Origin of the sequence: uncultured Marinobacter sp. (genome assembly GCF_947259545.1) — a bacterium.
GTDB lineage: Bacteria > Pseudomonadota > Gammaproteobacteria > Pseudomonadales > Oleiphilaceae > Marinobacter.
Genome location: NZ_CAMYMK010000007.1, coordinates 804,687 through 846,798 on the forward strand (window position 1 = coordinate 804,687; position 42,112 = coordinate 846,798).

General features: G+C 56.9%; 39 protein-coding genes and 2 rRNA genes (1 of these 41 running past the window's edge). 14 read left to right on the forward strand and 27 right to left on the reverse strand.

Going from position 1 to position 42,112, the window contains the following annotated elements:
* Together Q0Y21_RS11435 and nth are read left to right on the forward strand one after the other, a co-directional pair.
* On the forward strand, positions 1-411 hold the 3' portion of the coding sequence (locus tag Q0Y21_RS11435; RefSeq protein ID WP_297795244.1) for an electron transport complex subunit E. 306 nt of this gene lie to the left of the window's left edge; only the last 411 of its 717 coding nucleotides appear in the window; its start codon lies beyond the left edge, outside the window; its stop codon occupies positions 409-411.
* Between the two features lies 1 nt (position 412).
* Positions 413-1,051 (forward strand): endonuclease III, encoded by a 639-nt coding sequence (gene nth, locus Q0Y21_RS11440; protein WP_297795247.1) that lies wholly within the window; start codon positions 413-415, stop codon positions 1,049-1,051.
* Between the two features lie 69 nt (positions 1,052-1,120).
* Here the strand turns inward: nth and Q0Y21_RS11445 are convergent, their stop codons facing one another.
* The 17 genes from Q0Y21_RS11445 to Q0Y21_RS11530 form a co-directional block, all read right to left on the reverse strand.
* Positions 1,121-1,696, reverse strand: a complete 576-nt coding sequence (locus Q0Y21_RS11445; protein ID WP_297795250.1) for a chalcone isomerase family protein — start codon at positions 1,694-1,696, stop codon at positions 1,121-1,123.
* Between the two features lie 207 nt (positions 1,697-1,903).
* Positions 1,904-2,902: an RNA polymerase sigma factor RpoS gene (gene rpoS / locus Q0Y21_RS11450; protein WP_297795253.1), complete on the reverse strand. Its 999-nt coding sequence runs from the start codon at positions 2,900-2,902 to the stop codon at positions 1,904-1,906.
* A 183-nt stretch (positions 2,903-3,085) separates the two neighbouring features.
* Positions 3,086-3,892, reverse strand: a complete 807-nt coding sequence (locus Q0Y21_RS18485) for a peptidoglycan DD-metalloendopeptidase family protein (RefSeq protein ID WP_366517680.1) — start codon at positions 3,890-3,892, stop codon at positions 3,086-3,088.
* A gap of 271 nt (positions 3,893-4,163) precedes the next feature.
* Entirely contained in the window at positions 4,164-5,048 is an 885-nt protein-coding gene (locus Q0Y21_RS11465; RefSeq protein WP_297795424.1) for a DUF368 domain-containing protein, read from the reverse strand.
* Between the two features lie 53 nt (positions 5,049-5,101).
* Positions 5,102-5,758, reverse strand: a complete 657-nt coding sequence (locus Q0Y21_RS11470) for a protein-L-isoaspartate(D-aspartate) O-methyltransferase (RefSeq protein WP_297795256.1) — start codon at positions 5,756-5,758, stop codon at positions 5,102-5,104.
* Positions 5,758-6,522, reverse strand: coding sequence for a 5'/3'-nucleotidase SurE (surE, locus tag Q0Y21_RS11475; RefSeq protein WP_297795258.1), 765 nt, complete (start codon positions 6,520-6,522; stop codon positions 5,758-5,760). Before surE ends, Q0Y21_RS11470 begins: the two co-directional genes overlap by 1 nt.
* A 69-nt stretch (positions 6,523-6,591) precedes the next feature.
* The gene (locus Q0Y21_RS11480; RefSeq protein ID WP_297795261.1) at positions 6,592-7,692 is read right to left on the reverse strand and encodes a tRNA pseudouridine(13) synthase TruD; all 1,101 of its coding nucleotides are present in this window, start codon (positions 7,690-7,692) and stop codon (positions 6,592-6,594) included.
* Positions 7,689-8,168 (reverse strand): 2-C-methyl-D-erythritol 2,4-cyclodiphosphate synthase, encoded by a 480-nt coding sequence (gene ispF / locus Q0Y21_RS11485; protein WP_297795263.1) that lies wholly within the window; start codon positions 8,166-8,168, stop codon positions 7,689-7,691. The genes Q0Y21_RS11480 and ispF overlap by 4 nt, the downstream gene beginning before the upstream one ends.
* A 30-nt stretch (positions 8,169-8,198) precedes the next feature.
* A complete protein-coding gene (ispD, locus tag Q0Y21_RS11490; protein ID WP_297795266.1) occupies positions 8,199-8,900 on the reverse strand; it encodes a 2-C-methyl-D-erythritol 4-phosphate cytidylyltransferase in 702 nt (233 codons plus the stop codon).
* 9 nt (positions 8,901-8,909) lie between these two features.
* Positions 8,910-9,182, reverse strand: a complete 273-nt coding sequence (locus tag Q0Y21_RS11495) for a septum formation initiator family protein (RefSeq protein WP_297795269.1) — start codon at positions 9,180-9,182, stop codon at positions 8,910-8,912.
* 203 nt (positions 9,183-9,385) lie between these two features.
* Positions 9,386-10,681, reverse strand: a complete 1,296-nt coding sequence (gene eno / locus Q0Y21_RS11500; RefSeq protein WP_297795273.1) for a phosphopyruvate hydratase — start codon at positions 10,679-10,681, stop codon at positions 9,386-9,388.
* Positions 10,682-10,798: 117 nt separating this feature from the next.
* Positions 10,799-11,644: a 3-deoxy-8-phosphooctulonate synthase gene (gene kdsA / locus Q0Y21_RS11505; protein WP_297795276.1), complete on the reverse strand. Its 846-nt coding sequence runs from the start codon at positions 11,642-11,644 to the stop codon at positions 10,799-10,801.
* 2 nt (positions 11,645-11,646) lie between these two features.
* Positions 11,647-13,275 carry a CTP synthase gene (locus Q0Y21_RS11510; RefSeq protein WP_297795277.1) on the reverse strand — a complete coding sequence of 543 codons (1,629 nt, stop codon included), beginning with the start codon at positions 13,273-13,275 and terminating at the stop codon, positions 11,647-11,649.
* 87 nt (positions 13,276-13,362) lie between these two features.
* Positions 13,363-14,721, reverse strand: coding sequence for a tRNA lysidine(34) synthetase TilS (gene tilS, locus Q0Y21_RS11515; RefSeq protein WP_297795280.1), 1,359 nt, complete (start codon positions 14,719-14,721; stop codon positions 13,363-13,365).
* Positions 14,705-15,658, reverse strand: a complete 954-nt coding sequence (gene accA, locus Q0Y21_RS11520) for an acetyl-CoA carboxylase carboxyl transferase subunit alpha (protein WP_297795282.1) — start codon at positions 15,656-15,658, stop codon at positions 14,705-14,707. Before accA ends, tilS begins: the two co-directional genes overlap by 17 nt.
* 151 nt (positions 15,659-15,809) lie before the next feature.
* Positions 15,810-19,292, reverse strand: a complete 3,483-nt coding sequence (gene dnaE / locus Q0Y21_RS11525; protein ID WP_297795285.1) for a DNA polymerase III subunit alpha — start codon at positions 19,290-19,292, stop codon at positions 15,810-15,812.
* A gap of 44 nt (positions 19,293-19,336) precedes the next feature.
* The gene (locus Q0Y21_RS11530) at positions 19,337-19,804 is read right to left on the reverse strand and encodes a TlpA disulfide reductase family protein (RefSeq protein WP_297795288.1); all 468 of its coding nucleotides are present in this window, start codon (positions 19,802-19,804) and stop codon (positions 19,337-19,339) included.
* A gap of 69 nt (positions 19,805-19,873) precedes the next feature.
* Here Q0Y21_RS11530 and arsC point away from each other — a divergent pair, with 69 nt between their 5' ends.
* Genes arsC through Q0Y21_RS11550 form a run of 4 tightly spaced genes read left to right on the forward strand, consistent with a single transcriptional unit; the run spans position 19,874 to position 23,050 of the window.
* Positions 19,874-20,227 (forward strand): arsenate reductase (glutaredoxin), encoded by a 354-nt coding sequence (gene arsC, locus Q0Y21_RS11535; RefSeq protein ID WP_297795290.1) that lies wholly within the window; start codon positions 19,874-19,876, stop codon positions 20,225-20,227.
* A 13-nt stretch (positions 20,228-20,240) separates the two neighbouring features.
* A complete protein-coding gene (gene wrbA / locus Q0Y21_RS11540) occupies positions 20,241-20,843 on the forward strand; it encodes an NAD(P)H:quinone oxidoreductase (RefSeq protein WP_297795293.1) in 603 nt (200 codons plus the stop codon).
* A 44-nt stretch (positions 20,844-20,887) separates the two neighbouring features.
* Positions 20,888-21,256, forward strand: a complete 369-nt coding sequence (locus Q0Y21_RS11545) for a DUF2069 domain-containing protein (RefSeq protein WP_297795296.1) — start codon at positions 20,888-20,890, stop codon at positions 21,254-21,256.
* A 12-nt stretch (positions 21,257-21,268) separates the two neighbouring features.
* Entirely contained in the window at positions 21,269-23,050 is a 1,782-nt protein-coding gene (locus Q0Y21_RS11550) for a type II/IV secretion system protein (RefSeq protein WP_297795299.1), read from the forward strand.
* Positions 23,051-23,058: 8 nt separating this feature from the next.
* Here the strand turns inward: Q0Y21_RS11550 and Q0Y21_RS11555 are convergent, their stop codons facing one another.
* The 8 genes from Q0Y21_RS11555 to smrA all read right to left on the reverse strand — a co-directional run bounded on the left by Q0Y21_RS11555 (position 23,059) and on the right by smrA (position 29,715).
* On the reverse strand, positions 23,059-24,027 hold the full coding sequence (locus Q0Y21_RS11555; protein WP_297795429.1) for a DUF3080 family protein: 969 nt from the start codon (positions 24,025-24,027) through the stop codon (positions 23,059-23,061).
* Positions 24,028-24,159: 132 nt separating this feature from the next.
* Positions 24,160-24,852, reverse strand: coding sequence for an acireductone synthase (mtnC, locus tag Q0Y21_RS11560; RefSeq protein WP_297795302.1), 693 nt, complete (start codon positions 24,850-24,852; stop codon positions 24,160-24,162).
* Complete coding sequence (locus tag Q0Y21_RS11565; protein ID WP_297795305.1) at positions 24,852-25,409, reverse strand: cupin; 558 nt, start codon at positions 25,407-25,409, stop codon at positions 24,852-24,854. The genes mtnC and Q0Y21_RS11565 overlap by 1 nt, the downstream gene beginning before the upstream one ends.
* The gene (locus Q0Y21_RS11570) at positions 25,406-26,032 is read right to left on the reverse strand and encodes a methylthioribulose 1-phosphate dehydratase (protein WP_297795307.1); all 627 of its coding nucleotides are present in this window, start codon (positions 26,030-26,032) and stop codon (positions 25,406-25,408) included. Before Q0Y21_RS11570 ends, Q0Y21_RS11565 begins: the two co-directional genes overlap by 4 nt.
* A 71-nt stretch (positions 26,033-26,103) precedes the next feature.
* Positions 26,104-28,308: a molybdopterin cofactor-binding domain-containing protein gene (locus tag Q0Y21_RS11575; protein ID WP_297795310.1), complete on the reverse strand. Its 2,205-nt coding sequence runs from the start codon at positions 28,306-28,308 to the stop codon at positions 26,104-26,106.
* Positions 28,309-28,788, reverse strand: coding sequence for a (2Fe-2S)-binding protein (locus Q0Y21_RS11580; protein WP_297795313.1), 480 nt, complete (start codon positions 28,786-28,788; stop codon positions 28,309-28,311). It abuts the gene before it with no gap.
* Positions 28,789-28,871: 83 nt separating this feature from the next.
* Entirely contained in the window at positions 28,872-29,066 is a 195-nt protein-coding gene (locus Q0Y21_RS11585; protein WP_297795317.1) for a hypothetical protein, read from the reverse strand.
* 67 nt (positions 29,067-29,133) lie between these two features.
* A complete protein-coding gene (smrA, locus tag Q0Y21_RS11590) occupies positions 29,134-29,715 on the reverse strand; it encodes a DNA endonuclease SmrA (protein WP_297795320.1) in 582 nt (193 codons plus the stop codon).
* 161 nt (positions 29,716-29,876) lie between these two features.
* Between smrA and Q0Y21_RS11595 the strand changes: the two genes are divergently transcribed.
* The 8 genes from Q0Y21_RS11595 to Q0Y21_RS11630 all read left to right on the forward strand — a co-directional run bounded on the left by Q0Y21_RS11595 (position 29,877) and on the right by Q0Y21_RS11630 (position 41,288).
* The gene (locus Q0Y21_RS11595; RefSeq protein WP_297795322.1) at positions 29,877-31,793 is read left to right on the forward strand and encodes a putative nucleotidyltransferase substrate binding domain-containing protein; all 1,917 of its coding nucleotides are present in this window, start codon (positions 29,877-29,879) and stop codon (positions 31,791-31,793) included.
* Positions 31,794-31,810: 17 nt separating this feature from the next.
* Positions 31,811-32,518: a 3'-5' exonuclease gene (locus tag Q0Y21_RS11600; protein ID WP_297795432.1), complete on the forward strand. Its 708-nt coding sequence runs from the start codon at positions 31,811-31,813 to the stop codon at positions 32,516-32,518.
* Positions 32,519-32,727: 209 nt separating this feature from the next.
* Positions 32,728-32,991 carry a DUF4212 domain-containing protein gene (locus tag Q0Y21_RS11605; RefSeq protein WP_012139533.1) on the forward strand — a complete coding sequence of 88 codons (264 nt, stop codon included), beginning with the start codon at positions 32,728-32,730 and terminating at the stop codon, positions 32,989-32,991.
* A 6-nt stretch (positions 32,992-32,997) separates the two neighbouring features.
* Positions 32,998-34,764, forward strand: a complete 1,767-nt coding sequence (locus tag Q0Y21_RS11610) for a sodium:solute symporter family protein (protein WP_297795326.1) — start codon at positions 32,998-33,000, stop codon at positions 34,762-34,764.
* Between the two features lie 97 nt (positions 34,765-34,861).
* Complete coding sequence (locus tag Q0Y21_RS11615; protein ID WP_297795329.1) at positions 34,862-35,368, forward strand: hypothetical protein; 507 nt, start codon at positions 34,862-34,864, stop codon at positions 35,366-35,368.
* 51 nt (positions 35,369-35,419) lie between these two features.
* Entirely contained in the window at positions 35,420-38,938 is a 3,519-nt protein-coding gene (locus tag Q0Y21_RS11620) for a PAS domain-containing hybrid sensor histidine kinase/response regulator (protein WP_297795332.1), read from the forward strand.
* The gene (locus Q0Y21_RS11625) at positions 38,935-40,578 is read left to right on the forward strand and encodes a tetratricopeptide repeat-containing response regulator (protein ID WP_297795335.1); all 1,644 of its coding nucleotides are present in this window, start codon (positions 38,935-38,937) and stop codon (positions 40,576-40,578) included. Before Q0Y21_RS11620 ends, Q0Y21_RS11625 begins: the two co-directional genes overlap by 4 nt.
* A gap of 5 nt (positions 40,579-40,583) precedes the next feature.
* On the forward strand, positions 40,584-41,288 hold the full coding sequence (locus Q0Y21_RS11630) for a HAMP domain-containing sensor histidine kinase (RefSeq protein WP_297795435.1): 705 nt from the start codon (positions 40,584-40,586) through the stop codon (positions 41,286-41,288).
* Positions 41,289-41,380: 92 nt separating this feature from the next.
* Here the strand turns inward: Q0Y21_RS11630 and rrf are convergent.
* Both rrf and Q0Y21_RS11640 read right to left on the reverse strand, forming a co-directional pair.
* Positions 41,381-41,494: ribosomal RNA gene (gene rrf / locus Q0Y21_RS11635) — 5S ribosomal RNA — on the reverse strand.
* Between the two features lie 100 nt (positions 41,495-41,594).
* Positions 41,595-42,112 (reverse strand): 23S ribosomal RNA (locus tag Q0Y21_RS11640); the annotation flags it as partial.

Genomic DNA, 42,112 nt, shown 5'->3' on the forward strand with positions numbered 1-42,112 from the left:
TTTATCCCGCTGATCGTCACCAACTGCGCCATCCTCGGCCGTGCCGATGCTTTCGCGTCAAAGAACACGCCGGTTCCAGCGTTGCTGGACGGTGTCATGATGGGATTGGGCTTCCTTGCCGTATTGATCGTTCTTGGCGCCATGCGTGAACTGATTGGCCAGGGCACCCTGTTTACCGATATGGATTTGCTGCTCGGTCCCATGGCCGCAGACTGGGGCATACGGCCCCTGGAAAATTATCCGGATATGCTGTTCATGGTGCTGCCACCGGGGGCATTCGTCGGGCTCGGCCTGTTGATTGCCCTCAAGAACAGCATCGATAATCAGATCAAGGAGCGCCGCAGCGCCAGGGTCACCGAGCCGGTCACCAGTGGCAGCAAGCGGGTGCGGGTCACGGGGCAGGTTTCCTGATATGAACCGTGAAAAGCGAATTGAGATTTTCACTCGCCTGCGGGACAACAATCCCAACCCTACGACCGAGCTGAACTACTCGACGCCCTTTGAGCTGCTGGTCGCCGTGATACTGTCCGCCCAGGCTACCGATGTCGGGGTCAACAAGGCCACCGACAAGCTGTTTCCGGTTGCCAATACGCCTGCCACCATCCTCGCCCTGGGTGTCGATGGCCTGAAGGAATACATCAAGACCATCGGCCTGTTTAACAGCAAGGCGGAGAATGTCATCAAGACTTGCCGGATCCTGCTGGAAAAACACGGGGGCGAGGTGCCCGATAATCGTGAGGATCTGGAAGCCCTCCCCGGGGTTGGCCGAAAAACAGCGAATGTAGTGCTCAATACCGCATTTGGCCAACCAGCCATGGCCGTCGATACTCACATTTTCCGGGTATCCAACCGAACCGGTATCGCTCCGGGGAAGAACGTTCTGGAAGTGGAAAAGCGTTTAATGCGCCTGGTGCCCAAGGAGTTTCTTCTGGATGCCCACCATTGGCTGATTCTTCACGGCCGTTACATTTGTACCGCGAGAAAGCCCAAGTGTGGGGCCTGTCCCATTGAGGATCTGTGCGAGTTCAAACTGAAGCGGGATTACCTGTAGCGGGCAAGTCACGGGAGTGATGGGCAGCCGCCAGGACAAAGCGCCCGGCGGCTGAACTACCCTGGTGGATTAACGTAGGCCCAGCATGCTGGCTTTCAGGTCTTTCTGGGCAGGCTTATTGGACAACCAGATGCCAAACAGCGCCTTCTTGAACTCCAGATCACCCACAGTATCGCGGATTTCCCCATTTTTGAGGACACGTACCCCTTCTGACGGGAGATAGACGAGATCAAATACGTCCCCCGCCTTGATCTCTTCCTCAAAGACCGACATGAACTGATCCACATCGCCCTGGATCGCTGACAGATCCCCATCGTTCGCATTTTTGAAGCCTTCCAGGGTGGCCTCCGTCATACGCTCACTGGTAATCATGTCGGAAATGATATGCAGTGTAATGGCCTGCGGTTCGTTGGCATCAATAACAGCCTGACCATCATCAATGCTTTCCGGCACATACAGCCCGCCCACGTATAGATCCATGAACCATTTTGAGCGGGTGCCGGCACCGTTTAGCGTAAGCTCGGTGTCCATGGCGGAATAGGTATCCGGGACATCCACGCCTTCCACCGTAAGAGCCGACGCTGGAGCCGACAGCGCAGCAGACAGTGCCAATGGCACCAAACCTGTTGATAGAGCCTTTTTCATCATCCTTTCCTTTTCAGTCGTCATTATTGAGTTATTTTATTTTTATACCGGGTTTCGACAGCCTATCCCTGCCCGGAAAACCATTCTAACAGGGCAGATATGGGCCATTACGCAACCTGGTTCTCATTTGAGGGCGTACTGAAACAGAAAAGCCGGCCATTTTCCATGGCCGGCTTTCGAAGATGATAAAGCTCTAATGGTTACGGGTTACATGAACAGCAATGAGCCAGACAGACCTTCCTTCTCCAGAATCTCACGGAGACGACGCAGAGCCTCGACCTGAATCTGGCGTACACGCTCGCGGGTCAGGCCTATCTCCTGCCCTACTTCCTCCAGGGTACTGACGGGATAGCCACGTAAGCCAAAGCGACGGGAAAGCACTTCCTGCTGCTTCTCACTGAGTTGATCAATCCATTTCTCGACACAGGAACACATGTTGTTGTCCTGTAGGAGATCGGCGGGATCCGAGGCACCTTCATCTGCAACGGTGTCCAGCAGGGATTTCTCGCCGCCAGCCCCAATTGGGGTGTCCATGGAAGCCACCCGCTCATTCAACCCAAGCATGCGCTTTACATCACCCACGGGCTTATCGACCATACGGGCGATTTCTTCCGCTGAAGGTTCGTGATCCAGCTTCTGGGTCAACTCACGGGCTGCACGCAGATAAAGGTTAAGTTCCTTGACGACGTGAATGGGCAACCGGATGGTGCGGGTCTGGTTCATGATGGCCCGCTCAATCGTCTGGCGAATCCACCAGGTTGCGTAGGTAGAGAACCGAAACCCACGCTCAGGATCAAACTTTTCCACCGCACGGATCAAACCGAGGTTACCCTCCTCAATCAGATCCAGCAGGGTCAGGCCCCGATTGACGTACCTGCGGGCAATTTTTACCACTAACCGCAGGTTACTTTCGATCATACGTTTACGTCCGGACTCTTCACCCTTTCGGGCCAGTCTGGCGAAATACACTTCTTCTTCGGGAGTAAGCAGTGGGGAGAAACCAATCTCGTTCAGATACAACTGGGTTGCATCGAGTTGTTTCTGGCTTGTGAAATATCGGCCCTGGGCCGGTATACCATCTTCAACTTCCGCTACTTCCGTGTCAGAAGATTCCTTTTCGACCTTGTCTTCTGCCAGAAGCTGCTCCTCAGCCTCTTCGACGTCACTTACACGGTCGATGATGAGTTCTTCTTGCTCTGCTGACATATCTTTGCCCCGCCTCTCAATAATCCTGGTTGTCCGCTCACGACTTCTTATTATTGTGAGCACCTGCTGTATTCGCGTTCTTGTTCAGGACATTTAGCTATTGGCTGGCTACTACCGTAACCATTATTTTTGTTCTTTGCTGTCGGCTTTCTTGTCAGTGCCGGGATCTGGCAAGCTCCCTGCTCAGCGTGGCGGTAAGTAGTGCCTTGGGTCAACCGGATTGCCATTTTTCCGAATCTCAAAATGCAATTTGGGTCGATCCGAACCGCTGCTTCCAAGCTCTGCAATTACTTGCCCGGCTTTTACATCCTCCCCTTCCTGCACCAGAATCTTCCGGTTGTGGGCGTAAGCACTCAAATAGTGCTCATTATGGTTCACAATAACCAGATTACCGTATCCAAGCAATCCGCTGCCGGCGTAGACCACATTACCACCCGCAGCAGCCCTCACAGCATCTCCCGGATTTCCAGCAATATCAACACCTTTATTGACTTTCCCGGATGTTGAATAACCTGCAATTACGGTGCCAACGTGAGGCCAACGCCAATTGACATTCGACACTGTCTGCGTCTGTGTGTTCAATGGCGACTTTCGGTCCGGGGCCCGGGAAACCGTCGGCCTGGGCTCGGTTTTCCGGGCCGGCGCCGTACTAACCGGTTGTGACGGTGGCTTTGTCGGTGCTGCCCTGGAACGCCCATTATTCTGCACCGATGATGTGACAGTTCCGCGAAGATCCAGGCGTAAAACCTGGCCGGCTTTCAAATGCCATGGCGCACTCATGCCATTCGCATTGCCCAGTTCACGGTAATCCCGGCCATACCGCCAGGCTATGCTGTAGAGCGTTTCCCCGGGTTTTACCACATGCCGCCCCCAATAAACCGGAGGATTGTAGCGGTCGTCCTGATAAATCGCGTTGGTATTGCAGCCACTGATCAGCGGGGGCACAAAGAGAAGGGCCAGAAGCAGAGGTAGCCAGGAGAGAGTGTGAATGGACTTCTCAGACCATAAGGATACCGGGGTACCGGAGGGGAACCGCAGAAATGCTGCAAAATAAGCCTTGGGGAACCCAGGTAAACATCTCACAGGTATAAGAATAACCCCATTATAAAAAATCCGTATTAAAAATACGGCAGTTTCTAAAGTTCTTGGAGTAACTTGCTAATATATTGCACATTTTATGCTCAATGCCAAGTTACCCCCTCGCCATATCTGTTACCGGGCGAAACATCAACGGTGACTAAAAAGTAACAATCCCGGGGAGTCATGCCCTGCTTTGGCTGCCCATCCACTCCACCAGTAACACCACGGCAAAGCCGAGAATGGCTACGCTTATTGCCAGCGGCCATTGAGAATCCAGTCCGGTCAGTTCGGTGTAGTAGCCGGGAGTGACACTGACCTCGTTGAGGGGAACCCGCTCACCGGAACTGCTGGTACGCCAGCTCAGCGTTTCCTTCCAGGGCCACACCTTGTTGAGCGCACCGATCATGAAGCCGGTCAATAACGCCAGCACAGGGTCGTGGAAGCGATGAAATGCCCAGGTGATCAGCCGCGCGATGGATAGCAGTCCGATCATACAACCCAGGACAAACAGTAACAGGGTGCCCGCTTCAATGTTTCGTATCGCATCCAGTACCGGTGCGTACATGCCGATAATCACCAGTATGAAACTGCCAGAGATACCCGGCAGGATCATCGCACAGATTGCCAGCGCACCGGCCCCCAGGAACCACAAGCCGGAAGGGTCCACCTGGCCCGCGGGCAACGTGGTCACCCACCAGGCAAAAGCGATACCGGCAAGAAGTGGGACGAGTAGAATCGGTGAGAGCTCACGCACCTGACGCCCAACATGCCAGACCGATGCAATGATCAACCCGAAAAAGAAGCTCCAGATCAGGATGGGGTATGCCTCAAGGCCATAGCTGATGACCGAAGCCAACGTCGCTATGCTGACCAGAATTCCAATCAGCAGACTGATCAGGAAGGTACCGTCACACCGGAACCAGAACCCCTTCAGGTCGCCCCGAAACAAGTGACGTAACACAGCCTCCGGAATGGAATTAATCGCTTCCAGCAGCCGGAAATAGATGCCGGTAATGAATGCAATGGTACCGCCGGACACCCCCGGTACAATGTCCGCGGCTCCCATAGCGATACCCCGGATAAACACCGCAAACGGATGATGCTGACGAAGATCCTCTGTCACCGCACGACCCCGCCCAGCAGGGGCACAAAGTTCACCGCCTCAATTTCAGTGGTTTCAAACCTGTCGCCGTTACGCACCATTTTCACCAGTGTCTGCTCTTCTTCCCCGATCGGTGCAACGATCACCCCACCGTCAGCTAGCTGGGCACGGAGTTCGACGGGAATTTCCTTGGGGGCCGCCGTCAGCATGATGCCGTCGAACGGGCCTTTATCCGGCCATCCCATGCCGCCATCGGCGTGCTTCAGCAGCGAATTGCGTAATTCCAGCTGACGCAATCGGTCCCGAGCCCGGTCCTGCAACGGCTTGATTCGTTCCACACTGAACACCTGATCCACCAACCGTGCGAGGATCGCGGTCTGGTAGCCGGACCCGGTGCCCAGCTCCAGCACTCGCGAGGGCGCATGTTGCATCAGGATTTCGGTCATCCTCGCGACGATATAGGGCTGGGAAAGCGTCTGGCTGTATCCGATTGGCAGGGAAGTATCCTCATAGGCCCGGTGTGACAGGGCCTCATCCAGAAAAATATGGCGCGGTACGTCCGCCATCACATCCAGTACACGCTGGTCAGTGATGCCCGCATCCCTGAGGCGCTGAATCAGTCGCATGCGGGTCCTGCGGGAGGTCATGCCAATACCCTGAAGCTCCGCAACCATCACTGTCCCTCCCCCGACGCCATATCATCAATCCACTCCCGGAGAGAAGACAACGCTTCATGACGAGTCATATCGACATGGACTGGGGTAATGGAAACGTAACCCTCTCGAACGGCATGAAAATCAGTGCCTGGCCCAGCATCACTGCCCTTCCCGGCGGCCCCGATCCAGTATCGTTCCTTGCCACGTGGGCATGTCATGGGGACGGCGCCCTCTGCCAGGTCACGATGGCCCAGTCGGGTCACACGAATGCCCGCAATGTCTTCCCATGGCACGTCCGGAACATTGACGTTCAGGATGCATCTTGGGCCGAGCGCCAGAGGTTTCCGGCCTTCAAGGAGAAGACGAACCACTCTGGCGGCAGTGTCGTAGTGAAAATGACCGTCGTTGACAAGGGACACAGCAATGGCCGGCAGACCTAGGTTGCGCCCTTCCGTCGCCGCCGCGACCGTTCCGGAATAGATGATGTCATCGCCCAGATTGGCGTGGGTGTTAATGCCGGACACGACCCGGTCAAACGGCTCCTTGAACAGGCCATTAACCGCCAGGTGAACACAATCCGTGGGGGTTCCGTCCACGGATCGGAACCCGTTTGGGTGCTGCTCCACCGTCAGAGGGCGGTTCAGTGTCAGGGCGTTGCTGGCCCCACTGTGATCCCTGTCGGGAGCAACCACCTCCAGCTCTCCAAGGCCTTCCAGCCCTTCGTAGAGAGCCTGGAGCCCCGGTGAATGAACACCGTCATCATTGGATAACAGTATACGCACAATTTTCTCCGCTAGCCTTTACGCACCGGATCATCACACCTGACAGCGCAGGTTGTCCGCCCGGACACTTTATTGTTCGGGGTCTTTTGCCCCTTCATGCAATTCAAAAATATCTGCCAGGATTGTGGTGGCGTATTGCCCCGGCGCGAGCCAGAAGCTGACCGAAAGAATGTCCTCTGCCAACCACTGCCAATGCAGCTGCCCCGGTATGGCAATCAGGGGGCGACGCTCCGGCTTCATCCTGGTGACCGAAAACAACGCTTCCAACCCGGGGGTTTCGGCAACCACTTCGCGCTCGAAGGCGCCCTGCTCCGATACCGCTTCGGTACCGCCATCTCCCCATAGGGGGCCGGTTGCAACCGGGTCCGAATCGGGGCTGAATCCCGGCTCCCCATCCAGAACTTTTCGCCAGTTGCCAGCCGCTACCCGGCGGCCAAGCACCTCATTGAACAGCCATGATCGGGCTGCAGAAAAGTACAATACGTTTTTACTGTCCTGACTGCCAGAGCCCGAACGTCCACCCCCTCGCTTTTTCCCACCTTTCCGGCCGCCACGGTTGAGTTTCGATGGGTCGATGGTCAGGGCGCGATCAAGGTTGGCGCCGCCATGGCCGAACCGCTGGGGGCCGAAATAGTTCGGGGCTCCCAACGTGCTCAGCTCATACAAGGCGTCATCAATGTCTTCTACGGTGCCGGCCACCCGGCGAAGGGTTATCTCGAAGTGATTGCCCCGGTGGTCTCCACGGCGGAGTTTACGGGCAGAACGGGTCCACGCCAGAACAGGCCAACGATCCACCACCTGTGCGATGAAGGCTTCGTCATCAGCTTCCATACCCGGGCGATAGATACTGAACCACTGACGCGTTACGGCGTGACGGTCTTTCAGGCCGCAGAAGCTCACATCGAAATGGCGGCAGCCAGACAACAACGCCAGTTGGCGGGCGACATACTCGGTATTGTCACCGGTCTTTTCCAGTAACAGACAGAGGTGCTCGCCACCGTTGACGTTCCCCCCAGACGAACCCTCAACGGGAAACCCCGGCAACCCCAGGTCTTCAAAAACCCGAAAGTCCTCCGGCGTACGCTTCAACTCGGCCCGGGCAATCCGATCCCCTCGTGACGTGGGCCAATCCAATGTCCAGTTACCGGCTCCCCCTGTATTTTCACTCACGAGGCTGCCGACTCCAGCAGGCAAACTGCCTGGCAGGCAATACCCTCGCCACGGCCGGTAAAGCCCAGCTTTTCGGTGGTGGTGGCTTTCACACTGACCCGGCTGGCAGATATGCCCAGATCTTCAGCAATATTCAACCGCATGGCTTCCACGTGGGGCGCCATTTTAGGCGCCTGGGCGATGAGCGTGGTGTCGACATTCACCACGGAAAAACCTTCTTCGCCAATCCGGATCATGACGCGACGCAACAGGTCCCGGCTGTCGGCTCCGGCCCATTCGTCACTGGTATCGGGAAACAGATGTCCGATATCACCAAGTGCCACCGCCCCCAGAAGCGCATCCGCCAGAGCGTGCAGGAGCACGTCACCGTCAGAATGGGCTTTCAGGCCGTGACTGTGGGGAATCCGGACACCGCCGAGAGTAACAAAGCTGCCTTCGCAGAAGGCGTGGACATCGAAGCCCTGACCAATACGCATAGAGACTTTCCCGAGACCGTGCAGGCAAATTCAGAATTGGCTGAGGATAAATCCCGCCAGGGCGAGATCCGCCGGGACAGTCACCTTGATATTGTCCGGACGCCCTTCCACCAGTACCGGCATGTTACCTGAAAATTCCATCGCAGAGGATTCATCCGTCACAGGCTGCGCATTTTCCGCAGCCAACTCCAGCGCGGACACCAGTTTGGCATACCGGAACATCTGGGGGGTCAGGGCTCGCCACAGGGAACTCCGGTCCACCGTCTCCAGTACTTCCGCGGGTGTGGCGCTATTGCCCTTCTTGAGGGTGTCGGCAACGGGAGAAGCCAGCAGGCCTCCGACCTCGTGCTTCTGCAGCGAGGATATCAACCGAACCAGGTCATCCCGATGGAGGCACGGTCGGGCAGCATCGTGGACCAGCACCCAGTCATCCGCATCGGCCTGTGGGGCCAGTGCTCGAAGCGCTGCCAGAACCGAATCTGCCCGCTCGGAGCCACCACGACAGGTCTGAATCCGGGAATCACCACTGGCTTCGGTATCCGGCCACCAGCGGTCGTCCGGGTGGAGCGCAACCACGCAGCCATCAAACGGGGCTGAGTCGAGGGTACGTGACAGGGTAATGTCGAGAATAAAGCGGCGATCAATACGGAGGTACTGCTTGGGGCACTCAGCCTGCATGCGCTGGCCGATGCCGGCAGCCGGCACGATCAGCCAGAATCGGGGATTCGTCATTGGCTTGTATCAGTTCTCAACAACCAGGAAGAAGGTTTCGTCGTCACGGATCAGCCCCAGGTTCATTCTCGCACGCTCTTCCACCGCGCCTTGCTCGTTATGCAGGTTCCGGACTTCAGCGTAAAGGCGTTCGTTGCGGGCAGACAGTTCGGCATTCTCTTCACGCTGCTCGGAAATGGACTGCTCCAGAGCCCATACCTGCGCAAAGCTGCCCTCCCCGACCCACAGGCGTACCTGCAGCAGGAGTATCAGCACAGCCATGATGGACCAGAGCAACTTCATTGCTAATTCCGTTTAATGAAAGCCGAACAAAAAACCAACACCGAGTGTTGAGTATAGACCTTAGAGTAGATTAACAACAAATTATGCTAAATGGTTGTGTAGAAAGGCCATCGTGAATGAATTTTCATTCGGAACACGATGGCCTTAACATTTTGTTACCTGAAATGAGCGCTAATACAGGCAACAAACAACTCCGTCGGGCTTCAGCCCTGACCCTTGATCTCGGTCAGGCCACGGTAAGGTGCCTTACCATCCAGAGCTTCCTCAATACGCAGAAGCTGGTTGTACTTGGCAACACGATCCGAACGGCACAGGGAGCCGGTCTTGATCTGGCCGGCGCAGGTCGCGACCGCCAGGTCGGCAATGGTGGTATCTTCCGTTTCACCGGAACGGTGGGAAATCACCGCCGTGAAGCCTGCGTCCTGAGCCATCTTGATGGCGTCGAGGGTTTCACTCAGGCTACCAATCTGGTTGAACTTGATCAGGATGGAATTGCCAACGCCCTTGTCGATACCTTGCTTCAGGATTTTGGTATTGGTTACGAACAGGTCATCACCCACCAACTGCACCTTGCTGCCCAGCTTGTCGGTCAGAACCTTCCAGCCGTCCCAGTCGCTCTCGTCCATACCGTCTTCGATGGAGACGATCGGATACCGCTCACACAAGCCCGCCAGGTAATCCGCAAAGCCTTCTGAATCAAAGCTCTTGCCCTCACCGGACAGCTGATATTGGCCGTCCTTGTAGAATTCGGAAGAGGCGCAGTCCAGGGCCAGGGTCACGTCGGAACCCAATTTGTAACCAGCGTTCTCGACCGCTTCCTGAATCACCGCCAGTGCCGCTTCGTTGGATGGCAGGTTCGGAGCAAAGCCACCTTCGTCACCTACCGCGGTGTTCAGGCCCTGGGCCTTCAGCACCTTCTTCAGGCTATGGAAGATCTCGGCACCGATACGCAGGGCTTCCGCAAAGCTCTTGGCCGCCACCGGCTGAACCATGAACTCCTGAATATCGACGTTGTTGTCCGCGTGTTCGCCACCGTTGAGGATGTTCATCATCGGTACCGGCATGGAGAACTTACCGGAAGTGCCGTTGATGTCCGCAATGTGCTCATAGAGCGGCTTACCCAGAGAAATCGCAGCTGCCTTGGCCGCAGCCAGAGACACCGCAAGAATCGCGTTGGCGCCCAGATTGGCTTTGTTCTCGGTGCCATCCAGTTCCAGCATCACGTTATCGAGGGCCCGCTGGTCGGATGCATCTTTGCCGATCAGGGCTTCACGGATTTTGGTGTTCACCGCCTCAACGGCTTTCAGTACGCCTTTACCCAGATAGCGGTTAGCGTCCTTGTCCCGAAGCTCCAGGGCTTCACGGGATCCGGTGGACGCTCCGGAGGGCGCACAGGCACTGCCAATGGTGCCGTCTTCAAGAATCACATCCGCTTCAACCGTGGGGTTCCCGCGGGAATCCAGTACTTCACGGCCTTTGATGTTGGCAATTTTGGTCATTCGTCCGAATCTCCATATTTTCAATGTCTAGAAGGTTATGACTTATAGTTCGATCAAGAGCAGTCGGGGGTATGACTGCTCGCTCCCCCCAAGCAATACAAAAACAAACACCGCCGATCAGGCGGTGTCGATAGGTTTAAAGCTTTTAACAAGGTCATCAACGGCCTTCACCCGCGCCAGGAACGGCTCGAGCTGACTCAGGCGCAAGGCACATGGGCCATCGCACTTGGCCTGATCCGGGTCGGGGTGAGCTTCCAGGAACAGGCCGGCCAGCCCCTGGGACATGCCCGCCAGCGCCAGGTCTGTCACCTGCGCACGACGACCGCCAGCAGAGTCAGCTCGCCCACCCGGCATTTGCAGTGAATGCGTCACGTCAAACATCACCGGGACATTCATGGACTTCATGATGCCAAAGCCGAGCATATCGACTACCAGGTTGTTGTAACCAAAACTGCTACCGCGCTCGCACAGGATGACCCTGTCATTACCGGCCTCTTCGCACTTGGTGATAATGTGCTTCATTTCCTGGGGCGCGAGGAACTGGGCTTTTTTGATGTTGATCACGGCGCCGGTCTTTGCCATGGCAACCACCAGATCGGTCTGGCGGCTCAGGAAGGCGGGCAGTTGAATGATGTCGCATACCTCTGCGGCAGGCGCTGCCTGTGCCGGCTCATGGACATCGGAAATAATGGGGACACCAAACTTGCTCTTGATGTCCGCCAGTATCTGCAACCCTTTCTCCAGGCCTGGCCCACGGAAAGAGTTCACGGATGAACGGTTGGCCTTGTCGAAGGATGCCTTGAACACATAGGGAATACCCAGCTTGCCAGTGGCCTCCACGTACGCCTCGGCCACTTCCATGGCCAGCTCAGGGGATTCCAGCACATTCATGCCACCAAACAGCACGAACGGCTTATCGTTGGCGACCTCAATTCCGGAGACGTTAACCGTACTCTGCGCCATGCTCAGGATTCCTTCTTATGCGCCAGTGCCGCCTGGACAAAGCCTTTGAACAGGGGATGCCCGTCACGGGGCGTTGACGTGAATTCCGGGTGGAACTGACACGCCACAAACCAGGGATGATCCGGAGCCTCAACAACTTCCACCAGACGACCATCCGTTGAGCGACCGGAAATCTTCAATCCGGCGCCTTCCAGATTTGGCAGGAAATGGTTGTTCACTTCGTAACGGTGACGATGACGCTCACGGATGGTTTTCTTGCCGTAGCAGTTGGCAATGGTGGAACCTTCGGTCAGCACACAGTCCTGCGCGCCCAGGCGCATGGTGCCACCCAGATCGGATTCCTCAGTGCGCTCCTCACGCTCGCCGCTGGCATCAAGCCACTCGGTAATCAGGCCAACCACCGGTTCCGGGGTGTGTTGACGGAATTCGGTACTGTGGGCGTCCTTGAGACCGGCCACATTGCGGGCATATTCAATAACGGCCACCTGCATACCGAGACAGATACCCAGGTAAGGCACCTTGTTTTCGCGGGCATACTGCACCGTACGAATCTTGCCTTCCACGCCTCGCTCACCAAAGCCGCCCGGCACCAGGATAGCATCAGCACTATCGAGCGCTCCCGTACCGTCACGCTCGATGTCCTCGGAATCAATGTAGTTGATCTTCACCTTGGTACGGGTCTTGATACCGGCGTGCAACAAGGACTCAATCAGCGACTTGTAGGCCTCCAGAAGCTCCATGTACTTGCCGACCATGGCGATGGTCACTTCGTCTTCCGGGTTCATCAGGGATTCGACAACGGCGTCCCACTCACTCAGGTCAGCGGCCCGTGCATCCAGGCTGAAGCGTTCAATCACCAGTTGATCGAGCCCATGCTCATAAAGCATGCGGGGAATGGCGTAAATGGACTTGGCGTCCTGCAACGGAATGACCGCCCGCTCTTCCACGTTGGTGAACAAAGCAATCTTGCGGCGGGAGCTGGCATCGACCTCATGCTCCGAGCGGCACAACAGGATATCCGGCTGCAGGCCGATAGAACGCATTTCCTTCACAGAATGCTGGGTGGGTTTGGTCTTGATTTCACCGGCAGTGGCAATGTATGGCACCAGTGTCAGGTGCATGAACAGCGCCCGCTGCGGGCCGACTTCCACCTTCAACTGACGGCAGGCTTCCAGGAACGGCAGGGACTCGATATCGCCCACGGTCCCGCCAATTTCGATCAGCGCCACGTCATAACCGGCTGCGCCCTCCACAACACGACGTTTGATTTCGTCTGTGATATGGGGAATGACCTGCACGGTTCCGCCCAGATAGTCTCCGCGACGCTCTTTGCGAATCACCTCTTCATAAACACGGCCAGTGGTGAAATTGTTGCGACGACTCATGCGGCTACGAATGAATCGCTCGTAGTGTCCCAGGTCGAGGTCGGTTTCCGCGCCATCTTCGGTGACAAATACTTCACCGTGCTGAAACGGGCTCATGGTGCCGGGGTCCACGTTGATGTACGGGTCCAGCTTGAGAATGGTGACCTTCAGGCCGCGTGCCTCGAGGATCGCAGCCAGTGAAGCGGATGCGATACCTTTCCCCAAGGAGGACACGACACCGCCGGTGACGAAAATATAACGCGTCATGCAGATTCCATGATTGTCTGGTTCGGTGAAGGAGGGAGATTGTCATCTCAAGATGGGACGCCAGACTACCAGAAACCCCCACCTTACTCAATCAAATTCCCGCTCTACAACAATGCGCCAGCCGGCGGCTGGGGCCTCCCCACAGTATTTACCGGAAAGCCACAGATCACCAACGGCAACCAGTTCCTCGTGGCCTTCCTGACCCTCGAAAACCAGGGGAATCCGCGCCCTTTCCCAGGGTGGCACCCGCTGTTCCTGCAACCATTTCTTCAGTGGTTTCGACGGCCCATCGGGGCGGGTTCGTATGCGCTCGCCACCCTGCCTCGTAGATATTCGTATTGTCGGAGGAGCATTGCCTGGGGTAACGGTGGCGCTCAGGGTGAACCGCCAGGAACCAACCTGAACCGTATGCCCGGGCACCAGGGATTGCGGCACCGGCAGGTCCTCGGGCTGATCAGGCACCAGGTAAATCCAGCCATGGAAGCGGCGCAGCGAGAATCCTTCACCACGGAACTCAGGCTCCCTGTCCGCAGCCGAGAGCAACAGCTCATCAAGTACCTGCTGCCAGTTTGCCACTGCCGGATAACGGTACCCCGACCGGGTAACCCACCAGTGCACCAGATTTTTCTGCTCGGCAAGACTGAGACCCAGCATCTGGGTGACGCGCAGCCGCCCTTCTCCCCCCGCCACCGAAGCGTAATGAATCTGTGCCAGGGACTCTGCCAACTCCCCCTGGTCATGGCAGGCCGCAGCACTGTGCCCGAGCCGCTTGATCAGTGATGGCCAGCGGGACTTGAGCAAAGGCATGACCGAATGGCGCAGAAAGTTACGGTCGTATTTAAGATCGTTGTTGCTGGGGTCTTCCACCCACCTCAGACCTGCCTGTTGCGCCCAATCCTGAATCTGCTGGCGGCTGAAGGCCAGAAGCGGCCGATGCAACTGCCCCTTGCCAAGAGCCCGGCTGGACGGCATGCCCGCAAGGCCAGCCACGCCACTACCCCGCAGCAAACGGAACAACACGGTTTCGGCCTGATCATCACCATGATGCGCCATCAACAACAACTGACCAGGTTCCAGGATGCTCTCGAATACATCATAACGGGCCTGGCGCGCGGCTTCCTCGACACCACCGGTCGTCGACTCTTTGGTGGCGTTAACCTCGACGGACACACGCCTGACGGTCAGTGGAATCGCCAGCTTTTTACACTGGTCCCTGCAGAAGCGCTCCGTCTCTTCAGCGTTGGGCTGGAGCTGATGATTGACGTGGATCGCTGCGACCGACCGGTCACGACCCAAACACCGGGAAACCAGATGGAGAAGAAGGACCGAATCGAGTCCGCCACTGAGGGCAACCCACACGCAGGAGGCATCGGGAAGGTGCCTGACCGACTCACACAATTCCGCCGGCCAGGAGAGATCCGGGGCGGATTTACCGCCCGGTGTCATATCGGGTCAGCCGCTCGTAACGGCGGGACACCAATTCGTCTTCGGGAAGACGGCTCAGCTCGGCAACCCCCCTTTTCAGGGTCTCACGCAGCGACTCGGACATCTTCTCGGGATTCCGGTGAGCGCCGCCCAGAGGCTCCTTGATGACATTGTCAGCCAGCCCGAGGTCTTTCAAACGATCCGCCGTCACTCCCATCGCTTCCGCAGCCTGGGCTGCGTACTCGGCGCTCTTCCATAGAATGGACGCACAGCCTTCCGGAGAAATCACAGCGTAGGTGGAGTACTGCAACATATTGAGCTGATCACACACGCCAATGGCCAGCGCACCACCGGAGCCGCCCTCGCCAATAACCGTGGAAATAATCGGCGTTTTAAGACGCGACATCACCGCCAGGTTGAAGGCGATGGCCTCACTCTGGCCCCGCTCTTCGGCGCCGATACCGGGATAGGCTCCCGGTGTATCAATAAAGGTCAGGATCGGCATTTTAAAACGCTCAGCCATCTCCATCAGACGCAACGCCTTTCGATATCCCTCTGGACGCGGCATGCCAAAGTTACGCTTTACCTTGTCACGCACTTCCCGACCCTTCTGATGACCAATGATCATCACTGGCTTGTCGTCCAGACGGGCTGTCCCGCCGACAATCGACAGATCATCTGCATACCGGCGGTCGCCATGCAACTCGTCAAAATCATCGAAGATCATTTCGATGTAGTCGAGTGTATAGGGGCGGCGGGGATGACGCGCCAGACGCGCCACGTCCCAGGGCTGAAGATCGGAAAATATACTTTCCGTCAGGCTGACGCTTTTGCTTTTCAGCCGGTTGATTTCATCGGAGATGTTGATGTCGGTGTCATTGCCTACCATGCGAAGCTCTTCGATTTTCGCTTCCAGGTCGGCAATAGGCTGTTCGAAATCCAGATAGTTAGGGTTCATGATGTTCCATCATTTGATTGCAGGACGGAAATTTATCCCGTCAAACCAGAATTTTGGACAAAGATAGCAGTGCCCGCTCCGAGGCTAAAGCGGACATTGGTATGAGTCCGCAGTCTGACAAACATTTAACGAAAAACTTGCTGCATGCCTCTCAATCATAGACCAGTTCCACGGACTGGTCGCCCACGAGGTAGCGTAACTCCAGTAACAGGTCGTCATCTGGCTGGATTCTCCACGCTTCTCCCAGCTCAATGCGAGTTTTTGCTTCCGCGCTACTGTACTCGATCCACACCGGACTACCTTCGCAACGGAAGGGGTCGAGAGTGTGACCCAATTTGTCCAGCAGCCCGTTCTGCAGCTGGTCGGCATGCAGTGACAACTTCAGCCCACGGCTGAACTGTTGGCGCGCGGTCCCAACGTCCATGACGGAATTGACACGCATCTTCATTTGCCCGGAATAATCATCGTGGCTGACCTGACCTTCCACCACAATCACCTGATCCGACTGCAGAAGTTCGCGGTTCTCGAAAAACGCTTCCGAAAACAGCGTGGCCTCTATACGGGCACTGCGATCATCCAGGGTGATGAAACACATGGTGGACCCCGTGCGGGTTTTCATGGTGCGCTGGGCCACCACCAGGCCGGCCACCCGCTGGGGTGACTTATTGGGTTTGAGATCGGAGATGGACGAACGCACGAACCGGCGTACTTCTTTTTCGTATTCATCAAACGGGTGTCCGGTGAGGTAGAGCCCCAGGGTATCTTTCTCGCCCTTCAGCCGCTCTTTTTCCGGCCACTCCCGGACATTGGCAACGTCCTCATACGGATCGGTGTCACCGCCTGCTTCCAGGGTCTCCCCGAACATGTCCATCATGCCCACGGCGTCGTTGCGTGACTGCTGCCCGGCCTGTTGCACCGCCTTGTCGATACTCGCCATAAGCTGCGCCCGGCTTGCCCCGAGCTTGTCCATGGCACCAGAGCGGATCAGGGCTTCCATGGCCCGTTTATTCACTTTCTTCGGATCCACCCGGCGGCAGAAATCAAAGATATCCTGATAGGGTTCGCCATCGGCCCGACCTTCCACAATGCTCTGGATCGGACCTTCACCCAGCCCCTTGATGGCGCCGAGACCGTAAACGATCTGACCTTCGTCGTTAACAGTAAAGGTATATTCCGAGCGGCTGACGTCCGGCACCAGAAGGTCCAGCTTCATGTTCCGGCACTCTTCCACCAGCGTCACGACCTTGTCGGTGTTCTGCATATCGGCAGTGAGTACCGCGGCCATGAACTCCGCCGGGTAATGGGCTTTCAGCCACAGGGTTTGATAGGACACCAGCGCGTAGGCGGCAGAGTGGGATTTGTTGAAACCGTAGCCGGCGAACTTTTCCACCAGATCGAAGATATTCTCAGCGAGCGTCTTGTCGATGCTGTTTTTCTCACAGCCATCGAGGAAGATCTGCTTCTGCTTGGCCATTTCCTCGGGCTTTTTCTTACCCATGGCCCGTCGCAGCATGTCCGCACCACCCAGGGTGTACCCGGCCATGACCTGGGCAATCTGCATGACCTGCTCCTGATACAGGATGACCCCGTAAGTCGGCTCCAGCACCGGTTTCAGGCCTTCATACTGATAGTCTGGGTGCGGGAAGGACATGGGCTGTCGACCGTGCTTCCGGTCGATGAAATCGTCCACCATGCCCGACTGCAGCGGGCCCGGACGGAACAGCGCCACCAGGGCGATCATATCCTCCAGGGAATCCGGCTGCAGACGCCGGATCAGGTCTTTCATACCGCGGGATTCCAGCTGGAATACCGCGGTGGTTTCCGCCTTTTTCAGCATGTCGAAAGACGGCACGTCGTCCAGCGGAATCTCGTTGATATCCAATGGTGACAATTCGCGCTTTTCACGGCGCGGGTTAATCATTTTCAGGGCCCAGTCGATGATAGTCAGGGTCCGCAGGCCCAGGAAGTCGAACTTCACCAGACCGGCGTCTTCCACATCGCCCTTGTCGAACTGGGTCACCAGGCTGCCGCCTTCGTCATCGCAATACAGCGGCGAGAAGTCGGTGATCTTGGTGGGTGCAATGACCACGCCCCCGGCATGCTTACCGGCGTTCCGGCACACACCTTCCAGCTTCAGGGCCATATCCCAGATTTCCTGGGCTTCCTCGTCCTGCTCGAGAAAATCGGTCAGCTGGGGTTCCTGCTCAAGGGCCTTCTCCAGGGTCATTCCCGGCTCGAACGGAATCATCTTGGACAGTTTGTCCGCCAGCCCGTAGGACTTACCCTGAACCCGGGCCACGTCACGCACCACCGCCTTCGCGGCCATGGTGCCGAAAGTAATAATCTGGGAAACGGCTTCACGACCGTACTTTTCCGCAACGTAGGCAATCACCCGGTCCCGCCCTTCCATGCAGAAGTCGACGTCAAAGTCAGGCATGGATACCCGCTCCGGGTTCAGGAAGCGCTCGAACAGAAGGTCGTATTCCAACGGGTCCAGATCGGTAATCAGCTGGGCGTAGGCCACCAGGGAGCCGGCGCCGGAACCCCGCCCCGGACCCACCGGCACACCGTTATTCTTGGCCCACTTGATAAAGTCCATAACGATGAGGAAGTAGCCCGGGAATCCCATCTGGGTGATGATGTCCAGCTCGAAATTCAGGCGCTTGTAATAAGCTTCCCGCTTGGCGTCGTACTCGGGGTCGTCCTTGCTCAGGGTCTTCGCCAACCGCTCCTCAAGGCCGTCTTCCGACACCTTGCGGAAATACTCATCCATCGTCATCCCTTCCGGGATCGGATAATTCGGCAGAAAGTATTCGCCCATGCGCACGGTTACCGAGCAGCGGCGGGCAATCTCTACGGTGTTTTCCACAGCCTCGGGGATATCGGAAAACAGGTCGATCATTTCATCCGCACTGCGGAGATACTGCTGGTCACTGAACCGGCGGTCGCGGCGGGGGTCGTCCAGAGTCCGGCTCTCGCCAATACACACCCGGGCTTCGTGGGCTTCGAAATCCTCGGTCTGAAGGAAATGAACATCGTTCGTGGCCACCACCGGGATCTCCAGGGAATCCGCCAGCTCGACGCTCAGGTGAAGGCAGTCTTCGTCGCCGGCGCGGCCGGTGCGCTGTAGCTCCAGGTAATAGGCATCCGGATAGAGATTCGTCCAGTATTCGGCCCGTTCCCGGGCCAGTTCCTGCTTGCCCGCCATCAACGCCCTGCCCACGTCACCGAGCTTGCCGCCCGAAAGAGCGATCAGGCCTCCTGAACGGGCTTCCAGCCACGCCCGCTGAATGATGGGCTTACCAAAACGTTGGCCTTCGGTGTAACCCTGGCTGATGATTTCCGTCAGGTGCAGATAACCGTCATTGTTACGGGCCAGTAGCGTCAGACGGAACGGATTTTCCGGCTCCTCAGGATTCTCCAGCCACAGGTCGGCACCAATAATGGGCTTGACGCCAGCTCCGGTGGCGGCCTTGTAGAAGCGCACAAGCGCGCACATGTTCGACTGATCGGTGAGACCCACGGCCGGCATACCGAGCTCCGCAACCCGGCTGACCAGCGGTTTAACCCGCACCAGTCCATCCACCATGGAGTATTCGGAATGTACGCGAAGGTGTACAAAGGTTTGCGCCATAACGTCAGGCTATTCCTGCTGTTGAATTCCAGTTGCGGTCGGCATCAGCCGCCCGTCAGTTGTCTCAGTTCTTCTTCAGTCTGGGGGCCAAAACGGGTTTCGCGCAGCTCACCGTCCGGTCCCACCACAAAAGTGGCGGGTAGTGCCACCGGGGTTTTCCAGCCAAATTCAGGGCCCGGATCTTCCGCCAGCATGGTATAGCGGATACCCATGGATTTGCCCAGATCGACCAGCGCCTGCCCCTTGATATCGTCAAAGTTCACGCCCAGCACTGTGATACGGCTATTGCGATCCAGCTTGTTCAGTTCGGGAATCTCTTCCAGACAGGGCTTGCACCACTCAGCCCAGTAGTTCACCAGGACCCACTGCCCCCGCAGGCTGTCCCAGTCGACAGGCTCACCCTGAGCCTGTTCGAACGCCACCTTTTCACAACCAGACAGCGCCAACAAAAAGATCACCACGACCAGGGGTGAAAAGAGAGTGCGACAACGGGACCTTGCAGGGTACTGCACGGGGAGTCCTCCTGTTAGACTACGGGGCATCCGAAATTCAGGAAAGCCATTTAAAACTCAGGCCAGAAGATGACAGAACCGACCCGCATTTTCCACAACCCCCGCTGCTCAAAATCCAGACAAACCCTTGAACTGCTTACTGATCGCGGTATTGAGCCGGAGATTATACGCTACCTTGAAACCCCACCGACAGAGCAGGAACTCATACACATCCTCGATGTGCTTGGTTATGAGCCCCGCCAGCTGATGCGCACCAAGGAAAAGGAGTACAAGGAACTTGGCCTGGATAGCCCGGACCTGGATCGTGATGCGCTGGTCAATGCCATGGTGGCCAATCCCAAACTGATTGAACGCCCGATCGTGATCCATGGCGAAAAGGTTGCCCTGGGTCGTCCACCGGAAAACGTGCTGGCCATTCTCTGACCGGAGCCTGTTGATGTCGTCTGACAAACCTTATGTATTGGTGCTCTACTACAGCCGAACCGGTCAAACCGCCGAAATGGCTACGCAAATTGGCCGCGGTGTATCGCGGGTAAACGGCATGGAAGTTCGCATTCGAACGGTCCCACCGGTTTCTCCGGATACCGAGTCATCCCTGCCTCCGGTTCCCGACAGCGGTGCCCCCTACGCCAGCAAGGACGACCTTGGTGGCTGCGCCGGCCTGGCCATTGGCAGCCCAACCCGTTTCGGCAACATGGCGGCGCCGCTCAAGCATTTTTTGGACAACACAGGGGATCTCTGGCTGAACGGCACCCTGTCCGGCAAACCCGCCGGAGCGTTTACCTCCACAGGCAGCCTCCACGGCGGCCAGGAAGCCACCCTGCTCAGCATGATGCTGCCTCTTTTGCACCATGGCATGGTGTTATGTGGTGTACCCTATTCAGAGTCAGCACTGAATGAAACCTCATCCGGGGGGACGCCCTATGGCCCTTCTCACTGGGCCGGCACCGGCGAGCAACAACCACTGACCAGCCATGAAAAAACCGTCTGCCAAAGTTTTGGTGAGCGGCTCGGCACACTGGCCCAGAAACTGGGCTGAGACAGAACACCAGACATTGACCCGATCATTAACGGAAAGCACCCATGCTCCACAACCCGAAAGCACGCGTAACTGCCAGATTGACCATCGGCCTGTACATTGCGGTACTGGCAACACTCCTGATCACCACCTTTTACCCTGCCCAGGTCGAGGGAGTGTCGGTCCCGCTCATGCTCGCCGTCAAGCTGCTCCCCCTGCTGGCCTTTGTGGTTCCGGTGTTTCGTGGCCATAATCGGGGCTACATATGGTTAGCGTTCGTGGTGATTTTCTACTTCACCCAGGCCGTGGTCTCAGCCTGGCTTAGCGAAGGAGCCGCCGCCCCGGTGATCCTGATGATCCTTACATTCCTGCTGTTCACCGTAGCCATGGTACATCTGAAGGTGAATCGGCCGCTTCCGCCTCAAAGCGCATAATCAGGACCACCTATGGGTAACCTCCGCGCGCCAGCCCCACTCAGAAACACCCTCACCCTTCGTGATCTGGCAACAGCCCTGGTCACCAGTGGTGAGATGTCCCAGGAGGACGCGGATCGCATCCTGAAGGCCAATATGGGCGCCGAGTCCGACCGTCGTCACCCGCTGGAACTGGTTGCTCAGGCCAATCTCAAAAGCCTGAACTCTGGCCATACCCTGGACCTTGAGCGTCTCACCCGGTGGTTGGCAGAGTGGGCAGGACAACCCTGGTATCACATCGACCCGCTGAAGATTGACACCCCCTCCATCGCCAGGGTGATGTCCTACGCCTTCGCCCAGCGCCACGGCATTCTCGCCGTTGAAATCAGGCCGGATGAAGTACTGATTGCCAGTGCCGAACCCTTCAAGAGTGACTGGGAAAGCAACCTGCGCCAGGCGGTACAGAAGGACATTCGCCGGGTTGTGGCCAACCCCGAGGACATCCGCCGCTACACCGTCGAGTTCTACCAACTCGCAAATTCCGTCAGCAAGGCCGGCGGTCGCCAGGGAAGCGGCTCTGCCGGTAATCAGAACTTTGAACAATTGCTGGATCTGGGGGCAAGCGAAAATCCCGACGCCAATGATCAGCACGTCGTCAAGATTGTGGACTGGCTTCTTCAATACGCCTTTGACCAGCGTGCGTCCGACATTCACATTGAACCAAGACGCAACATTACCCAGGTGCGCTTCCGTATCGATGGCGTCCTGCACAATGTGTATGAATTCCCGGACCAGGTGGGCGTAGCCGTCACCAGCCGCCTGAAGATCCTCGGGCGCCTCAACGTCGCGGAAAAGCGACGCCCACAGGACGGCCGCATCAAAACCCGAAAACCGGACGACAGCGAGGTGGAATTACGCCTCGCCACCATGCCGACGGCGTTTGGCGAGAAAATGGTGATGCGGATTTTCGATCCCGAGGTACTGCTCAAGTCCTATGAACAGCTGGGGTTCTCCAGGGAAGACCGGGAACGCTGGCACGATATAACCGACCACCCTCACGGCATCGTGCTGGTCACCGGCCCCACCGGGTCGGGTAAAACCACCACGCTGTATTCCACTCTCAAGCAACTGGCCTCGCCTGAGGTCAACCTCTGCACGATTGAGGACCCGATCGAGATGGTGGAGCCTGCCTTCAACCAGATGCAGGTCCAGACCAACATTGAACTGACGTTTGCCTCCGGGGTCCGGGCCCTTCTGCGCCAGGACCCGGACATCATCATGATTGGTGAGATCCGTGACCTTGAAACCGCCGAAATGGCGGTACAGGCAGCACTGACGGGGCACCTTGTGCTCTCTACGCTGCACACCAATGACGCGCCCAGTGCGATCACGCGCCTGATGGAGCTTGGCATTCCACCATACCTGATCCGGGCCACGGTTCTGGGGGTGATGGCGCAACGCCTGGCACGCACCCTGTGCCCTCACTGCAAGGCGCCCGGCCCCGTGGACGATCAGGCCTGGAAAAGCCTGACGCGCCCATGGAAAGCCCCCAAGCCAGAGCAGGTCTACCAGCCTGTTGGCTGTCTCGAATGCCGAAACACAGGGTACTACGGGCGTGCCGGAGTTTATGAAATCCTCAAACTGTCCGGAGACCTGAGTGCCCAGATCACCGATCAGTGCGAGCTTGAGCAGCTGCGGCTGGACGCGTACAAGACCGGAATGAAATCATTGCGATTGAGCGGGGCTCAGAAGGTGGCTGCCGGCCAGACAACCATTGAGGAAATACTTCGGGTCACCCCCGAAAGTCAGCGCTGAGCGGCAGGTCAGGCACCGGGCCTCAGGCCGCACTGCTCCAGCAGTTGCTGCCAGCTTGTCGTGTGTTCAGCCATGGCCCTGTCCAGATCCTGCCAAAGGCTGTTGCCCCCGGTTGCCCCCAGATACTGGCGTGACCACGCCTGGAATGACTCCGGCCTCATTTCTGCCTGCATCTCCGAAAGCGTCGCCAATGGACGAATTAGATCGTCGCGCGCATTGCGCACGTCACTCATGTACGGCTGAATCCTCTCGATGTACACGCTGAAGAACATATTCCGGACAATGTCGGACTGGTTGTTGGGCTTGCCGTCAATGCACAGCGGACGGTCACCCAGCCGCGACCGGATCAGCGTCGTGGCGTCATCCAGCCTGGCAACCAACAAACGCGCACTGTTAAGCAATTGACCCGCGCGGTACTCCGCCTGCCAACGCTGGTGCACCTCACCCAGATAATCCAGAGAATGGTCGAGCTGGCCTTCCAGAAGAGACCGAACGGTTGAGTTGAGGCGATTCACATCGGCTGAAAGGTCCGACACAGGGTTGCTCTCGGCGGCAACCGGGAAGTATCCCTTGGACAGAGTGAACAGGGTTTCAATTTCTTCCGTCGCCCAGGTTGCATTCCAGATGGCCACTGGCAACGATTCCAGTTTGCTGTCTATCGCCTGTTGGACGTTCTCTTTCAGCTTTTCACGGTCGATATCCGGCAGGCAGTCACGGGCAGCCTGAATGAAACGGAGTTCGTAGCGCAGGCGATTCAGGGGGTCCATGACCCGCCCCATCACCGAGTTGCGCTCACCCACAACGTATTGCAACTGACAGCCATAAAGGGACAGAAAATCCAGCATACCCAGCTCGAGTTCCGGCATGTCCAGACGGCGATCTCGCCGACGTGGCAGACGCTGGACTTCGGGCAATTCCGACAACGAAACCTCTCCGTCGAGCACCCGGGCCACCCGCTCAACGTATTCATCCATCATCGGCGGGGCTTCGGAGAATGGGTTACAGCCGGCTGTCGCCAGAGACAGGAACAAGACGATCACATGACGCACGATCACTGCGCGGGCACCCCCTGAGTCAGGACGAACGGCCTGCGCATCGGCGACAAGTCCTCAACGCTTCCTGAGCAGGTCGTCCACCTCGGCAAAATTCCGGGCCACCATCCGGTCAGTGTCCGGCAGCTCCCCTTCCCGAACCAGCCAGGCGGTGCGGATACCGGCTTCCTCTGCGGCTTGCAGTTCTGCTTCCACATCGGAGAGAAACAGCACCGTTTCCGGCTCAACGCCCAGTTGCTCCAGAATATTCCGGTAGGACTGTGACTCTTTCTTGCCCCCGACGCGGGTATCGAAATAACCGGAAAAAAACGGGGTAAAGTCCCCTGCTTCGCTGAACCCGAAAATCAGTTTCTGGGCCTTCACGGAGCCAGAGGAATAGACGAACAACCGCAGCCCCCGATCATGCCAGCGCTGGAGATAATCGGCCGCATCCGGGTAGATGTGGCCATGAAAGGCGCCCTGCTGGTACCCCTGTTCCCAGAGCATCCCCTGCAGAGCCTTCAGGGGTGTTTCCTTGCGGTCATCACGGATCCATGACTGGAGAACCTCAATCAACCCCTCAATATCATCGCGGTCAACTCCCGAGCTCTGCGCCACGGCATCGAGCTGTTCAGCAATGGCGGGGTTGTCCGCTGCCCCCTCACGGACAAAATCGGCTACATGCTCCGCGGCGTAGGGAAACAGCACCTCATGGACAAACGAGATAGAGCTGGTGGTGCCCTCAATATCAGTGAGAATCACCCGGATCATCAGGCTGCCCCAGCCAGCTCTTCATAGCGCGGCAGTCGGCTGGCGATGTCTTCACCGGTGAAATTGGCGACCCAGCCTTCCGGGTTGGAAAACAGGCGGATACAGGTAAACCGGGGCTCCGGGCCCATATCGAACCAGTGGCGGGTACCGTCGGGCACACTGATCAAATCGTTCTTCTGGCACAGCACCGCGAAAACCTGATCATCCAGATGCAGATAGAACAGCCCCTGGCCACGCACGAAGAAACGTACTTCATCTTCGCTGTGCACGTGTTCATCCAGGAACTTCTGGCGAAGGGCATCTTTCTGGGGATTATCCGGATTCAGGCTGATCACATCGGCGGTCTGAAACCCACACTCCTGTTTCAGGGCGGCCACTTCCGCTTCGTAAGCGTCCAGAATGGCCTCCTGGGCAGCGTCCTCCGGCAGATCACGGGTTGGCCATTGCTCGAACCGAATACCCTTGTCCGCAAGCAACCGCTGGATCTCGCTGGCGTCTTCCGTCACGGTCTGAGGTTGCTCTGGCTGGTTCTGGTTAAAAATGCTCAGGGTAGTCATGGACGGAGCCTCATGGTTGCAAGTTCACACTCAAACAGGAATTCAAACGCCTCAACGTGCCTCAGGCAGTCTGCCATGGTCCTGCCCCAGGTATAAAGACCATGCCCCCGAATCAGGTAACCGGGTTGATCCGGATGATCCCGGAACCACTGCTTGGTCCGCTCGGCCAGCTGGGGAATATCCTGTGTATTGTCAAATACCGGCACCACCAATGTGTCTTCGTGGGTATCGTGGCCGGGAAAGGCCTTCTGCAGCTCATACCCCTGTAACTGCAGCGATTGCTCAGGGGGCAGAACACGGCTGAGCACAGTGGCGTTTACGGAATGGGTATGAAGCACTGCCCCGACATCCGGAAACAACTCATACAGAACCGTGTGTAACCGGGTCTCGGCAGACGAACGGCACTGGCTTTGAACCGCCTGGCCGGCCAGATCCACCACCATGACATCTCCGGAACCCAACTCCCCTTTGTGGCGACCGGACACCGTGATGGCAATGTGCCCGGCATCAATTCGGGCGGAATAGTTACTGCTGGTCGCGGGAGACCAGCCACAGCCATACAGGAAGCGGCCGGCCTCAATAATGGACTCAGCCGCCTGGGCGTATCGGGTTACATCGAACAAGGGCTCTCTCCATATCCACCGCCATCCTCAGCCACCGTCGCAGCAGAGGCAATCTGCCGACATTATAGGGATCACGTGGCCGCTTTCAACGGAAGCTTGCGCTGTCGCTCACCGGTCAGTGCAAACAGGGCATTACCCAATGCCGGAATCACCGGTGGCACGCCTGGCTCGCCCACGCCCGTGGGTGTTTCATCGCTGTCTACAATATCCACAGCTATCTCCGGCAATTCGTAGTTACGCATCAACGGGTAGTCGTGGAAATTGCTTTGCTGAATTTCGCCTTCCTGCAACGTGATTTCCCCATGAAGCGCGGCCGTCAGACCGAATATGATACCGCCTTCAATCTGGTCCCTGACGATCTCCGGATTAACGACCTGCCCACAGTCCACCGCGCACCAGACCCGGTGAACATGAATACCGTCGTTCTCGATACTGGCTTCAACGACCTGGGCCACATAAGTGCCAAAACTCTGGAACAGGGCTACACCCCGAGCTCTTCCGGAGGGTGCCGGGGTTTCCCAACCAGACATGGCCGCCACCCTGTCCAGCACCTCGCGATGCCGGGGTTGATGAGCAATGAGCGCGCGACGGAACTCATAGGGATCTTTGCCGGTTTCATGGGCCAGTTCGTCCATAAAGGTCTCGGCCGCAAAACCATTGTGGGAGTAACCTACGGATCGCCACCAGGTGACAGGCACGCCCGGGTCGGTACGGGTGTGACGAACTTCGACGTTGGCCACCTTATAGGGGTAGTCGATGGCACCCTCAATGGCGGATATATCTTTCGGTGTGGCGATACCTTCCGCCATCAGGCCTACCTTGCCCAGAGTGTCGTAAAGGAATTTCGGAGACCAGGGGTATTGTGCGGGCGCTGCATTGCGCACGTACCAGTCCAGAATCTGTGGCCCGACAACCTGGTGGTGCCAGCCGGTCACTTCGCCGCCGGAGATCGAGGCTTTCATCCGATGCAGCATGGCAGGACGGTACAGGTCGTGCCGGGTATCCTCTTCCCTGGACCAAATAACCTTGACCGGCGTTTTCAGGCTATAGGCAACCGCAGCCGCTTCTTCGATGTAGTCCTGCGTCAGTCGGCGCCCGAAACCACCGCCCAGGAAGGTAGTGTTAATGCTGATATCATCGGGCGACAGGTCACTCACCCGAGCTGCAGCTATACGCCCAAGGTCCGGCGCCTGGGTCGGTGCCCAGACTTCCATGGAATCACCGTGATACCAGGCCGTGGCATTCATCGGCTCCAGAGTGGCGTGAGCAAGATAAGGCTGCTCATAACTGGCTTCCAGAATGCGCTCTGCCCCGGCCGCTGCACCAGCGAAATCCCCGTCATCGCGCTCACGCGCACCAGCATCGTCATCAGCGGCCTTGTGGTAGTTGGCAAACACATCGCTGGTAGAGACCCCCAGCGCATCGGCGTTATCCCACTCCACCTTCAGCTCCTGCTGTGCTTTGCGGGCCTGCCAGTACTTACCCGCCACAATGGCAACACCACGCTCGATTTCCAGCACGCTCAGCACACCCGGCATGGCCTCGATGTCACTGCTGTTGAAGGACCGAACCCTGGCGCCATACCGGGGCGGCCGGGTCACGACCGCGTAGACCATTCCCGGCAACTCGATATCAATGCCATATTCGGCTGTGCCTGTGGACTTGGCCCTGGCATCCAGGCGGCCACGGGCTTTGCCGATGTATCGCCACTCGCTCTGAGGTTTCAGTGAAACGTCATGACCTATAGTCTCGGAGGACGCCAGACTGACGAGCTTGCCGTAGGGCAAGGCATCCACACCGTTGGGGTGGCGAACATGGCCTTCAAACGCAGTACATTCGGAGTGATCGACCTGCCAGACCCGGGCAGCGGCCAGGATCAGCATTTCCCGGGCCTCAGCGCCCGCCTGTCGCAAGGGCATCCAGCTGGTGGCAATACTGGTACTACCACCGGTCAGTTGAAGTTTGTACAGGGGGTTGCGGTACTCGGGTGCCACCGGCGCGAATTTGGGTGTAATGGCTGCCGGATCGACCTCCAGCTCCTCCGCAATCAGGGTAGTCAATCCGGTATAGGTGCCCTGCCCCATTTCCACCCGGGCGAGGGTGAAGTACACCTTGTTGTCCGTGGTCAGTTCCAGCCAGGCGTCCGGTTTCCAGGCTCCCTCCTCCTCTCTGAAGCCCGTCTGAATACCGGAACAACCTGGAAGGCTAAGAGCAAGAACCAGACTGCCGGACGTTCCGGCACTGACCTTGAGGAAATCCCGTCGGTTCAGAGTCATTTACGCGCCCTCCCGGTCAACAGGATCCTGACTGGCAACGGACTCCACCGCGGCAATGATCTTCGAGTAGGTACCACAACGACACAAGTTACCGCTGAGCGCGGCGACAATATCGTCCCGGTTCGCGGCCGGGTTATGCTCCAGCAGGTTTGCCGCCGTCATGATTTGTCCGGACTGACAATATCCGCACTGGGGCACGCCATGCTCAACCCAGGCTTTCTGCAGTGGATGCAATTCATCCCCGGAAGCGAGCCCTTCAATAGTCGTCACTGACCGGCCGGAAACGAGGTCCACGGGTGTGGAACAGGACCGCACGGGCTGACCGTCAAGGTGAACCGTGCATGCGCCGCACAGGCCGGCACCACAGCCGAACTTGGTTCCCTTCAATCCCAGTTCATCACGGATAACCCACAACAGGGGCGTATCACCATCAACCTCAAGCGTTCGTTTTTCGCCATTGACCGTCAGACTAAGGGCCATTGCCTCTCTCCTTTTTGGGGCGCCGCCCGTTCCAGGAACTGGCACCTTCCATTGTTATTCTATTCATATCGCCATTTGCAGGCTTATTTCACGACAGGATCGCCGTCCTGGTCATTCCATATCTTGCGCTCGCCGCCGTCCATCTTGCCCTTGGTGTCCCAGACTTCGCGATTCTCCGTGGCCTCTTCTACTTTGCCATTATCATTCCAGATCACGCGATCCTTGCAGCCCACCAGCGCCAGGGATACACATGTCAGCAAAATCAGTTTCTTAGTCATCACTTCCTCCAGGTCCGGCTTCCCGGAACCCTATAATTTTATCAGTACAGGAATGAACACCGTGCCGTTACCGACTGCCATGCACTTCGCGGTTATGTTGCTTATCCCGCTCACTCTTGCGAACCATGACATAGACAGCCCCTGTCCCGCCATGGTGTTTCCGGGCCGAATGGAACGCGAGAACCCCGTCCAGCTCAGGCAACCACTTGGCAAGATAGCTTTTTAGCTGGGCAATACCATCCGGATTCCGCTCTCCTTTACCGTGGAGAATGATCACGGAGCGAAGACCGTAGCGAACACAATCGTTAATAAAGCCAAACACTTCACGACGGGCCTCTTCAACCGTCATGCGGTGCAGGTCCAGCCTCGCCTCTATCGGATATTGCCCTAGCCTCAGCTTGCGGAACACCCCGTGCTGGACGCCTGGACGCTGCCAGCTCAGAATATCGTGAGCCGTGAGCGGTTCCACCATGTCTGACGTCAGCGGATTGGTATCTTTCACCGGCTGGTCAACCGCTGCCCGCTGACGCTCCAGATGCCCCGGAGTTAACTCCCGAGGCGTTTTCACCTCGGCACGGTTGGGCTTGCGGATGCGCCGTACATCCTTCATTTCTTCAAGAAAACTCAGGCGCTCGTCTTTGGTCGTCATGATAATATGATTCAGCTTTGGGGTTAACGAAACTTTACCACCGGGCCCCCCTGGCATAAAGCCGGAGATCCCCGTGAAGCTGGCTGCGACCAAAATCTTAGGGCTGTTTCCCGCCCCCTGATCTACACTCGGGGACAACAACAGACAGGACGGAAGATAGTATGGTTGCCGCCTCAACAGATACACCACGCCCCCAGAATACTCGTGCAATCATGATGTTCCTTCGGGAACATGCCCCGTTTTCCAGCATGGACGACGCTCACCTGGCGCACTTTGCCGAACACGCGTCACTGCGATTCTACGCCGATAACGATATCGTTCTGTCCCCTGAAGAAGGCCCGGTCCAACGTTTCTACGTGGTAAAGCAGGGGCGAATTCGCGGTGAACGCCACAATGAAAAAGACGGCAAGACAGAGACCACTTTCGAAATCACCCAAGGCGAATGTTTCCCGTTGGCAGCACTGGTTGGTGAACGCCCGACCCGCACCCTTCACCGGGCAGCGGGTGACACCTTCTGCCTGAGCATCGAGCACGATGCCTTTGTCACCCTGCTGTCGGAAAGCGACCCCTTTCGTGATTTCTGCCTGCGTGGTGTCAGCAGTTTGCTCGATCAGGTCAATCAGCGAATCCAGTCCGGCGCCATGGCTTCCATAGGCTCCAGCAATTCACTGGACACTCCGCTGGAACGTTACGCCCTGCGGAATCCGATCGTTTGTTCCCCGGACCTGCCAGTCCGCAAGGCCGTCGCCCGCATGCACGAAAACAACGTGGGCAGCATCATTATTACCGACGACGAGCGGCATCCCACCGGCATTTTTACCCTCAGGGACCTGCGTACCATGGTGGCCGAGGAAAAAGGCCCCCTGGATACACCGGTCGGCCAGGTCATGACCCGGAAGCCCATTTGCCTGACGGCCCATGCGGACGCCTTCGAAGCCGCCATGCTGATGGCAGAGCACCATTTTGCCCATCTCTGCGTGGTCGATGACGAACATCACCTGATCGGCGTGGTGTCCGAACGGGATCTGTTCTCCCTGCAGCGCGTGGATCTGGTCAACCTGGCCAGGACCATTGGCACCGCCAGCCATTTACGCACCCTGGTCAGCCTGCGCTCCGACGTGTCACGGCTGGTTGATGCCATGCTTGCCCACGGCGCTGACTCTGGTCAGGTGGTCAAAATCATTACCACTCTGAACGATGTCACGGTACGCCGGGTGCTGGAACTCAACATCAAGAAAAACGATCCCGGCATTCCCTTCACCTGGCTCACGTTCGGCAGCGAGGGACGCCAGGAGCAGACACTGCTGACCGATCAGGACAACGGGATCCTGTTCGAAACGCCGGAAGGGATGACCGAAGACCAGGTGCGGGAAAAACTCCTTCCGTTTGCCGAGATCGTCAACCGGGAACTGGCTGAATGCGGCTTTACTCTCTGTAAGGGCAATATCATGGCCAGTAACCCGAAGCTGTGCCTGAGCGGCAGAGAATGGGACGACTGGTTCATTCGGTTCATTGACGCCTCAACTCCGCAAAACCTGGTGTATTCCTCCATCTTCCTCGATATGCGGGCAGTGTTCGGTCCTCGCGAGCCGCTGGAAGATCTCTACGGCAAGGTACTGACACGTATTCAGAAAAATGCCCTGTTCCAGAAGATGCTGGCAGGTAACGCCATGAATCGCAGACCGCCGCTCACCATGTTTCGCAATTTCCGCTACGCACCAGACGGCAAGAAACACACCATTGATCTCAAACGTCAGGGGCTCGCCCCCTTCGTCGAAGCCGTCCGGGTGTTCGCGCTGGCGAACGGCGTGGAAGAAGCCAACACCCTGGAACGGATGGATCAACTGGTTGCCAAAGGCGCGTTTGACCACAAGGATGCCAATGCCTGGAAAGAAGCCTATAGCCTCATCCAAGCCATGCGCATGCGTGCACATCAGGAGATGCTGGACCGGAACGAGCCGCTGTCCAATTACATAGACCCAGACGACCTGAACCCGCTTGACCGTCGGATTCTGCGGGAGTCGTTCCGTCAGGCCCAACGCCTCCAGCAAAAACTGGAAGTGACATATCAACTATGATGAAAGGGCCTGGTGAGATGCTGGAACAGATGAGGCAGTGGGTTACGCAACGCCGCGCCAGCACGATAGGGACTCATGACCCAAACCACCTCCCCACCCCACAAATTGCAGGCGACCAGAAACTGTCCGAGTGCAGGCTGATCGTACTCGACCTGGAAACGACGGGGCTCCACCCAGGTAAGGATCAGGTCATCGCCATTGGCGCGGTCGCAATCACCGGACAGGTCATCCATCTGGGCGACCAGTTCGACCTGATTCTAAGGCGCCCGGAGCTGGATATTAGTGAAACGGTTCTCATCCATGGTATCGGCCCCGAGGCACTGACCCAGGGTCATGAAACCGAAGATGCCCTGCTGTACCTGCTGGAATGGATGGATGGTGATCCAATACTGGCTTACCACTCTGCATTCGACCAGCGCTTTCTGGAGAAAACCCTGCGGCAATCCCTCGGATACAGCCAGAATCACACATGGATAGACGTAGCCGAGTTGTTGCCTGCCGTATTCCCGGATACCAAAACCGGCGGACGCGGCCTGGATAACTGGGCCGACTTCTTCAACCTGGAAGTCAGCGAACGTCACCACGCTGCGGCAGATGCACTCGCAACCGCTGAATTGACGCTCATCGCACTCAATAAGGCACAAAAAGATGGCGTTTCAACGCTGTCCGAGCTGAGCTCCAAGCTTCGTTATTACCGTCGCCTCCAGAATATGAACCGTTTCTGAAGAGCCACATCCTGCTGCTCACGAATCGACCAAATCTGAGGCAAATGACTGAGAATTAGACCTTTTGCCAATATCTATATATCCCTTTACAGGTAAAGTCAGAGAGGACAACTAGCCGGAGAAGCACTATATGAATAATAAATTCTCTAATAGCTCCACCTCCTCAGCAGTACACCCAACCTCCACAACAACAACACAGGAGTGATCCTATGGCAGGTCATAGCTACGACGCTGAAAAATACTGGAAGGCGAATCTTCGTCTGATATTCGGAAGCCTGATCATCTGGGCTCTGGTGTCTTACGGCTTCGCAATACTGCTCCGTCCACTGCTCGCCGGTATCCCCATCGGCGGAACCGATCTGGGTTTCTGGTTTGCCCAGCAAGGATCCATTCTGACGTTCATCGCTCTGATCTTCCACTACGCGTGGCGCATGAACAAGATCGACGAAAAATTCGGCGTGCATGAGGAGTAAGATCGAATGAGCCAATTTGCAATCAACATCATGTTCGTAGGGGGCTCGTTCCTCCTCTATATCGGCATTGCCATCTGGGCAAAAGCCGGTAGCACCAGTGACTTCTACGTCGCCGGCGGCGGCGTTCACCCGGTCACCAATGGTATGGCGATCGGCGCTGACTGGATGTCCGCGGCATCCTTTATCTCCATGGCGGGCCTGATTGCCGCCGGTGGTTACGCCAACTCCTCGTTCCTGATGGGTTGGACTGGCGGCTACGTGCTGCTGGCAATGCTGCTGGCGCCTTATCTGCGTAAATTCGGCAAGTTCACCGTACCCGAATTTATCGGTGACCGGTTCTACAGCAAAAATGCACGACTGGTTGCCGTTATCTGCCTGATCGTAGCGTCTGTAACCTACGTCATTGGCCAGATGGCTGGCGCCGGTGTTGCGTTCTCCCGTTTCCTGGAAGTCGATGCAACCCTGGGGCTGATCATTGCCGCTATTGTCGTATTCGTCTACGCGGTTCTCGGTGGCATGAAAGGCATCACCTACACTCAGGTAGCCCAGTACTGCGTCTTGATTACCGCATACACCATTCCCGCTGTATTTATCTCCATGCAGCTCACCGGTAACCCGATTCCGCCACTGGGGCTGTTCTCTACCCACATTGATTCCGGCATGCCCATCCTGGACAAGCTGAATCAGGTTATTACCGACCTTGGTTTCAACGAGTACACGGCTGACATCGACAACAAGCTGAACATGGTCCTGTTCACCTTGTCATTGATGATCGGTACCGCGGGTCTGCCACACGTTATCATTCGTTTCTTCACCGTTCCGAAGGTAGCGGATGCACGCTGGTCCGCGGGCTGGGCATTGGTGTTCATCGCACTGCTGTACCTGACTGCGCCTGCCGTTGCTTCCATGGCCCGACTGAACCTGATGACCACCATTTATCCGGAAGGCACCGCAGCTGAACCCATCGAGTATGACGCGCGGCCAGCCTGGATCAGAGATTGGGAAGTGACCGGTCTGATTCAGTTCACCGACAAGAACGAAGACGGCCGGATTCAGCTGTATAACGACACACCTGAGTTCGAACCCCAGGCCGAGGCTCGTGGCTGGGAAGGTAATGAGCTGGTCGTCAACCGGGACATCCTGGTGCTGGCCAACCCGGAGATCGCCAACCTGCCCGGCTGGGTCATCGGCCTGATCGCAGCAGGTGGTCTCGCAGCAGCCCTGTCAACGGCAGCCGGCCTGTTACTTGCGATTTCCTCCGCGGTCAGTCACGACCTGATAAAAGGCTCGATCAATCCGGCGATCACAGAGAAAGGCGAACTGTTAGCAGCACGTATTTCGATGGCCGTTGCGATTGTCGTCGCCACATACCTGGGTGCCAATCCACCGGGCTTTGCGGCACAGGTTGTTGCCCTTGCATTCGGTATAGCGGCGGCTTCCCTGTTCCCGGCCCTGATGATGGGTATCTTCTCCAAACGAGTGAACAACACCGGTGCCATTGCCGGTATGCTTAGCGGCCTGACGTTTACTCTGGTATACATCTTCGTATACAAAGGCTGGCTGTTCATTCCAGGTACTGCCAACCTGCCAGATACTCCGGAAAACTGGGTACTGGGCATCTCCCCGCTCTCTATCGGTGCGGTTGGTGCAGTCGTCAACTTTGCGGTAGCCTTCGTGGTATCCAACGCCACTGAAGAACCGCCCGTTGAGATTCAGGAACTGGTTGAGAGCGTCCGTTACCCACGTGGTGCCGGTCAGGCTCACGACCACTAAGCGACAACTCAACCTGATTCATTCAATCAATTGACAGGTTGAACCTGAACGGGCTTCCTCAATGAGGGAGCCCGTTCTTTTTTGAGGAAACGATTTTATGTTCTGGACACTTGTTGCCACTGTTTTTTGCGGCCTGGGCGCGGCCGGTATTGCTCTTGGCATTCGCGCGGCCACCCGTAACAAGGCCCCGCGATGGATTATTCCCGTTTTCGCAGGAATGGGAATGCTCGGCTACCTCATTCAGGGAGAATACACCTGGTACGACCACAAGAAGGCACAGCTCCCCGAAGAAGCAGTCGTTGTGAGTACCCAGAACGAAGGTATCTTCTGGCGGCCCTGGACCTTCGCCTTCCCTTACGTGACGTCCTTTACCACCGTAGACACTCAAAGCATCAGCCGTGACAGTGACAATCAAAACGTTGTCCGATTCACACTCTACCGGTTCGAACAGAAGATGACGGATGCGGTATCCCACCGTATTCATATCATTAACTGTGCTACCCAAGAGCTTGTTCCATTGGGCTCGGACGGCAGACCCCGCGTTGACAACCTAAAATTGCTCGTTTCCGGAGACCCGCTTCTGGAAACCGTTTGCTCGGGCTGACGAGCCGCAACTGGATGCCCAACCCGCTAGAGGTAACGGGAATGCGTAACGATGATTAGTGCCTGGCTGCTGGTTTTAATATCCATAACGTACATTTCGATTCTGTTTGTCATTGCCTGGGCAGGCGACAAGCATCCCGGACTGTATCGCCGCAAACTGGCCCGGACCCATATTTATGCCCTTTCGCTGGCGGTGTACTTTACCTCATGGACATTCTATGGCGCCGTCGGACGCGCCACACAGGAGGGGCTGGGCTTCCTTCCCATTTATCTCGGGCCACTGATCCTTTTCGTTTTTGGCGCTCCCCTGTTGCGCCGTATTATCTATATCAGCAAGCGCAACAACAGCACCTCGATTGCTGATTTCATTGCGTCCCGCTACGGTAAGTCCCAGGTCCTGGCGGCCATGATCGCCACGTTCGCCCTGATTGGCAGCGTGCCGTACATTGCACTGCAGCTCAAAGCCATCTCCATGGGTTTCACCGTCCTGTCCGAGAATGGGGCCGGCCACCAGGAACTCGGTACCGCGGCCTGGAACGACTCTGCCTGGTATATCACCCTGGTACTCGCCGTATTCACCGTGCTCTTCGGTACCCGGCACCTGGAGTCCACGGAGCACCATCGGGGGATGATCCAGGCGGTTGCTTTTGAATCGGTGATCAAGATCGTGGCCTTCGTGGCTGTGGGCTTGTTTGTCGGCTACGGCCTTTATGGGGGATTTGGTGACTTGCTCGGTAAAGTCCAGGAGGCCGGACTTACCGGAACCCTGACAACCGATGGGATCGAGGCACCGGCATTTATTACCCAGACCCTGGTGGCCATGCTCGCTATTATCTGCCTGCCCCGACAGTTTCACGTCATGGTGGTGGAAAACACAGACCACCGGGATTTCGAGACAGCCCGCTGGGCCATGCCGATCTACCTGATCATTGCCAGCGCCTTCGTGCTTCCCATTGCTGCCGCAGGACTGCTCTACCCGGAGGCCGGCATCACCGACCCCGACATCCTGATCCTGAAGCTGCCCATTCTCGCCGGTGAGGAGTGGCTTGCCATTCTCGCCTTCCTGGGGGGTGGGTCGGCTGCTGCCGCAATGGTGATTGTGTGTTCCGTCGCCATTGCCACCATGGTCAGCAACGAAATCATCATGCCAGCACTGCTCAAGTTCTTCCGACCCAGGATGAATCAGCGTGCCGACCTCAGCCATCTCCTGCTGAGCATCCGTCGTGTGGCGATCTTCGTGGTGTTGCTCACGGCTTACGGGTTCTACCGGATGGCAGGCGAGGATTACAGTCTGACGGCCTTCGGCCTGCTGTCATTTGCGGCCGCGGCCCAATTTGGGCCGGCCCTCGTGGGTGGCATTATCTGGCGACAGGGCAACCTCACCGGTGCCAGCTGGGGCCTGGGGCTTGGCTTCCTGATGTGGTGTTACACCATGCTGTTACCAGCGCTGGCCTCCACTGGCTGGCTCACCGACACACTGATCGATCAGGGACTTTGGGGAATGGCCTGGACTCGCCCGACGGCCTTATTCGGCTCAGAGTTTGATCCAATCAGCCATGGCATTATCTGGAGTCTCGGCGTCAACACCCTCACTTACATTGTACTGTCGGTGCTGACCCGGCAGCGCGTACGCGAGAAAATCCAGATCGCGTCCTTCTTCCACGACCCCCAGCCCAAGGCAGAGACACCCCAGCAGCAGACCTGGCAGGGAGAGATCCTGACCTCAGATCTTCAGGCTCTCACCGATCGTTTCATGGGGGAGGAACGTTCCGAAACCATTCTCCGGAACTATGAACGCCGGAACGCCATCCGCCTGCATCCCCAGCGACCGGCATCGTCACACCTGATGAAATACATTGAACGACAGCTGGCCTCGGTGATCGGTGCTTCGACCGCAAGGGTGGTACTCGAATCCACCCTGACCGGCCGTGATATGCAGATTGAGGATGTCGTCAGCATCGTTGATGAAGCGTCCCAGGCGATGACGTTCAGTCGCGAATTGCTCCAGTCTGCCATTGAGAACATCAGTCTTGGGGTGTCCGTGGTCAACCATCAACAGCAACTGGTTGTCTGGAACCACCGGTATCTGGAAATGTTCCACTATCCCAAGGGCTATGTGCGTGTCGGGCGCCCGATTGAGGACCTGATGCGCTACAACCTCACGAACGCGAACCTGTCTGCCCGACGGATTGACGAAATCATCGCCGACCGATGCGGCAGCATGCGCGAAGGAATGCCCATGTCCTACGAGCGCCAGCGTCCGGATGGCACGGTCTTGCGGGTTGATGGCAGCCCGATTCCCGGCGGAGGCTATGTCACGACGTTCCAGGACATCACCGCCATGAGACGCACGGAGCAGGCGCTCAAGGAAACCAATATTTATCTGGAACAGCGGGTTAAGGAAAGAACCCAGGAACTGCAGGTCATCAACGAGCAGATGCTCAAGGCAAAATCAGTGGCGGAACAGGCAAACCAGAGCAAGACCCGCTTCCTGGCATCCGCCAGTCATGATTTATTACAGCCATTGAACGCCGCCCGCCTGTTTACCTCTGCCCTGGCTGGAAAAGCCAGTGACGGCGAAACGAAGGATCTGGTCGATCATATCGACAGCTCCCTGGGGGCCGCCGAAGAAATCATCAGCACCCTGCTGGATATTTCGAAACTAGACGCCGGTGCACTGGAACCAGACATCGGAGTGTTTCCCGTCAACGATATCATGCGCCACCTGGCAACCGACTTCTCCGCCATTGCCAAAGACCAGGGTCTGGAATTACGTGTGGTACCAAGCACCGTATGGATCCGGTCGGACGCCAAGCTGCTTCGCCGCGTGGTGCAGAACTTCCTGTCCAATGCCATCCGCTATACGCCCAAGGGCAAGATCCTGCTGGGCTGTCGTCGCCTGAAAGGATACGCCCGCATTGAGGTCTGGGATACCGGGCCGGGGATCCCGGAAGACCAACTGGCACACATCTTTGAGGAGTTCCGACGCTTCCAGCATGGTCGCGACAAAAAAGGCCTGGGCCTGGGACTGGCTATCGTGGACCGTATCAGCGGTATGCTGAATCACCCGGTTAACGTTCAGTCGGTCCAGGGACATGGCAGTATGTTCAGCATTACCGTACCACTCGTGCCAGCAGAACATACTCAGACCACTGCGACAAAGAGTCAGGGCAGCTCCCGCCGGGTATCCAGTCTCGGAGGTCTTCATGTACTTTGTATCGATAACGATCCTGCCATCCTGCAAGGTATGACAGCCCTGCTCGGTAACTGGCAGTGTGACGTGACTGCTGCCGAGAGCCTCGATGACGCCCGGCTCAAGCTGGACGGCCGGGAACCCGACATCATGCTTGCCGATTACCAGCTGGATGATAACAAAAACGGGCTCGACGCCATGGACGCACTCAGGAGCGGATTCAGTGACAATGTATCTGGCATACTGATAACTGGATATATGGCTCCGGAGGTCAGGGAAGATGCGATAACACGGGGTTATCAGATTCTTTACAAACCGGTGAAGCCCGCAGCCTTGAGGGCACTGGTTAACAAGTTACTGAAGCAGAAGCGTCCATGACCAATACAGAACGATCCATCGGTGGTAACAGCTTTGGTAAGCTCAATTTTCTGATTATTGATGATTTCGAGAACTTTCGTCTGTCCATGCGACAAATGTTGCGCAGTTGCGGGGCGGACAAGATAGAGCTCGTTGCCCATGCTGCGTCGGCCATTCAGTACTGCGCCTACAATCACGTTGACGTGGTTCTCTGTGACTATAACCTCGGGGAAGGCAAGAATGGGCAGCACATCCTGGAAGAACTGAGGCATAAGAAACTGCTGAAACGGTCTTCCCTGTTCCTGATGGTCACCGCAGAAACATCAAAAGAGATGGTGATGGGTGCCCGGGAATACCAACCCGATGGTTACCTGACCAAGCCTATCAACCGCGCAATGCTCGAGAAGCGACTGAGTGGCCTTATTGCTCAACGCAATGCCCTGCTCCCCATTAACCGGGAGATTGATCGGGAGAACTACCCTGAAGCCATCTCGCTCTGTCTGGCAACCCTGCCAAAACAACCCCGATACAAAACCTGGTTACTAAAGACCCTCGCAGACCTCTACTACCAGGTGGGAGACTTCAGCCACGCATTGAAGATATACACGGATGTCCTCGAGCAGAGGGATCTTTCCTGGGCCAGACTTGGCCAAGGAAAGATATTGCTGGACACCCAGAATTTTGACGAAGCGGTCACTGTGCTCAGGGAGTTGATCGACAAGCATCCTGACTATATGGAAGCCTACGATCTGCTTGCTGAAGGACTGGATCGGCAGGGCCGTTCAACACAGGCGCAACAGGTGCTGGAAAAGGCCATTGAGCATTCTCCCAATGCACTGCTTCGCCAGAAACAGCTGGCCCGGCTTGCCACTGCCAACCAGGATATGGCCACCGCCTCCGAGGCCTGGCGCAAGACTGTGAGCCTTGGCACCCATTCGATTCATGACAGCCCGGAACATTACCTGTCACTTGGGCAAACCCTGTCTGACCTGAGTGAAGGCGACTCTGGTGAAAACGGCAGCCAACAGGCAGATGAGGCAATCACCGTACTATCCAGAATGGAAAAACGCTTTGCCGGAGACGAGACTCTGCCGCTTCGAAGCAGAATTGTTAAAGCCAGGGTATATGCCGGGCAAGGCGATCTTCAGGAAGCCGAGAAAACACTCGACCCCGTTACACAATCCTTAGCCAACGGGGGTGAATTCGATGCCGACACAGGCATTGATTACGCCAAGACATTGTTTCGCCTTCGCCGGGAAGACGAAGCCAAACACCTGCTGGGAGAACTGGCTCAGCGATACAAAGATGACCCGGACACGCTGCAAAAGATAGAGAATCTACTCGACGAGCCCGTTGGCTTCCGGCAAAAGCTACAAGCCCGGGCGTATAATCGGGACGGGATCAGAGCGTTTGAATCCGGAGATCTGGAAGCCGCCATTTCAGAGTTTACCCATGCCCTGAAAATCGTCCCTGACCATGCAGCACTCAATCTCAACCTCGTTCAGGTACTAATGAAAAAGTATACGGATGGGGGGAAAGACCCGCAGTTGTTGCACGAATGCCAGCAACACCTTGAGCGTCTCTCCAGCTTGCCAGAACAACACCGACAGCATCGTCGCTATCTAGCATTGAGCAAAAAACTGAAAGGAATGATGCCATGAGCAAGATGCCCGATAACAGCTCCGATATGTCCCGGGACAACCATATCGACTTTTCCATGGTTCTGGCTTCCGCCGTCCACGACATGAAAAACTCCCTGGGTATGCTGCTCAATTCTTTGGATGAGTTACGTGGAGAGTATTCTGACAGTCTTGGCGAATCTACCCGCTTCAATACCCTTCAATACGAAGCGGAACGTATGCACAACGACCTGGTCCAACTGCTTGGCATTTACCGACTCGGCGAAAATAACCTGTCCGCACACATGGAAGAACATTTTGTGCCGGACTTTCTGTCAGAGCACCTGGCACGCCACACCCCTCTCCTCCAAGGCCTCGATATCGAATACTCGGTGGCAGCGGAGGATATCAACGGATTCTTCGACGACGACCTATTAACCGGTGTACTTAACAATACGATCAACAATGCTATCCGCTACACCAAAAGCAGGATTCGGCTAACAGCCAGCGAAAAGGAAGGGTACCTGGTGATTGGGGTGGAAGACGATGGCGAGGGTTATCCGGAGAACATGCAGCATAACGGAACCCTGAATTTCAAATCCCTGGACTTCAAGAGTGGTAGTACCAGTCTTGGGCTCTTCTTTGCGTCTTCCGTTGCCAGACTCCATTCTGAAGGGAACCGCACCGGCGCTATCCGGCTGCATAACGGTGGCAATCTGGGGGGCGGGGTCTTTGAGATCTGGTTGCCTTAGAAGGGCCAAACGGCTGTTCTGCCACTAATAATTTTCTGACAGGCAATAAAAAACCCCAACATCAAGGATGCTGGGGTTTTTCGGTATTAAGAGCCTGACGATGACCTACTCTCACATGGACGGACCACACTACCATCGGCGCAGGTCTGTTTCACTTCTGAGTTCGGGATGGGATCAGGTGGTTCCAGACCGCTATGGTCGTCAGGCAAAACGGTTGATCACTGGGTGGACGAGAAGGAACGATGTGATGTTGATTTCTGTTGAGCGCGATGGCTCTGCGTTATCCGCAATTGTCTTGGGTGTTATATAGTCAAGCCGCACGAGCAATTAGTATCGGTTAGCTCAACGCCTCGCAGCGCTTACACACCCGACCTATCAACGTCCTGGTCTTGAACGGCTCTTCAGGGCCCTCGAGGGGCCAGGGAGATCTCATCTTGGAAGGGGCTTCCCGCTTAGATGCTTTCAGCGGTTATCCTATCCGAACATAGCTACCGGGCAATGCGTCTGGCGACACAACCCGAACACCAGCGGTTCGTCCACTCCGGTCCTCTCGTACTAGGAGCAGCTTTCCTCAAATCTCCAACGTCCACGGCAGATAGGGACCGAACTGTCTCACGACGTTCTAAACCCAGCTCGCGTACCACTTTAAATGGCGAACAGCCATACCCTTGGGACCGGCTTCAGCCCCAGGATGTGATGAGCCGACATCGAGGTGCCAAACACCGCCGTCGATGTGAACTCTTGGGCGGTATCAGCCTGTTATCCCCGGAGTACCTTTTATCCGTTGAGCGATGGCCCTTCCATACAGAACCACCGGATCACTA

What these genes read in the sequence shown, in the direction of transcription:
- Q0Y21_RS11565 (WP_297795305.1), bottom strand. Translation starts at nt 25,409, where the DNA reads ATGACTACCCTGAGCATTTTTAACCAGAACCAGCCAGAGCAACCTCAG.
- Q0Y21_RS11585 (WP_297795317.1), bottom strand. Translation starts at nt 29,066, where the DNA reads ATGACTAAGAAACTGATTTTGCTGACATGTGTATCCCTGGCGCTGGTG.
- Q0Y21_RS11625 (WP_297795335.1), top strand. Translation starts at nt 38,935, where the DNA reads ATGACCAATACAGAACGATCCATCGGTGGTAACAGCTTTGGTAAGCTC.
- nth (WP_297795247.1), top strand. Translation starts at nt 413, where the DNA reads ATGAACCGTGAAAAGCGAATTGAGATTTTCACTCGCCTGCGGGACAAC.
- Q0Y21_RS11630 (WP_297795435.1), top strand. Translation starts at nt 40,584, where the DNA reads ATGCCCGATAACAGCTCCGATATGTCCCGGGACAACCATATCGACTTT.
- Q0Y21_RS11605 (WP_012139533.1), top strand. Translation starts at nt 32,728, where the DNA reads ATGGCAGGTCATAGCTACGACGCTGAAAAATACTGGAAGGCGAATCTT.
- Q0Y21_RS11555 (WP_297795429.1), bottom strand. Translation starts at nt 24,027, where the DNA reads ATGATGGATGAATACGTTGAGCGGGTGGCCCGGGTGCTCGACGGAGAG.
- accA (WP_297795282.1), bottom strand. Translation starts at nt 15,658, where the DNA reads ATGAACCCTAACTATCTGGATTTCGAACAGCCTATTGCCGACCTGGAA.
- tilS (WP_297795280.1), bottom strand. Translation starts at nt 14,721, where the DNA reads ATGACACCGGGCGGTAAATCCGCCCCGGATCTCTCCTGGCCGGCGGAA.
- ispD (WP_297795266.1), bottom strand. Translation starts at nt 8,900, where the DNA reads ATGACGAATCCCCGATTCTGGCTGATCGTGCCGGCTGCCGGCATCGGC.
- mtnC (WP_297795302.1), bottom strand. Translation starts at nt 24,852, where the DNA reads ATGATCCGGGTGATTCTCACTGATATTGAGGGCACCACCAGCTCTATC.
- Q0Y21_RS11465 (WP_297795424.1), bottom strand. Translation starts at nt 5,048, where the DNA reads ATGGGAGCCGCGGACATTGTACCGGGGGTGTCCGGCGGTACCATTGCA.
- Q0Y21_RS11495 (WP_297795269.1), bottom strand. Translation starts at nt 9,182, where the DNA reads ATGAAGTTGCTCTGGTCCATCATGGCTGTGCTGATACTCCTGCTGCAG.
- Q0Y21_RS11610 (WP_297795326.1), top strand. Translation starts at nt 32,998, where the DNA reads ATGAGCCAATTTGCAATCAACATCATGTTCGTAGGGGGCTCGTTCCTC.
- Q0Y21_RS11620 (WP_297795332.1), top strand. Translation starts at nt 35,420, where the DNA reads ATGATTAGTGCCTGGCTGCTGGTTTTAATATCCATAACGTACATTTCG.
- kdsA (WP_297795276.1), bottom strand. Translation starts at nt 11,644, where the DNA reads ATGGCGCAGAGTACGGTTAACGTCTCCGGAATTGAGGTCGCCAACGAT.
- Q0Y21_RS11595 (WP_297795322.1), top strand. Translation starts at nt 29,877, where the DNA reads ATGGTTGCCGCCTCAACAGATACACCACGCCCCCAGAATACTCGTGCA.
- eno (WP_297795273.1), bottom strand. Translation starts at nt 10,681, where the DNA reads ATGACCAAAATTGCCAACATCAAAGGCCGTGAAGTACTGGATTCCCGC.
- Q0Y21_RS11470 (WP_297795256.1), bottom strand. Translation starts at nt 5,758, where the DNA reads ATGGTTGCGGAGCTTCAGGGTATTGGCATGACCTCCCGCAGGACCCGC.
- rpoS (WP_297795253.1), bottom strand. Translation starts at nt 2,902, where the DNA reads ATGTCAGCAGAGCAAGAAGAACTCATCATCGACCGTGTAAGTGACGTC.
- dnaE (WP_297795285.1), bottom strand. Translation starts at nt 19,292, where the DNA reads ATGGCGCAAACCTTTGTACACCTTCGCGTACATTCCGAATACTCCATG.
- smrA (WP_297795320.1), bottom strand. Translation starts at nt 29,715, where the DNA reads ATGACGACCAAAGACGAGCGCCTGAGTTTTCTTGAAGAAATGAAGGAT.
- Q0Y21_RS11600 (WP_297795432.1), top strand. Translation starts at nt 31,811, where the DNA reads ATGCTGGAACAGATGAGGCAGTGGGTTACGCAACGCCGCGCCAGCACG.
- arsC (WP_297795290.1), top strand. Translation starts at nt 19,874, where the DNA reads ATGACAGAACCGACCCGCATTTTCCACAACCCCCGCTGCTCAAAATCC.
- Q0Y21_RS11510 (WP_297795277.1), bottom strand. Translation starts at nt 13,275, where the DNA reads ATGACGCGTTATATTTTCGTCACCGGCGGTGTCGTGTCCTCCTTGGGG.
- Q0Y21_RS11580 (WP_297795313.1), bottom strand. Translation starts at nt 28,788, where the DNA reads ATGGCCCTTAGTCTGACGGTCAATGGCGAAAAACGAACGCTTGAGGTT.
- Q0Y21_RS11545 (WP_297795296.1), top strand. Translation starts at nt 20,888, where the DNA reads ATGCTCCACAACCCGAAAGCACGCGTAACTGCCAGATTGACCATCGGC.
- Q0Y21_RS11550 (WP_297795299.1), top strand. Translation starts at nt 21,269, where the DNA reads ATGGGTAACCTCCGCGCGCCAGCCCCACTCAGAAACACCCTCACCCTT.
- Q0Y21_RS11615 (WP_297795329.1), top strand. Translation starts at nt 34,862, where the DNA reads ATGTTCTGGACACTTGTTGCCACTGTTTTTTGCGGCCTGGGCGCGGCC.
- Q0Y21_RS11575 (WP_297795310.1), bottom strand. Translation starts at nt 28,308, where the DNA reads ATGACTCTGAACCGACGGGATTTCCTCAAGGTCAGTGCCGGAACGTCC.
- wrbA (WP_297795293.1), top strand. Translation starts at nt 20,241, where the DNA reads ATGTCGTCTGACAAACCTTATGTATTGGTGCTCTACTACAGCCGAACC.
- ispF (WP_297795263.1), bottom strand. Translation starts at nt 8,168, where the DNA reads ATGCGTATTGGTCAGGGCTTCGATGTCCACGCCTTCTGCGAAGGCAGC.
- Q0Y21_RS11445 (WP_297795250.1), bottom strand. Translation starts at nt 1,696, where the DNA reads ATGAAAAAGGCTCTATCAACAGGTTTGGTGCCATTGGCACTGTCTGCT.